Origin of the sequence: Actinomyces gerencseriae DSM 6844 (genome assembly GCF_000429265.1) — a bacterium.
Lineage (GTDB): Bacteria > Actinomycetota > Actinomycetes > Actinomycetales > Actinomycetaceae > Actinomyces > Actinomyces gerencseriae.
In genome coordinates this window covers 115,343-173,013 of record NZ_KE386872.1, presented here as the reverse complement: position 1 = coordinate 173,013, position 57,671 = coordinate 115,343, and the positions used below count along the sequence as shown (strand labels likewise).

Genomic DNA, 57,671 nt, shown 5'->3' with positions numbered 1-57,671 from the left:
CGCCTCGAGTCCCTCGAGCACGGTGATGTCCGAAGCGCCGTAGTCGGCCGACCCCTGGCCGATACGTGAATCGGCGATGGTCACAGGCTGGTCCTGGTCAGACACGTGTCAGCTGCTCCTCTTTCCTGTGCGCCGGGCTGCACCCGACCCCTCTGAACGCCGACTGGCGGGCTCGGTCCCGCGGCGTGTAGGTGGGTACCTGCGAAGAGCCCAGGGCGCACCGTGGGCGTTTCTGGGGCCATTCTAGCGTGGATCATCGTGGAACCCGTCGCCGGACGATGCTTGTCGGGCGTGTGCAACGTCACCAGGGCGCCTCTCCGCCCCCGGGGCGCCCCGCCCGGGATCTTCATTCTGACAGCCGGTCGGAAAAAGATATCGATTCTCATCCTTCTCGTATCATTCAGGGGTACCTAACCCTATGATCGAGGAAAGAGCCACGTTCCCATGACCCCGAACACCGAGACCCCCGAGACCTCTGAGACCTCTGAGGCTCCCGCGGCAGCGAGTCCCGCCCCGCTCGCCGACCACTCCCTCAAGCCGAAGGACCTCATCACCGTCGGCGTCTTCACGGCCATGTACTTCGTCGTCTTCTTCGGCTTCGGCATGCTCGGCCTCTTCGGGCCGGCTGTTCACGCCATCGGCATCGTGCTCGGCAGCCTCGCCAACGGCATCGTCTTCGCCCTCTACATCACTCGCATCCGCAAGCCCGGGATGATCTTCCTCACCGGCATCATCTCATCCCTGCTCATGGTGCTGACCGGGCACGCCTGGACCACCCTGGTGACGGCGGCCGTGTTCTCCATTCTGGCCGAGATCGTCCTGGCCCGCGGCCGCTACCGCTCCGCCCGCGCCTCGGCGCTCGCCTACGGCGTGTTCTCCTTGTGGGTCGCCGGCCCGATTCTGCCGCTGTACTACCAGCACGACGCCTACATCGCCGACATAGGAAAGAAGATGGGGGACGGCTACGCCCGGGCCTGGGAGACCCTGTTCTCACCGGCGTTCCTGCTCGGACTGCTCGCCGTCGTCTTCGTGTCCTCCTTCCTCGGAGGTCGGCTGGGGCAGAAGATGCTGCGCAAGCACTTCATGCGCGCTGGCATCGCCTGAGATGCGGCTCCTCGCGACCTCCGCGCACGGAGGATGGCTCCGGCTCGACCCCCGCACCAAGCTCCTACTCGTCGTGGTGGTGAACGTGGCGGCCCTGACACGCGTCGAGCAGACGGCTTCCCTGGTCGCGTTCGTGTCCGTGGCGATCCTGCTCGCCACGATCGGCTCCTGGCGCGCTCTGGGCACCCAGGTCCTGCTCTTCACCCTCTGCCGGGGGGCTCAGATCCTGGGCACGCAGGTCCTGAGCGGGCCGGTGTGGCGGACGGCGGGGGCGGTCGGCTTCTTCGTGGGCAACTTCGTCACGGCACTCACGATGGGCGTGTACCTGGTGCGGTCGACGACCCCGTCCGAGCTCATCGAGGGTCTGCGCCGACTGCGAGTCCCCGATGCCGTCGTCATCCCCCTGGCGGTCATGCTGCGGTTCCTTCCGACCCTGACCGAAGAGCTCACCGCCGTGATCCAGGCCGTACGCCTGCGCCGACTGCACACGGGTCGATGGGGCTTCCTGCGCGAACCGCTGGTAGCGATCGAGCACATCATGGTCCCCTTCCTCGTCTCGGCGACCCGGATCGGCGACGAGCTGGCCGCCTCGGCGCTCACCCGCGGCCTGGGCGGGACGCGCTTGCGCACCACGATCACCGATCTCCGCTTCCGCCCGGGAGACGTCGTGGGCCTGGCGATGTCGTTCCTCATCATCCTCGTCTTCCTCCGAGGAGCACTATCATGACCGCCCACGATCACCCCATGATCGACATCGACCACGTGTCCTTCGCCTACGGCTCCGCGAGCGCCGTCGGCACCGACAGCACCGACGGGGATAGAGGCGCTGGAGATCCCACGGGCGCGGTTCCCGGACTGGAGGACGCGAGCCTTCGCATCCAGCCGGGCGAGTGCGTTCTGCTGTGCGGCCCCAGCGGCTGCGGCAAGTCCACGCTGCTGCGCCTCATCAATGGCCTGGTGCCCAACTTCCATCCGGGTGTCCTCACCGGAAGCGTGACGGTCGCGGGGATCGACGCCTCCGTCTCGTCGCTGGACGTGACGGGGCGGCAGGTCGCCACCGTCTTCCAGAACCCCCGCACCCAGTTCTTCACCTCCGAGGTGCGCAGCGAGCTCGCCTTCGGCCCGGAGAACTTCGGAACGGCTCCGGGCACCATCCGCCGTCGTCTGACCGAGGCGGCGCGGCGCACGGGAATCGATGATCTCCTGAGCGCCAGTCTCTTCCGCCTCTCCGGCGGTCAGAAGCAGCTCGTCGCCTGCGCGGCCTCCATGGTCGTGGACCCCCGGGTGCATCTGTTCGACGAGCCCACATCGAACCTGTCCCCGGAGTCGGTGAATCTCCTGCGCGATGTGCTCCTGGACCTGCGCGCCTCGGGTGCGACCATGGTCATCGCCGAGCACCGACTGTCCTACCTGCGCGATGTCGTGGACCGCGTGATCCTGCTCGATGGCGGCAGGATCGTGCGCGAGATGCCCGCCGCACGGCTATGGGCCATGAACGAGCGGGAACGAATCGATCTGGGGTTGCGCGCTCTCCACCCGGTCGAGTCCGCGCATCCCGCTCTCATCCTGCACGCCCGGAAGGCCCCCTCCGACCAGGACGTCCAGATGTCCGGGGTCGGCGCGCGGAGAGATGCACCGCCTTCGACCTTTGGCGGGCTCACGGTGGAGGACCTGAGCTTCTCCTACGGCTCCCACCGAGTCCTCGACATTCCCCGACTCGACCTGCCCCGCGGCCGGGTGACGGCACTGGTCGGCCCCAATGGAGCGGGCAAATCGACTCTCACACGCGTCCTCGTCGGCCTTGAGCGGGCCAAGGGCACGATCCGCCTCGACGGTCGGGCTCTACGTGCCAAGGAGCGGACGAGACTCGGTTACGTCGTCATGCAGGATGTCCATCGCCAGCTCTTCGGCGCCGAGGTGCGCGAGGAGCTCGCCCTGGGAGTGCCGCCCGAAGAGCTCACCGATGGCAGGGTCGAACGGACCCTGGCCGACCACGGCCTGGCGGACGTGGCCGATCGTCATCCCATGTCGTTGTCGGGCGGTCAGAAGCAGCGCCTGGTGATCGCCGCCGCGCGCATGGTCGACAAGGAGATCTATATCTTCGACGAGCCCTCGTCGGGATTGGACTACCGCCATCTGCGCTCCACGGCCCGCACGATCCGCGATCTCGCTGAAGCGGACAAGGTGGTGGTCGTCGTCACCCATGATGAGGAGCTACTCACCGCCTGCGCCGATCGCGTCGTGCAGATGCGCCCGCTGGCGGGGCCGACCGCGTCGACGACGGACTGAGTCCCATCGACCCTCACCCGTAGGTGTCCCGCGGGCCCCTGCCACCGCGAGCAGCACCGAAACGACCATTGCGCCAGGTGGGTCCGACGGGCCCCAGAACTCGGATCTCGACCGCACCGCCGTCGTCCCCCAACGCGTCGATCACCCGTCGTTCGATCGTGGGCAGGAGCAGTCGCAGCTGCTGCGCCCACGCGCTGGAGGAGGCGCGCAGCGTCAGCAGGCCCGGATCGAAGCTCTCGATGACGGCGTGCTCAGCGACCTGCGGCCCGACGAGCTCCCTCCACCGCACCGACACCGATGCCATGGCTAGGTGACCAGCCCAGCCGTGCGTCTCGGCGTAGCGGCGCAGATCGCGCTTGCCGGTGCGCGGATCGAAGCGCGTCGGCCCGGGTCGATCGCGTCCCGGCGGGAGTCCGGGTCCCCGGTCGGTCGGATCATCCTGCGAACCGGACGCGCCTCGCGTTGCACGACGCGCGTCCCAGGCGGCGACGCCGTCCTCACCCGCGGCCTGTCGCGACAGGACCCGACGAGTCTCACCCGCGCCCCACGCATGTCCCCGCTCACGGGCCAGTGCTCGCGCCGCCAGGGCGTCGCCCACCTCACTCACGGCTCACCCCAGAAGCGGAGACGCGGAAACGCGCACCGGTCAATCGGGCGGGCACATCCTCGTCGACGGCCGCCGTGAGCAGCACCTGCTGGGCCCCGGCGACGACATCGGCCAGTGCCGCCCGGCGCCCGGCATCCAAGGAGGCGAAGACGTCGTCGAGGACGAGTACCGGCTCGCCGTCCCCGCCGTAGGCGTCGACATCGCGCCGCAGCATCTCGTAGGAGGCCAACCGCAGCGCCAGCGCCAAGGACCACTGCTCGCCGTGGGAGGCGAAGCCCTTGGCGGGCAGGGCTCCCAGGTGGAGAAGCAGGTCATCGCGGTGCGCGCCGACCAGGTTGGCCCCGCGATCGATCTCGCGCTCCCGCAGCCGGGACATGACCGTCTCCAGGCGCGCAGCGGTGGCCGCGACATCGGCGAGCTCGGCCTCGGCGGCCGTTCGCGCCCCCTCATCGGCCGGATCGGGCTCCGACCGCCCCTCGTGAACCAGCAGGCTGGAACGGTAGACGAGGCGGGCGCTCGACTGCCCCTGGCTGACCCGTTCGTAGGAGCTCATCACCCACGGGCGCAACCGGGCCACGACGTCCACGCGCGCGGCGACGAGCCGTGCTGCCGCCGCGGCCAGCTGAGCGTCCCACACCTCAAGACTGGAGAGCATCGAGGCCGGCACGCCTCCCGAGCGGCGCGCGGCACGAGCCGACTTCAGCAGGCTGGCGCGCTGCGCGAGGATCTTGTCGTGCTCCGCGCGCACCCCGGCCAACGAGGGGCGCAGAGTCACCGCCAGGTCGTCCATGAAACGACGGCGCACCCCGGGCTCCTCGCGGACCAGAGCCAGGTCCTCGGGAGCGAAGACGACAGCGCGCAGAATGCCCAGCAGGGCGCGGGGCCGTGAGGCGGTGCGATTGAGCCGGGCCCGGTTCGCCCTACCCGCGATGATCTCGATCTCCAGGACACTGGGACGCTCGCCGTGGACGACCTTGGCGCGCACGACCGCTCCGCCGGGCTGCGGCTCGCCCGACGCAGCGCGCCGTACCAGGGCGGTGTCCGCACCGGAACGGTGACTCGAGAGAGTCGACAGGTAGGCGATCGCCTCGACGAGGTTGGTCTTGCCCTGCCCATTGGGCCCGATGAAAGCGGTGGGACCGGGTTCAAGGGCGAGCACGAGCTCGTCGTAGGAGCGGAAGTCGTCGAGTGCCAGATCCGAGACGTACACGGGCGCGTGCCCGCCCTGCTCAGGCGCCGAAGCGGATCGGCATGAGCAGGTAGCGGAAGGTCGTGTCCTCCTCTCCGCCGATGGCGCTCATGCCGGTCAGGACCGCGGGCTTGGACGGATGCGTGAAGTCGACCTTGACATAGGGCTGCGTGATCGCAGCGAGGCCGTCGAGCAGGTATCCCGGATTGAAGGCGGTGGCGATGTCCTCGCCCTCCAGATGGGCGACGAGCTGCTCGGAGGCCTGGGCGTCATCGCCCTGTCCGGCGTCCAGCGCGAGGTTGCCGTCGGTGAAGGCCATGTGGATCGGAGTGGATCGGTCGGCGACCAGACTGACTCGGCGCACCGCGCCCATGAGCTCCTCCCGGCCCACGGTCGCGTGGATCGTCGTGGTCTCCGGGAACAGGCGCAGCACCGGGGGGTAGTCGCCGTCGGTGAGCAGGCTCGTGGTGCGACGCCCGCCGGCCTCGAAGCCGATGAGGCTGGACGTGGCTGAGCCGGAGTCGGTCAGCGCCACCGTCACCTCGCCGGTCGATGCCAGTGACTTGGCGACGTCGGACAAGGTGCGGGCCTTGAGCAGGGCGTGCGTCGACAGGCCGGTGTCCTGGGGCGACCAGCTCATCTCACGAACCGCCAGGCGATAGCGATCCGTGGCCATGAGGGTCAGCGATTCGCCGTCGACCTCCATCTGCACGCTCGTCAGCAGGGGCAGGGTCTCGTCGCGGGAGGCCGCGATCGAGACCTGACCGACCGCCTGAGCCAAGTCATGAGCATCGACCGTGCCGGCCACCCCGGGCATGACCGGTAGAGCCGGGTAGTCGTCGGCCGCCATGGCGGCCAGGGAGAAATGCGCGGCGCCGCACGAGACGTTCACCTTCGCGCTCTCGACCTCCAGGTCCACGGGCTTGGACGGGAGGGCCTTGGCGATGTCCGCCAGCAGCCGTCCCGAGACGAGGACGACCCCCTCCTCCTCGACGTCGGCGGCGACCTCGCAGCGAGCCGATACCTCGTAGTCGAAGGACGCCAGGACCAGTGAGGCGCTCGTGGCCTCCAGGCGAACACCCGCCAGGACGGGGACGGGCGGACGGGCCGGCACTGAGCGAGCGGTCCAGGTGACGGCTTCGGCCAGGACGTCGCGGTCGACCCTCAGCTTCATGGGAGCGCCTCCTTGTGTGAGTGTGCGATTCCGTCTCCCGGTCAGGGGTAGGACTATCCAGGGGGAGTCTAGACGTAGGAGGGCGGGGCGCGTCCACATACCGGTATGCCGGTCGATGCGCATCGGGGCGGTGGGGGCCCTCGTACGGGCTGTGGGGGATCGATCATGTGATGGATGATCAGTAGGGGTATTAGGAGATGTGGATTCTGGGGATAAGTCTGTTGCGTCCCGGAAGCGCGCGGGCGGTGGATGTGGAACGACAAGAGAGTGGTTCGGTGGAGGCGACCAGCCACCGGTGGCTTCGCCTGCGCACCCTCCCACGAACCCACGGGTCGAGCCGCTGCTGTCCACACGACGGCCCCGGTTGTCCACCGAAGCGCGCAGGCCCATCCCCAGGGGCTGCCGGAGGTCCGGACGGAGGTCCGGGTGGAGCCATCGGCGTTCCTCGAGGGTCAGCGGGGGGCCTGCGCGGCCTGCTTGATGCGGGCGGTGATCTCCTGGACCTGGTTGTAGGTGTCCCGTCTCTCGGCCATCTGCGTGCTGATCTTGCGACTCGCGCTCATGACGGTCGTATGGTCCTTGCCGCCGAACTCCTTGCCGATCTTGGTCGTCGACATCTCGATGAGCTCGCGGCACAGGTACATGCCGATGTGTCGGGCGTGCACCATCGTCTGCGCCCGGTCCTTGGAGCGCAGGTCCTCGATGGTCAGGCCGAAGTAGTCGGCCGTCTGCGTCATGACCATGGCGGCGGTGATCTCGCCTCCACCGGAGTTGGCGATGATGTCCTTGAGCACCATCTCCGCCAGGGTCTGGTCGATGGGCTGGTCGGTCAGGGAGGCGAAGGCGGTGACGCGGATGAGCGCGCCCTCGAGCTCACGGATGTTGGTGGTGACCCGGCTAGCGATGTACTCCAGGACGGGGAGCGGGAGATCCACGCCTTCGGCGCCGGCCTTGTTGCGCAGGATCGCGGTGCGGGTCTCCAGGGTCGGGGGCTGGACATCGACGGTGAGTCCCGACTCGAAACGCGATAGCAGGCGCTTCTCGAAGCCCTTGAGGTCTTTGGGCGGCAGGTCGGAGGTGAGGACGACCTGCTTGTTGGCCATGTAGAGGGTGTTGAAGGTGTGGAAGAACTCCTCGAGGGTCTGCTCCTTGCCGCCCAGGAACTGGACGTCGTCCACCAGGAGGATGTCGACGTCGCGGTAGCGGCGTTTGAAGTCGTTCATCTTGCCCTCCGCGACGGACGCGATGAAATCCGAGACGAACTCCTCGGAGGAGACGTACTTGATGTTCATCGTCCGGTACAGGGACCGGGCGTGGTTGCCGATGGCGTGCAACAGGTGCGTCTTGCCCAGCCCCGAGCCGCCGTAGATGAACAGCGGGTTGTATCCGCCGCTGGTGCGGTCGGGGGCGGCGTTGCCGGGCTGCTCGGCGACCTTGAGCGCGGCCGCGAAGGCGAAGCGGTTGGAATCGCCCATGACGTAGTTGTCGAAGGTATAGCGGGGATTGAGGTGCGAGCTCCTGTCGAGGGCCTGAGGGTTCTCGGGGCGCGCGAAGGCGGCGGCCGGGTTGGTGACGTAGGACGGCGTCGTCGACTGGAGGGACTGCAGCGACTGGGGACCGGCGGTTTCGGGGGGCATGGGCGGCTCGGCGGCCGGACGGGCGCGAACGACGGGCTCAGGCGCATCGGCCTCGGCCAGCGCCGAGGACAGGTCGGGGGCCTGCGGAGGAAGATGCTGGGCCGGCGGCCGGGCGACGGCGATGGCCGGTGCGGGCGCTCCGGCGTCCAAGGACGTATCGACGATGACCTCGAACGGAACCTCGCTGCCCCAGACCCGTGTGAGAGCCCGGCTGATGATGGCGCGCGCCTCCTCGACCTTGCTCTTGGTGAAGGGCGAGCCAGCGACGAGCACGAGAGTGCCGTCGACGTCGATCACGCGCGTCATCCGGATGATGGAGAGCTTGCCGGTGCTCAGCTCGGTGGAGTCGGACAGGATCTCCAGGACTGACTGCCATTTCGTTGTTGCTTCGTCCGGCACGGCGTGCTCCTGGCGGGTGGGGGCGGTGGAGGTTCACATCATGGAGTTTTTCCACAGGGTTGTCCACACGTGTGTCTAATCCGTCTCCCACCCATGCCCGTCCTGGGCCACCCGGGTCACCCGGCGCGCAGCGCGGGCGCGCCCGCGCTGCGCGCCGAGCCGCCCGCGGAGTCCACAGGTGCCGGTATGAGCAAGTCAACAGGGTGTGGATCGGTGCGGGCCCGACGGGCGACGAGCCCGGTGGTGACGGCGTGTCGGGACTCTCATCGCAGAGGCCGCAGGATCGTTTGACCCTGCGGAAAAGGGGGCCGTATGGTTGCGATGACGTTCGTGCGGAGTCACGTCCCGGTCCTTGGGGCAGCCGGTGCGAGCGACCGTGTCGCGACCCCCGTGATGCACGGTTCCGATCATCCGACCAGGAGTACACCCGTGAGTAAGCGGACTTTTCAGCCGAATAACCGCCACCGTGCCAAGGTGCACGGTTTTCGCAAGCGTATGAGCACCCGCGCCGGCCGAGCCGTTCTCGCCTCGCGTCGTCGCAAGGGTCGCGCGCGTCTCGCTGCCTGAGGTGCTTCCGGCGGCGCATCGAATGCTGCGGAGCGAGGATTTCTTCGCCGCAGTGCGGTTCGGTGCGCGCAGTGGCAGCCGCAGGCTGGTCATTCATTACAGTGCCGGCGAGACCGGGGAGACGACTCCGGCTCTCGTCGGTGTCGTCGTCCCGAAGAAGCAGATCTCGCACGCCGCTCACCGCAACCGGATCAAGCGTCGTGTCCGCGCGCTCATGAGCGCGCGTGTCAGTGGTATCGAGCCGGGCGCTCGGGTTGTCGTTCGCGGCCTCGCCGGGGCCGACGGCGCCACGAGCGCCGAGCTCGGGGATGATCTCGACCGACTGCTCACCCGCAGTCGTGAGGCCGCTCGTCGCGATCGTGAAGAATTGGGGAGTGGTCGCGGGTGAGCAGGAGCGTGATCACCATGATCGGTGCGGTCAACGTGATCCATGATCATGCTGTGCGCGCCGTGATCTGTCCCGTGCGCTTCTACCAGACGAGTATCTCTCCGGCGTTGCCGCGCCGATGCCGCTACTATCCGACGTGCTCCGCCTACGCCGTTGAGGCAGTTCGCGTTCATGGGGTGCTCAAGGGCCTTCTACTGGCTATCTGGCGGCTCGTGCGGTGCAATCCTTTTGCCCTCGGCGGTGTCGATCACGTGCCCGATCCGGGTCGGTGGCGCTATGCCTATCCCCACGATATTCCCCGTTTCGAGGTCGATCGGTCCAGCGACTGATCGACGGCGGGAGCAGACCGGATGTCCCGGTCGGCGGGAGTCGAGCGATCGACGCTCGCCACGCCTTAAAGCAAGGAGTGCAATGGACACGATCCTGTGGCCCCTCAAGGTTGCCGTTGCCTGGGTCATGGTGTATATCCACAAGTTCCTCGTGCTCATCGGCATGGGTGATGGGCCGGGCGCCGCCTGGGTCCTGTCGATCATCGGCTTGACGATCTTCGTGCGTATTCTCATCATGCCGTTGTTCGTCAAGCAGATCCGGGCCAGCCGTGGCATGCAGCTCATGCAGCCCGAGCTCCAGGCGCTCCAGGCGAAGTACAAGGGGAAGAAGGATGCCGCTTCCAAGCAGCGCCAGCAGGAGGAGATGATGGCGCTGTACCGCAAGCATGGGACGAATCCCCTGTCCTCGTGCATGCCGATTCTCATCCAGATGCCGATCTTCTTCGCGCTCTTCCGAGTTCTGGCGAATCTTGAGGCTATTGCTGATCATGCCTATCAGGGACGCGATTCGATAGGTCCGCTCACCGCTGAACTGGCTAATCAGGTTCAGCACTCGACGGTGTTCGGGGCGAGTCTCTCCTCATCCTTCATGAATTCTTCGGATACGACCGTCAAGGTCGTCACGGTCATCATGATCATCGCTATGAGTGCGACTCAGTGGTACACGATGGCGCAACTGAGCATGAAGAATATGCCCGAGTCCTCCAAGAACTCGGACAATCCCATGATGCGCTCCCAGCGCATGATGATGACGATCATGCCCATTTTCTTCGCCTTCACCGGTGTGCAGTTCCAGATTGGTGTGCTGATCTACTGGGTGACGTCGAACCTGTGGACCATGGGGCAGCAGTTCTACACCATCAGTCGCATGCCGGCTCCCGGATCGGAGGCGGAGAAGAAGTTCCGCGCTCGTGAGAATGCCAGGCGTGCGCGTAAGGGCATGCCGTCCCTCGAGGAGGAGGAGCGAGCCAAGGCCGAGGCCGAAGGAACGGCTTCGACCGGCGGTCAACGCGTGCAACCGGTGCGCAAGAACCGCCAGAAGAAGAGTTCCGAACGTTCATCGTCGACTGCGGGGGAAGAGAGCGAGACTGCTGCCGATAAGGGCGACGATGATGTCGCGACGTCCGCTGGGGGTTCTTCGTCCCGTAGGCCTGGAGGGCTGACGGATGAGGAGATCGCACGACGTCGCTACGAGAAGCGTGCACGTGAGCGCAAGCGCGCGGCTGAGCGGCGCAAGGCTCAGAAGAAGAAGCGCCGGAATTGATCTGCAGTTCCGAGACCATTGAGAAGAACGGACTCACCATGAGCGAGAACACCGCCCCGTCCAATGCCGTCGCGCGTCTTGAGGAGGAGGGCGAGGTCGGCGCCGACTACCTCGAGGAACTTCTCGATATCGCCGATCTCGGCGGAGACATCGATATTGACATTGATCACGGTCGGGCGTCCATTGCGGTTGTCGCCTCGGAAGAGGGGGATGCGCGCGAGCTGGCCGATCTCGTCGGACGTGATGGAGAAGTGCTCGAAGCCGTTCAAGAACTGACTCGTCTGGCGGTGCAGACGCGTACCGGCAATCGGTCTCGTCTCATGCTCGACATCAATGGCTACCGTGCCGCACGTCGCGTCGAATTGACGAAGATCGCGCAGGAGGCCGTGAGACGTGTCCGGGCCGCCGGAGAGTCTGTGTCGTTGAGGCCCATGAACCCTTTCGAGCGCAAGGTGTGCCATGATGTGGTGGCCGCTGCGGGATTGGTCTCCGAGTCCGAGGGAGTCGAACCGCATCGTCATGTTGTGGTGATGCTTGCTGGAGAGGATGCCGAGGAGTCCGGCACGTCCGTCGCCGAGGAGGCGGGTTCGCCATCGGACGGCGGCTCTAACGCCTCTGAACGGAACTGAACGTGGTTCGGGATGTCGAGGGCGATGCCCGATCGGCGCAGGATGCAGACGGCTCGGTTGAGGTGGAACGACCCACCGACGAGGCCCGCGAGCTTTTCGGGATCGCCTTCGCGGGCGCGGAGCGTTTCGCCGAGATGCTCGCTGCCGAGGGCGAGTTGCGTGGGCTGGTCGGGCCACGGGAGTTGCCTCGACTGTGGACTCGGCATATTGTGAATTCCGCTGCCGTGGTCCCGTTCTTGCCGGCTCGTGGAACGGTGGCCGATGTTGGTTCAGGTGCGGGATTTCCAGGGATTGTGGTCGCACTTTTGCGGCCGGATCTAGAGGTTGTGCTTATCGAAATTATGGAAAGACGTATTGATTGGCTCGGCGACGTCGTTGACGAGCTCGACCTGGACAATGTCACCCTGCGAAGGGCTCGAGCCGAGGACGTCAAGGAGCGTTTCGATGTCGTTACTGCCCGTGCCGTTGCAAATCTGACCAAATTGGTGCGACTTACGGCGCCGCTTCTTCGCCAGGGAGGAAGTCTGCTGGCGCTCAAGGGTGCGAGGGCCGAGGCCGAGGCCGAAGCTGCGAGGCATGTCGTGAGGAAGGCCGGACTCAAGCCCGCGATCATTCATGAGGTCGTGACGCCGGGAGAGGAGCTCACCAAGGTCGTTCAGGTGCGTCGTCCCCGGCGTTGAGGCGCATCCCGGGTGTGGCGGTTTGTGCTTACGAGAGGCCACCGGTCCGGTACCACGACATGGGGGAACGACCTTCATACGTCTCATTGAGCATGATGCATACGGCGGGGCTGGTCGTCGACGTCGCCGGGCTCACGTAGACTGAAGTACCCGACCCGTGGAGGCGGTCGGGGACGTCGTCCGAGGAGAATGTTTTGTCGGGATCGTCTATCTTCGAGCAGCTGCGTGCCGACCATTCGGCGCTGGAGGAGTTCGCTGGAGTGCGCTTCCCGCATCCGGATCAGACCCGCATCATCGCCGTCGCCAATCAGAAGGGCGGGGTCGGTAAGACATCGACGACGGTCAATGTCGCGGCTGCACTCGCGGAGGCCGGGCTTCATGTGCTTGTCATCGATGCTGATTCTCAGGGCAATGCCTCGACGGCGCTCGGCGTGGCGCATGACGATGAGCAGGTCTCCATCTATGACGTGCTCGTTGACGGGACACGGATCGAGGAGGTGGTCGTGTCGACGCACTTCTCGGAGACTTTGCTGTGCATGCCGGCGACGATTGACGTGGCGGCGATCGAGATCGAGCTCATCAGCACATCAGAGCGCGAGTCTCGTTTGCATCATGCGCTGCAGGAGTACTTGAGGAGCCGGGAGGCCGCAGAGCTTCCCCGTTTGGACTATGTTCTCATCGACTGCCCGCCGAGTCTGGGCCTGATGACGATCAATGCCTTTGTCGCGGCCGGTGAGGTTCTTATTCCTATGCAGGCTGAGTATTACGCCCTGGAAGGCCTGGCTTTGCTCACGCGCTCGGTGGAGCGCATCGCCAGGATCCACAACCCGGCGTTGGCGGTGTCCATGATCGCGTTGACCATGTTCGACAGGCGCACGACTCTGGCTCGCGATGTCGAGGAGGAGGTTCGAACGTACTTCCCCCATGCAACGCTTCATACGCGCATCCCGCGATCGGTACGGGTAGCAGAGGCTCCATCTTTCGGTGCACCTGTGGTCTTCTGGGATCCGCGGTGCTCAGGTGCAGTGGCTTACAAGCAGTTGGCGCAGGAGATCGCCCAGCGCGGAGTGGCTGGCTGGGAGGACTCATTGGTGGTTCGCAGCGATGACGTGGATGACGTCGATGATACGGACGACGCAGACGACGCACAGGAGGCGTGACGATGGCGCAGAAGAGGCGTGGGCTTGGACGGGGACTTCAGGCGCTCATTCCTGAAACGCAGACGGAGACCCCGTCGGCGCGCCCGACGGACGTCTTCTTTCCCGAGTCGCAGGAGCCCTCCGAGAAGAACGTCGACTCGCTCGAGGGCAATGGCACGGGCAGGTCATTGCCGGACCAGGATGACAGCACACAACGTGGCTCGGACGACATCGCAGCGACATTGCTGGCGCCGTCGAAGCGGGCGAGAAGGTCGACGGCGAAGGGTTCTGCACGGCGACATGCGACGAGGCAGGACAGCTCGGAGTCTGGCGGCGGTGCGAAGAAGAAAGCGTCTTCGAGATCGACGCGTACTCGTGCCTCGGAGAGTGTTTCACGTGAAACACCATCGAGGAGGACGACTGAGGAATCCGGGACTCGCCGGAACGACGCTGCGGCCACCAGAACGGAGACGCCTTCCGACACCGAGGTGAAGGGAGCGGCAGAGACTGTGAAGTCTGACGACGCGGTTCCGAAGGTCGACGGTGCTGAGGAAGCGTCGCTCGTTCCGGTTCCGGGAGCAACCTTTGCGGACCTGCCTGTGGGCGTGATCGCCGCCAACCCGCACCAGCCTCGACAGGTCTTCGATGAGGAGGACATCACCGAGCTCGCCGCCTCGATCAAGGAGGTTGGCCTGCTGCAGCCGATTGTCGTGCGCCGGCGCGATCGTGAGGATGGCAGTGACGCCGACTATGAGCTGATCATGGGTGAGCGGCGCTTGCGGGCCGCCAAGGAGGCAGGACTCGAGACGATTCCTGCTGTTGTTCGTTATGCTGCGGATGACGAGTTGCTCAGGGACGCTCTTCTGGAGAACCTGCACCGCGTTCAGCTCAATCCACTGGAGGAGGCGGCTGCTTATCAGCAGCTGCTCGAAGACTTCAACTGCACGCATGCGGAGCTTTCTCAGCGGATCGCGCGTTCGCGGTCGCAGATCTCGAATACGCTGCGCTTGATGAAGCTGCCGCCTCTTGTGCAGCGCAGGCTCGCGGCGGGAGTGATGTCGGCCGGGCACGCTCGGGCACTTCTCGGTCTTCCCGATGCGGCTGCTATGGAGCGCATCGCTCAGCGCATCGTGGCGGAGGGACTGTCGGTCCGAGCAACGGAGGAGCTCGTGGCGTTGCATGATGAGCCCGACTCACGACGGTCCAAGCCACTCCGAAACCGGTCAGCTACCCTTCCGGCGTTGTCAACACGGCTTTCGGATGCATTTGACACACGGGTCAAGGTGACGAGGGGGGCCAAGAAGGGGCGGATCACGATCGAGTTCGCAGGTGATGACGATCTGGCACGTATCGTGACTGCTCTCGCTCCTGGAACTTCTTTGGAAGAGGACTGACATCTCGCGATTGACCGGCGCGACTGTTGGTGAGATTCGTGATGACTCCGCGCCACTGGGGTTCGTCATGTGCGCCCGAGGAATGAGGTTCGTCCGCTCATGCTGATGTATGCGTCTGGTGGACGTCTGAGACGCAAACAACCTGATGCCTGTCATCGGGCGGTCCTAGTGAAGGTTCGACTCTGGTGACGATGCTTGACGATGAGCAACCGGAGAGTGAGTTTCCGGTGGCGGATGCCGGTCTGTTGGTCTGCGTCGACGACGAATGGAGACGTTCCGCGATGAGACGCACGGCGAACTGCAACCGTACGGACGCATGGACAATGACGTCGCATGTCGAGCGCTGGTGATGGCGTGGGATGCGATGACGTGATGGAGAAGCTGTGTGGTCCGTAGAGGCACCGGCTCGTCCACTTCGCCCGGATCAGCGATCCGCACAGAGGGTGTTGGTTCATGTCGATGATGGAGGTCGTGGTTGTCTGACATGCGTGTGGACTGATCCTCCCATCACGGAATGCACTCGTTCGAGGTGAGCGTCTTACCGAGATTCGGTGCCTATGATGGCATCACGGACGTGGCCATCGGTTTCACGTGAAACACCATGCCGCTGCGCGCCAGGCGTGTTCACTGGATCCACTCCCAGGTACTTCTTCCATGCGAAAGCGGCTGGCCTGGGTGACTGGCTCCACGAGATGCGGCTGAGGGTTCGTCGTATGTGGTCCCAGGTGGGTGTGCCGCTGCGATGAGATCGTCTTCGAATCCTTCGGAGCGGTAGATCTTGTTGATGAGGAGAGCCAGCGGTGAGGCTTTCCGAGCGAACAGGGATTCTTGGCAGGATCTCACCTTCGTCTCAATGTGGGGATCGGTCGGGGCCAGGCTATGGGGCGAAGCCCATGCGCGGTGGTCGTTGCTAGATTCAGGTACGGGTTCCAGAGCCTGCGAGAGTAGAGGGAGTAGAGGCACGATATCCGTGACTGACTCGGCTGACCAGGCCAGAACGGTAGGGGCGGGGTGCAGGTGGCTGCATGTGACAGGACGCGGTGACCAGTCGCTCGTCGTCGGCGCGGATGTCTGCGGCGGGGTGAGACAGTGACCAGTTGGCTACTGGTGCTTTGGCGTGGGGGTGGGCACTTGCTTCATCGTGCCTGGCCACTCACAGTGAGAAACGCTCTTGTCCGACAATGCGCAGTGCAATGATGCTGCTGTTGTTCGCTGGTGCATCCCGGCAGGGTGGGTATCGCCATCAGGGTGATGATCTCGGTGTGGCGATGGGTGACGGGGGCGATGGGCGTCCGTAATCACGGTTGCAAAGCCTCGCACGGCTCGCCGGCGAGCCGTCAGCCGTGATCCGGGATGTGCTGATGAGGAGGTGGCGGGTCTGGTTCACCTTTCTCAGTTTCTCAGGCTCCCGGTGCGTGAAGAGACAGGGACATTGCGCACCGGTTCTGCGATGCTCTGCTTCTTCCGGTCCAGTGGTCTTGCCGATACTGCATTGAGGAAGGTGGGGAACATGGAGAGGGGCAACGTGGGAGCAATCCTGCGCCGTGCTGCGGGCGACTGCTTCGAGCGGAGGCATCCGAGTTTGTTTCGCTCGCTTCTGGCCCATCCCGACAGGATGAATCCGCGTCGATCAGAGATGTGCACTGGTGAATGACGTTGTTGCGGTTTCAGGGTTCTACGAACGTTGGATCAGAGGATCTTCGCATGGTCGATCCGATTTCCTTTAGGAATCAACTTGTTGACTCATGGAACAGGAAAGGTCGTTTCGGCACTACCACGATCTCACAGTACTGAAGTGATGTCGTTACGGCACTCGTGTGTCGCATTCGTTCCTGAGCCGGTCTACGCTTTACATGTGTTGTATGTGAGCATCCAGGTCAAAGGGGGAAGTGCTTCGAATGGCGAATGAGTAGGTGGTTGACGGGCTCACGAGTCCTGCGCAGGTGGCGAAAACAGTTCTCCCTCATTGACCGCAACTGACGAAGTGCATGAGTCTCGTCGTCGAGTCCTTCGGGGTGTCATGACATCATCTTTTCGGCATCGGTCTGCTTGAACCTGGTTGACATAGGCACTCTTGTCCATGAATTACGTATTCATGACCGTCCTGAGTCGTTGTTTCACGTGAAACATCAGCACCGCGAACTGGTTCTCGTTCCGTTGTGGCGGCGGAGTGTTGGGGAGCTTGTCTTGTAGATGCCGGCTGCTGTACGAAGGAGTGAATGGAAATCACGCGTGCTGATGGCTCAGCTGAGGGATGGCGATCCTCTCGAGGTCGTATGCGAGTTCATTCCTGGATATATGGAGGGTAGGAGACGTGTAGTGCTCCGCATGTCGCTGTCAGCCGGTGACGGTTGGGGCGTGCCCTTGGCCAGAGGTTGTGCCGGTGCTGCAGTTGTCAGCGATGAGTGGGAACTCCTTTTCGAACTCAGGCAGAATCGGATGTCGAGAAGGCGCTACGGGCCTTTGCCGATCACGTCGGGGTACGCCCACGGCAGTTCAGGAGCGATGTTCGCCTCCAGCGCGCCGCGTTCGGTTCCGGTTGCGGCATCTGCGAATCGCATCGGAATGTCGCAGGGCCTGTCTGCGGAGACTCGCACATAGCAGCCAATGAGCCGGGCCTCATCGACGGTTTCACGTGGAACCTAGACCGACTAATATGCGTGTGTGAGTGCTGGAAGGACGGTTACTCGCAGTCGGGGTACCTTCCCGGAAGATCTCTACAGGAAGAGTTCCACGGGACGCGGTCGCGGTCCTAGAAGACTGATGTCGCCGATTCATACTCCCTACTCTGCGTTCCCGGGAGATTCATATAGGTGACTGACGCTCGGAGAATCTTGACGCAACGAGCGCGATGAGCACCATCCACATGTAGGAATCCTGATGGTCATTGATACGTGGAAGTCGCTCATGACGACCTACTGCCGCTCACAGCGCTATGTGAGCGGATAGAGCCCCGCGCGATAGCGAGAACTGCTCGCCGAATCGTTCTCGGGAGGATCAATGAGCTCCTTCTACTGAGTGGCCGCGTCGATGCGAGTTCGCCAGAGGAGTCCGTCTCCAGTTGTGCAAGACAGAAGAGGGGGTCCCTTGAGGGACAGAGCCGGTTGCACGTCATGTCATGCTGTAGATGAGGCCTTCTCTCAGTGACCCGGCCGTCTGTCGATGAGGCCATACCATGTACTGGCCCGAGTGATGCGACGACATGCTGAGGTCCAACAGGCACAGTCGCGGGGCCTGTGCGGTCCACTCGACGCCGCTGACGGTTTTCGCCATAGTGATTCCTTGATCCTCGATCATGGTTTCACGTGAAACAGAGACGGGCTCCTATGGGGCCGGGACGATGAGGTGGAATGAATGACGTAAACCGCATTGAAGCGCTTCGTGTGGTACACATGCCCGGGTCGTATGTACCTTGGGGTTGACCGGTAGAAGGCCGGCTGGCCAAACGACCTGCGACGGGACGGCCGACCGCTGCTCAGGATGAGCACAACGACCGATAGGGTTACGTGAGTCAGGGCGCTGTTGAGAGTCAGCATCAGAGATACTGGGAACGGTGGGAACGGTGCAACGCGGTCCGAACAGTTGATGACACTCGAGGTGACTGGCTATCCGCCTTCTGCGACGGCACATTCCGTTGGCGGGGCTTGCATGTGCGTATGCGCTGCCTTTGTGGCGTGCGGGTCGTTGTGAAGGTTCGATGTCGACGTCTGTTGGAGTGCTTGGGGGGAGGCGTAGGCAGGAGCAAGACTCGATCTATAAACAGCCGATGGAGTAACAGGTGCCCCCAAAAGTGGCGCTCTGGAACGTGGAGACGAGTGGGACGGTGACGCATCAAGCACGCGATTCGAGGATGATCGTTTGCGAGCCATGTGAAATACTTCAGCTTCTCGTAATATCCGGCGCTCGTCAGTGACGACCGACCGCCATTTGGCAGCATCACCTTTCATGACTCCTGGGCGTACGGATCTCGCGCAGGCTTGGACCGCTCTGCGCGGATTGGTGCTGGCCAAGGCGGTGTTTCACGTGGAACATCCTGCTGCGAGGTGTCGAGTTGCAGGTCTCACCACATGTGGAGACGTCGCCGCTGCAGTGTATGACATCGAGAGCTGCAGAAGGAGACCTGAGAGCCGGGGCACCCACTATTAAAAGGTCCTACGGTAGACACCGTTCAGGAGACGAAGACAATGAAGTATCCCTGAATAAACGGGTGATTGTCACGTCGCCCTGCGCTCGTTGTGGCAATGTTCAATCGCATCATGTGCGATAGAGGTCCGGGCGCAACGGAAGCACGGTCATCATCATCGACCCCCGTCGCGGCACGGTAGCCTGTCGATGAGTAATCGGTGAGTCTGCTAAGTCCGGAACGCTGTAAGTGCGGGTGGCGAAGTTGCTGACGTTGGTCGCTGTCAACAGCGGGGAGAGAATCCGGACGACGCGTGATGGTTGATGGTCACTGGTCATGACATGGATGTACATGGAGTCTGCTCCACTGCGACCCCTGGGGCGCTCGACGGACAACACTCGGACTCGCTTCCTCGCGTGCTGTCACGTGGTGGCACGCGGAGAAAACCTTCTCATGAGCACCGTGTCCGGCGATCAGGTCGGCCTTTCCACGAGAGCGACCATAGCGTCCATGAGGGAGAGCGATATGCTCAGCAGGCCGGACGTCCTCGTCGCATAGGCGTTCATGTCCGACGGGGTTTCGCAAGGATCACCGATCCGACTGAGTGCAACGGGCATTCGTCCCGATACATGTTCGCGACGTTCAACGTGGCATCATCTCCTGGACATGGTGACTGTCTCTGCGGCACGGTATGCGTCCGTGATCGGCTGAGGACATCGAGCAGTGGTCTTAGACGATCCTGGGTTGCAGTCAGTGCATGGCCGAACCGCGCTCGTCCGTGTTGGCATCCCTACGCACCGCTTCTATCTGAACGCCTATACATGACATGGTCGCGACTGCGTGTGTCGAGGTCTTCACAGGAGAGCGAGAGAGGCCTTGTGTTTCACGCGAAACCACAAGATGATCGCTGAGGATTAACGTAACTGTCGGTGTCAATCATATGAACTGGATTCTCTGCGATTCAGGTCCCCTTCCCCGCGGTGGTCATGTTGTCCATGTCATTGTGACTACTTGTCGTGTGAATAGCGGTCTCTACAGCCTAGTTGATCAACGGCCGTAGATTCGAGGCAGACGCAGATCACCTGTGCTCCTCGTTCTGCGAACGACCCCGGTCTAAGTGCCGCAATAGACGAGCACATCGCCGCTATACTATTGGTGACCTATTTTTCTTGATATTTTAATAGGAAATGTGATTAGTCGCACGATGCACACGTCAGTGACGGTGCCATACGGCCGGTCCCATACGCGCATGTCCGAGGGACGCAACCAACATTCTGATCGCGTGGTGGGCACGTGCGGTCGTCAAGCGTCAGGAGAAAACCGTCATCTCGGAGGCTCGATGATGGAGGTGACGTGCTGGAAGCAGCACAATAGGAAGGCCATGACCCCCTTCATCAGAGCTCGGCGCATCGTCAAGCAGACCATGCTCATGCTGCGTAAGCACCAGCAGAGGACCAGGTCCGGGCTCGCAACCTCCCGACGCGACTGACAAGTGGCCGTGCACGCGCTCCGCTGCTCGAGGATCCTATCGACAGGTGTCACTCCAGTTGCTGCCGAGCGGCGGCATGGCCTGTCCTATCTGAATCGTCATCCCAGCTGATCCGTCCTACTCCACAGCACCGGGGATCTGTCGTATCCGGTGTCGAGGAAATGATGGTTCACAGTGCGGCGAGCAACCTGATCGACTGCTTTCCCGAGCGGAGATGTTTCACGTGAAACACACCGCCCTCGACAACCCTGACTCTTCGTGAACCGGAGGATGCTATGAGATCGGAAGTCCGATCAAGGGCGGACGAACGGATGATGGACGAGCGTGTTGTACAGACCGGGTAGATCGCCTGCTACGTCGGCCGCCAAAGGCAGCAACGATGTCTCGGTCATGCCCGGTATGACGTTCACGTCGATGAACCAAGGCGTACCATCCTCATCAAGGATCAGATCGGTACGGGACAGGTTGCCGAGACCGAGTGTCTGATGCACAGTCACCGCAGTGTCCTGGACCCGCTCGACCAGTTCAGAACTGAGTCGTGCGGGAACGAAGTACTCCGAGCGGCCGGGGTTGTACCTGGCGTCGAAGTCGTACTGCCCTTCCGAGACCACTTCGACAGGTGGAAGTGCTCGTGGTCCGTCTCCCGCGTCGATGACTGAGATGGCCACCTCCGTGCCAACGATATATTGCTCGATGAGGGCACGCTCGTCATACGCGAAACACGACACCATGGCGTTGCGAAGTTGGTCCGCATCACGGGCCAAGGAAACGCCGAGACCGGAACCGCCCTGATTCGGTTTGACGATGACTGGGAGACCAAGGTGCGATGTGACGATGCCGAGTACTTCCTGGGCCCCGAGTTGGGAGAAGTAGACTTTCGGCAAGGTGAGTGAGTCCGGTGTTGCCACTCCTCCCGATCTCACCGTGGCCTTCGCCGTCGGTTTGAATGAGGCTCGTTGACAGCCGTCCGAATGCGTCCCCACATAGGGCAATCCAAGAGCGATCAGCACGTTCTGGAGACCGCCGTCCTCCCCGTGCCCACCATGGACAAGCGGCCACACGACGTCGGGTCCGAATGCACGGAGCGACGAAATGGTGCGAGCATCGACGTCGAGGACAAGCACGGTATGTCCCAGATGCTTGAGAGTGGATGCGACCCGGCGCCCGGAGCGAAGAGAGACATCGCGTTCGTGGCTCAGTCCGCCGGCGAGGACCGCGATACGTAGTGGTTCGGTTGTGATGGACATGCGTGTCGATTCGGTCGGCTCAATCATGGTGCATCCTCAGATCTGGTCCGGAGCGGGAGCGGAAACGCCTTCAGCGAAACGAGTATGCAACATGTGCGACGGACCGAAGAGATTGATGAGCTCGAGGTCATGCGTAATGACCTCGGAGAGCCGTCGCACTCCCTCGCGAATCTCCGTGGGCTCGGGGTAGCAGAAGGACAGTCGGACATGATCATGGCCTGAGACTCCTCCGGAGTAGAAGGCAGTACCCGAGACATAGGCGACGAGATTGGTGACCGCACGCGGCAGCATGTCCTTGGCGTCCAGTCCGTCAGGCAGACCAACCCACACATAGAAGCCGCCTGCGGGCACGTTCCATGTGCACATGGGCGTGAACTCCCCTAGCGCGGAGATCATGGCGTCACGACGTCCGCGATACATTCCTCGGAACTCCTCGATCTGGTTCTTCCAGTCGAAGTTCTCCAAGTATGTGGAGACGGAGTACTGACCGACCGAGCTCGGGCAGAGGATCGCTGCCTCGGAGGCCAGTTTCATCTTCTCCCCGACAGCGGGCGGAGCCACTGCCCAGCCGACCCTGTAGCCGGGTGCGAAGATCTTCGAGAAGGAACCGAGGTAGACGACGTCGTTCGGGGCGAGGGTCTTGAGAGCCGTGTAGGTCTGCCCCTCGAAGCCCAGCAGGCCGTACGGATTGTCTTCGATGACCAGGACATGGTGCCGTCGGCAGATGTCGATGATCGTGGGCCGGCGATCCTCGGACAATGTGACACCGGCGGGATTGTGGAAATTCGGAAGACAGTAGAAGAACTTGATGCGCCTGCCTTCGCGTTCCAGACGCAGAATCATCTCATCCAGCGCCTCCGGTATGACGCCGTCGGCATCGATCTCAACCTGTTGGACGTCGGCCTGATAGGTGGCGAAGATCGACAGCGAACCGACGTAGGTCGGCGCCTCGGTGAGGATGACATCTCCTGGATCGATGAAGAGCTCGGTGACAATGTCAACGGCCTGCTGAGAACCGGTGGTGACGATGACATCCTCGGGGTCGGCGTCGATGCCTTCGAGCTCCATGATCTCGGGAATCTGCTCACGCAAACGAGGAAGTCCCTGCCCGTTACCGTACTGAAGCGCTCGTCCCCCATCCTTGCGGATCATTCGAGCGGTGGCCTCGGCGAGTCGATCGAGAGGCAAATCCTTGAGATTGGGCATTCCACCGGCGAGAGAGACGACTTCAGGACGCGCGGCCACAGCGAAGAGCGACCGGGTCTCGGAGGCGCGCAGACCATGGGCGCGGGCGGCATAGTTGTCCAGCCACGGGTCCAGTCGGTTCCCCTTCACGTGGGCCGCATCAGTCACGTCGTCGTCCTTCCCCTGACAGGTACCGCCGTAGGGGCCAGTCTGCCACGGTAACAGGGACCTTGCTGGTCCGTCCTCGGAATGGACTGGGGTCACTGAGCTCACCCCTCGATCCCGGTGGTACTCCGCGCCCGGCAAGCGACCCGCTCTACGATGTTTCACGTGAAACCCGAGAAGGACGGTGTCGGGTGCGCGGCGAGGATGTGAAGAGCACAATGGTAGGACAGGTCCCCTCTCCCCCGGGTGCGGGGCCACAGCAGCAGGACATGAAGATGGAAATGCCGCATGAGCGATCAGAACGGGGATCGGGACGCGCGTACAGAGCGTGAGAAGTTGGAGGCCGGGGACCTCTACTGTTTCCTGGATGCGGAGGTTGCGGCGCGCAAGCAATCCGCTGTCGTGGCATGCCGGCATTTCAACGACGCCGATCCCACTGATGTTGAGGCCCAGACTCGCATCGTGCGAGAACTATTCGGCTCGGCTGGCGAGAATCTCTCTGTGCAGCAGCCGTTCAGATGCGATTATGGTCCCAACATTCATGTTGGCGATGGCTTCCTCGCCAACTACAACGTGACCATTCTTGATATCGCTCCGGTGGTCATCGGTGACCATGTCATGATCGGTCCGAACACACTCATCACGACCGTGGGCCACCCTCTGGATCCCGTGGGACGACGGGCCAAACTCGGCCAGGCATCACCCGTGCGCCTAGGCGATGACGTGTGGCTCGGGGGAAACGTCGTCATTCTGCCTGGAGTCACGATCGGAAACAACGTTGTCGTTGCGGCGGGTGCGGTCGTGTCCAAGAGCATTCCGGACAACCGCATTGCAGGTGGAGTTCCGGCCCGTGTGATTCGGCAACTTGATGTTGAGACAGCGGAATAACACTGTTACGTCAAACGAGCGCCCGGGTGCATTCAGGTTTTGATTTTGCAGCTACATGTGTAATGCATTTTTCGCAATCAGGGTGCGTAGAGGAGTCGTGTCATTGGAGATCGTGATGACGTGCTGAGGTCGATCCAGAAGAGCGGCGATCTCCGTCGTGCGCATGTACTCGGTTCCCAGTGCCTCGGCGATGGTCTCACCGAACTTCGCAGCCTTCGCCGTCTCGAGAACCAGGGTCGGAACGTCTGGCTCCATGAGTCGGAGCGCTATCGCGATGCCGTCAGCCGTGTGCGGATCGATGAGTTCGCCCGCGGCCGAGTGCACGAAACGAATTGTCGCAAGACGATCGGCGTGAGTGGACGAGCCCGAGACGAAGCCGAACTGTGCGCTCAGGCGCGTGACATGATCGGACAGGTCGAGAACACCGTTCGCCTCCAGCGCGGGCCAGCGCCGCTCGAACTCCTCCGGGCCGAGCAGCTGCCAGATGAACCGCTCGAGATTCGAGGCCTTGGAGATGTCCATGGACGGACTCGAGGTCGCCAGAGTCTCCGCGCTTCCCCGCGGACGGTAGACGCCCGTCGAGAAGAACTCCTCCAGCACATTGTTCTCGTTGGTGGCCAGGATGAGACGCCGGATCGGCACCCCCATTGCGCGAGCGAGGTGACCGGCGTAGATATTGCCGAAGTTCCCGCTGGGCACGGCGACATCCACGACATCGTCGGAGCGCGTCCCCTTCCCCATGGCGTCGGTCACTCGCAGCCAGGCCCAGATGTAGTAGACGACCTGCGCGGCGATGCGCCCGATATTGATGGAGTTGACCGCGCCGATGGAGTGGGCGGCCTTGAAGGCCGCATCGTTGTTGAGCGCCTTGACGAGGTTCTGACAGTCGTCGAAGACGCCGTCCACCGCGATGTTGTGGATGTTGGCGTCATCGAGCGAGTACATCTGAGCGCGCTGGACATCGCTCATCCGGCCCAGTGGCGAGAGCATGAAGACGGCGACTCCGTCCTGCCCCCGGAAGGCGTGCTCGGCGGCTGAACCGGTGTCGCCGCTCGTAGCGCCGAGGATATTGAGGACTCTGCCCTCGCGATCCAGCACGTACGGGATCGCCTGGCCCAGGAACTGCATGGCCAGGTCCTTGAAGGCCATGGTCGGGCCTTCGGAGAGGCCGACGATCGTGAGTCCGTCGGCGATGTCGTCGATTCGACGGACGGGTACGACGGGGGCCGGGAATCGCTCGGGCCCGTAGGCAGCAGCCGTCAGGGCACTGAGGTCCCGGGATGGGATGTCCGTGGCGAATAGACCAATGACATCAGCGGCCAGTTCGGAGTAGTTCGACGACCGCCACTGCTCGAGCTGCTCGCGGCCGATCGCGGGAATGCTCTCCGGCACGACCAGGCCACCATCGGGCGCGAGACCGGACAGCAGCACATCGGTGAAGCCTGCGGGGATCATGCCCCCGCGGGTGGAGATGAAACGCATGAGTCCGCCTTCGCGTCGTCGGAGTGCGAGTACGTTCGAGTCTATCGGGCAGTGCTCCATTCGCCCTCTCGGAACGCATCGCCCCGCCCGGAGCGTGGATGGTACCGATGATGATAAGCCGGTACCATCCACGTCCCGGGATCGGAGTGGGATCGACGGGTCAGCCGATGGCCTTCTCGACCTCCTTGGCGAAGGAGCCCTTGGGGCGCGAGCCGGAGAACTGGTGGACGACCTGTCCATCGCGCACGACGGCGAATGTCGGGATCGAGCTGACGCCGAAGGAACGGGCGGTGCCCGGGTTGTCATCGACGTCGATCTTCACGAACTTGGCGCGTCCTTCCAGGCCGGCGGCGACCTCATCGATGACCGGTGCCATCTGACGGCACGGACCGCACCACTCGGCCCAGAAGTCGATGACGACGGGCACCTCCGACTTCAGCACCTCGGAGTCGAATGTGGCGTCGGTGACGGCAAGTGTGTTGGACATGGAATTCTCCTTCGACGGGTCTGATGCCGGGTCAGACGTTGAGAGTGGTGAGGTAGTGCTCGGCGTCCAGCGCCGCGCGACAGCCGGAGCCAGCGGCTGTAATCGCTTGCTGGTAGTGCGGGTCGGCGACGTCGCCGCAGGCGAAGACGCCGGGAATTGCGGTGCGCTGGGACGGCGCCTGAACGGCGATGTAACCGGCGTCATCGAGGTCGAGAACGCCGGACACCAGCTCGGAGCGCGGAATCTGGCCGATGGCCACGAACAGGCCCGCGGCGGGGATGTCGCGCCGCTCGCCGGTGACCACATCCTCCAGAGTCACTGACGTCAGGGCGTCCTGACCGTTCAGAGCGACGACCCTGGAGTTCCAGGCGAAGTCGATCGCCGGGTCGCCTTGTGCCCGCTCGGCCATGACGGCGCTGGCGCGCAGCTCGTCGCGGCGATGGACGACCGTGACGGACGAGCCGAAGCGGGACAAGAAGAGCGCCTCCTCCATGGCGGAGTCCCCTCCGCCGACCACGACGATCGGCTGGTCCTTGAAGAAGAAGCCGTCGCACGTGGCGCAGTAGGACACTCCGTGCCCCGAGAGCCGATCCTCGTCCGCCAGGCCCAGTTTGCGGTATTCCGAACCGGTCGAGATGATGACGGTGCGCGCCTCGTAAACAGCGTCATCGGTGGTGACGCGCTTGATGCCGCTTGTGAGATCGAGCGCCGTGACATCCTCGTGGCGAACGTCGGCCCCGAAGCGCTCGGCCTGCTCCTGCATCCGGGTCATGAGCTCGGGGCCCATGACTCCGTCGATGAAGCCGGGGTAGTTCTCGACCTCGGTGGTGTTCATGAGCGCGCCTCCGGCTGTCACGGAGCCTGCGAGGACCACCGGGCTCAGTTGGGCACGTGCGGCATAGATCGCGGCGGTGTAGCCGGCCGGACCGGAACCGACGATGACGACGTCGTGGACCATGACTCTTCGGATTCTCCTGCACTAACGGGCGTAACGGGTTCGGGCGTGACCGCCTCGCGAGTTAGAACTAATGATGAGAGACAGATCTTCCCTAAGACGCTCTTATTTAAGAGTGATCTCTGACACGCTGATTTTGAGTTCGCCGTCCGGAGCTGTCGGGGGGTCCGTCACCCATATGACGATCGACTGAGTCGATGTCGCCGGGAAGGTGAAGCTCGTGGTGCCCGAGGTGAAGGCGCCCTCGGCCAGGACTGTGCCGCCGGTCGGGTCACCAGGAGTCGTGGCCCGGATCTGGACGTTCCCGCCCTGGCCCGTGCCTTGGATGTCGATGCCCGAGACCTCGGTCGCCTGCTCGAGGGAGACGGCGATGCCCGTGCCGCCCTTGAGGTTGCCGAACTTGGCGCCGTAGTAGTGCTGGGAGTACCAGGTCGTGGAGGTGTTGCCATCGACGGCCAGGCCCTCGTTCTCAGGATGGTCCCCCTGACCCCCGGACGAGTCCACCGACTGCGCGCCGGTGATCCTGATGGGCGCGCTGGTGGGGGTACTGCTGTCCGGCGACGACTGCTGGTCATCCTGCGCGGCCGCAGCCGTGGTCGGCACCGTGCTGGCGGCCGGAACATCGGGGTCGGTGAAGCTCAGATTGAGCAGGCCGAGGATGCTGTTGACCGCGAAGATCACCCCCACCACCATGACGACGAGCATGCCGCTGATCACCGCGATGGTGGTGCGGGATATCGAGCGCGAGACCTCGTCGTCCTCGTCCTCGTCGTCGGCGCGCAGCGTCCCGGCCGTGTTGACCGGTGGACTCGCCGGCTGCACGGCCGGCGGGATCGCGGAGAAGTCCCGCATCTCATTGCCGGCCTGCGGGGCGGCCGGCGGCGAGGAGATCGGCGACGACGTGGCGGCGGATGGTGCGAAGCTTCGAGGCGTCTGGGGCGCAGTGGTCTGGGACAGCGCATCGGCCTGCGGCTCGCCGGGGGACGGATCGGCCGCCGCGGCGGCGGGCGACTCGTGCGTCGAGGACGCTCGACGCAGGCGCGAGAGCACTCCCCGTAGCGCGGGTTCGGGCGTGCCGTCGGGTGAGGACGACGCGGCGGAGTCAGCGGTCGTCCGCGGCAGGAGGGAGGCGTCCCATGATCCGAGCGCCCTGGCGACGTGAGATGCCGACGCGGGTCCCTCTCCCGCCCAGGTGCGGGCCACCAGGTCATCGAGGTCGCCGTCGTCCGGGTTCATGGACGTCGCCAGCATGGAGGGCGGTACCGGTGCCCCGTCGGACGTCGTGGGCGCGGAGGGGAGCCCCGCGCGCTTGCCCGGCCAGCGCTTCGTCAGGCCGTAGTAGAGCAGTTCGACCAGGGCGCGGGCATCAATGCGATCGGCCTCCAGCGGATCGGAGGCGGCCTTGGCGTCCAGGCCGAGAATCGCCGCCTCGACGCCGATGCCGGTGACCTGGACAGTGCCGTTGGGGCGGAGCCGGACGGACTCGGGAGACAGATTCAGGTGATGCAGACCTCGACGGGAGCAGGCCTCCAGCGCCTGGGCGATCTCGCCGACGATGGCGCGCACCTGAGCGGCCTCCAGCCCCTGGCCGACCAGCTCGGACAGAGGACGTCCGTCGGCGGGCTCGGTGACGATGAAGGCGGGATGGTCCGTCTCGACGTCGAAGACCCGCTGGATGCGTTCGTCCTCGACGAGAACGGCTCGACTGGCCGACTCCAGGACCTCGGCCCGGTGAGGAGTCGCGTCGGTGAGCATGAGGACCGTCACCGTGCGGTCCAGGATCGTGTCTCGTCCGACATGGCGGACTACTCGTGGAAGCGTCGCGGGCAGAGTGGCGGCCAGGGCATAGCGTCCTGTGCCGATGGGGGTTGCGTCCGTCATGAGGTTCCCTCCTCCCGTGCCAAGGAGCCCCAGTGCATGCGGAGCGAGTGTACCGGGCGTGAACGCCCGGACGGAGGCCGCTTGGATGGCCAGATCCGCGAATGTGGGGGGTGGCGCCGGAATCGCAGGCGGTGGAGCTGGTGCTGGGCGCGGGGCGTCCACGGCTCTCAGCATGGGTCTGTAGGTGGGCGGGTAGGACGGCGGGAGCTCGGTGCCCGCCCGGTCGGCCGAGGTCGGTGCCAGGACATGGGCCAGGTGCAGAACCGCCTCGCCCGCGCGTCCCGGCAGGAGTCGTCCGATCTTGGCCACGATGCGCGATAGTGGGACGAAGAGCACACCGAGCTCCTCGACATGCAGCACGCGTGCGGCCACGAGATACGTGACCGTCATGAGGAGGGCGGCTACGAGGACGGTGAGCATGGCGTCCGTCGGCCTGGAGCCGGTCAGAGAGCCATCGGCCGGTCCCAGGAGCGCTCGCACGCCCAGCCCTACGAGGACCGCGGGCGTTGCGGCTGCCCCCAGACGACCGTAGGTCGTGATGACGCGACGGCCGTCCAGATCGGGCAGGTGCCGTCTGATGAGCGGGATCACCACCGCCGAGCCGCCCAGCTGACTGAGCATGGAGCCCACCGCGGCCCAGGTCATCCAGTGATTCGCCGGCGCCAGTGCGTAGGCCGCCAGGCAGACGACGGCAGGGATGACGCCCACGACGGTATCGGCTATGAGCAGCCGCTTCGTGTCCGCGTAGGCCAGCATGACGCGCTGGGTCGTGAACCAGATGCCCTGGAAGATGATGCCCACCGCCAGCACCGCCAGGATCGGGCCCGCGGCCGTCGCCTCGGCCAGGGACAGCGAGGGGACGAAGAGCTGGAGCGAGGGCGTGGCCAGGGTTCCGATGCCCGCGGCGAACAGGATGGTGAACACCGCTACGCTGCGCAGGCCCAGTGACAGGTCGTCACGCACGCCTCTGCGGTCGCCGGCGGCGGCCTTCTCACTCATGCGTGTGAACAGGGCGGTGATGATGGATGTCGTCACCAGTGACTGCGGGAGCATGTAGACCAGCTGGGTGTTGTCGTACAGCGTCTTGGACGGCACGATCTGATCGGCGTACCTGGCCGACTCCGCCGCGGTGACGGCCTGGGACCCCAGGTTCGCCGTCGCTATGTCGCCCAGTGAGACCACGGCCGTGCCGAGCAGCGCCCACAGCGCCACCTTCGACATCGTTCCCAGGCCCATGCCCCGCACACCCCATACGAAGCGCGGGTGGAAGCCCGAGCGCACCAGGGGTATGTACAGGATGAGGGCCTGCACGGCGATGCCCGCCGTCGTCGTGCCCCCGACCAGGGCGATGCGACCGGCGTCCCATATGCCCGGGTCCTGGCCGGAGGTGTAGCGGCCGTAGATGTGCAGGTAGGCCATGATCGAGGCGATCGAGATCACGTTGTTCAGGACCGGGGACCACATGTAGGGCCCGAAGCTCGACCTCGCGTTGAGCACCTGCCCCCACAGGGCGTACAGGCCGTAGAAGAAGATCTGCGGCATGCACCAGAAGGCGAAGGCGAAGGCGAGGGGCTGCCAGCGGTCCAGTCCCGAGGCGTAGAGCATGATGACCAGCGGCGCCGCCACCGTCAGCACGGCGGATACCGTGGCCATGGCGACGGAGGCCGCCGTCAGCAGCCGGTTGACGAGCTCCTCCCCGTTGCGCTGACGCAGCGCCTGCACGATCTGCGGAACGAGGATCGCGTTGAGCACGCCCCCGATCACCAGGTTGTAGAGCTGGGTGGGCAGGTTGTTCGCGATATTGAAGGCCTCGGCGGCGCCCGACGCCGTCGCGCCCAGGGCGGCGATCAGCAGCGCGTTGCGCACCAGCCCCAGAAGGCGGCTGGCCAGCGTGCCCGCCGCCATCACAGCACTCGAACGGGCGATCGATGAGCTCTTGTCGCTGCCGCTCATGTCTTCTCCTCGATGCGGGGGACGGGCGCTGCCGTGCGCCGCCCGCGGCGCACGGTTCGCACGATGCCGCCAACGAGCAGGATGGCGAGTCCCGCGCCCATCGCCCGGGTACCTCTGGACTCCCAGTCGGCATGCACGCGCATATGGATGGTCTGCGGCGCTCCGACCGCGGTTCCGTCGGCGGCCAGCAGCATGATGGTCAGGTCGACGTCTCCGCTGCCCACCGCCCTGACCGGCACGGTGGCGTTCGCCTGGCCGTCCGCCGGGACCGTGAGCGGGATGTCCTCGACGGTCTGCAGTCGCGCCGAGCCGGATAGCAGGCGCACCACGACGGTGGCGTCCTGGTTCAGGGACGAGGTGATGCGCACCGGCAGATTGGCCTCGGAGGCGATCAGGTTGATCGTTCGCGATGGCACTGCCGTGAGCCCCGTGGTCACCGCCGTGCCGCGCTCGCGGGCCGATTCCGCCATGTCTGTGCGACCCGCCGGGTCCGATCGCCACACGGAGGACGCGGTGCGCACCACGACCTCGGAGGCCGAGCCGATCGCCGCCCGAGGATCGGGGAGGATCGAGGTCACCGAGGTGAGGTAGTCCCGAGTCGCGCGTGCGGCTGTCATGTCGGCCGACGAGAGCTCCGTGTCCCCGATGACCTGGTCGGGCACGTCGGCGCGGTGCATCTTCACGCCCTCGTCCTGCTGGGCGGCGGCCTCGGCCGTCAGCGCCTCGAGGCCCTGGGGGGAGGTCCAGGAGGACTCGCGCAGCGCCCTCAGGCGCGCGGCGAGCGCCTTGGTGTCGATCGTCGCGGCATCGGCCCGATCGAGGGTCATCACGATGGAGCGGCTGATCGCGGGGGCCTGTCGCGTGATGACCGCCGTCTCGCCGCGCAGCAGCTGAACGGCGTCGAGATCCGACAGGCGATTGGTGGACTCATCCGTCACCAACGTGCCGCCGAGCGTGTCGGACAGGTTCGTGTCCGGCGTCAGCACTGTGCGCGAGCCGACGCTCGTCACCTGGGAGGGCGTGTACGTCATCTCCTCCGTCACCGGCAGGTCGCCGGGGGCGGTGACGATCGTCCGTGCCGAGTCGGGCAGTGCATTCAGTGTCGCGGAGTCCAGATCGCCGGCCAGCCAGGTGAGCGACGCGGGCGCGCCCACCGCGACGGTCCGCGAGTCCCCGGTGCGTTTCCAGGCGTCGGCGAGCAGATCGCTCTCCCCCAGATGGGTCAGCCCGGTGACGTCGATGTCCGCCCACGGCAGGGCGATGACGTCACCGGCCGCGAGGGCCTCGGTGAGGGCCCTGGTCAGGACTCGACCGGGAGACCTCCCGGTCGAGTCCTGACCAGGGCCCGACGGGGAGGCCGTGGCCGACGGTGTTGATGGTGCTGCTGACGGGGAGTCCGTCGGGGGGCCGGCCGACGCCGACGGTACGGGGCTCGCCTCGCCGCCGTCGGCGTTGCCCGTATCGTTGGCGGAAGGACTCGCGCTCGCCGACGGAGTCGCGGCGGATGGCGGCTCCTCGGTCACTCCGAGGGCCTCGAGCAGTGCCGGGTCCACGGCCAGGACGACGCCATCGCCGGCGAGCGCCAGAAGCGAGGTGATCCGTCTGCGCAGATCGGCCAGCTGGGCGTCCGTGGGCACTTCGGCGCCCGTGGTCAGCAGCGTTAGATCCTCGGCCGAGGCCGTCACCGGGATCAGGGCCGTCACCCGTGACCGAGCGGCCTTCTCGCCCGTGTCCCATACCAGGAGTGTACGGTCCTGGGCGACGGCGTTGCGGCCCTGGGACGCCGTCACCTCCATGCCCCGGGGCCCCCACTGATCCTCCTGCCCGAGGGAGAGGTCGTCCGCGGCGACGGTGAGGGAGAAGGTCTGGACCGCGCCGGGGGCGATACTGCTGCCGAGATCGCCCAGGTCGATTGCGCGCGTGGCGGAGTCGCGCTCGCTCGCCAGCCACGACTCCAGACCCGTGACGGTCAGTTCTGTGGAGTCCTGCACACGAGCCGTGAGGGACAGGCCCCTCAGGGGCTCGTCGGTGCCGTTGGCGATGGTGCCGGAGATGTTCAGATCCTGTCCGGAGGTGATGATCTCGGGGGCCAGGGAGTCCACGGAGAGCGTCACCTGGCCGTCGATCATCTGGGCCGTCGCGGGCGCGGCAGTCGCGTGAGCAGTGCCCCGAGCGGAGAAGGCGGGAGCCGTGCCCGCCGTCACCGTCATCGCCGCGTCGGCGCTCGGAACAGGGTCCACGAGAGCGACGGATGCGGTTGTCACCGCGGCCAGGGCGACCAGCAGGTGCGCCCGGGAACGGTGGAGGCGATGACGGAACCTGATCGGGATCACCCATCCCCCACGAGGATCTCACGTGCAGCGGCGACGATGCGTCGCTCATTGGGGTAGGCCAAGCGACGGGCGACGTCATCAAGACTCACCCACTCAACCTCCTCGGCCTCGTGATCCGGATCGTTCTCCGTGGTGAGGTCGCCGCCGATCGCCTCGAGGAGGAAGTGGTGAACGACCTTGTGGACCCGATGGTCGTCGCCGGCGAACCAGTAGTCAATGGTAGCCAGATGACGTAGAACGCGGCCTGATATACCGGTCTCCTCGGCGATTTCGCGCACGGCCGCCTCTTCGGCGGTCTCCGCGCCCTCGAGGTGGCCCTTGGGCAGGCACCATTCGAGACGTCCACCACGGTTGCGGCGCGCGATGACGGCGGTGACCGCGCGCCCCTTCTGCACGTCGATCACGAGTCCGCCGGCGCTGGTCTCATCGACCACCGGCAGGAAACGCGCACTCGCGCGCCGTGGCGATGCGCCGGCGCGGGGCTTGCGAGTGCGATGGGAGGGCATGAGGACACTCTAGGCGGTCTGGCTGAATGGGTCGGATGTCGGAGACGGGTGAACGGGTCGGCTGTCGGGGGCTCCGCGTGGCAGGCTTGGGCCGATGACTGACCCCGCCGCTCCGTCCGCCTCCCCCCCGTCCGCCCCCGGCTCATCCTCCTCCGTGTCCGCTGCGTCCGCTGCGTCCTCAGCGTCCGTCTTGCCGGGGGCGTCGAGCGGGACCGCCACTTCCGCTCCCGAGGTCCATGTGCTGCTCGACGAGGGCCCTGACGCCGGGGGCCTGACCCCCACGGCTCGTAGCGCCCTGAGCGCGCTGCCGCCATCGTTGGCGGCGCTCGGACGCCTCTTCGCCCGTGCGGGTCACGAGCTCGCCCTCGTGGGCGGTCCGGTGCGCGACGCCTTCCTCGGCGTCGTGCCCCACGACCTGGACTGCGCGACCTCCGCGCATCCCGAGCGGACCGAGGAGATCCTGTCCGCCTGGGGCGACACCTGCTGGGACGTCGGCAGGGATTTCGGCACGATCGGCGCGCGCAAGGGCAGGACGATCGTGGAGGCGACCACCTACCGCACCGAGGAGTACGAGGTCGGCTCCCGCAAGCCGGTGGTGGCCTACGGCGACACCCTTGAGGGGGATCTCACCCGACGCGACTTCACCATCAATGCCATGGCGCTGCGGCTGCCCGATCTTGAGCTCGTCGATCCCTGCGGCGGGTTGGCGGACCTGCGCGCCGGGGTGCTGCGCACGCCCGTGAGCGCCGAGCAGTCCTTCGATGACGACCCGCTGCGCATCATGCGCGCCGCCCGCTTCGCCGCCCAGCTGGGCTTCGACGTCGAGATGGACGTCATGACGGCCATGGAGGAGATGGCGCCGCGCTTGGAGATCGTCTCGGCCGAGCGCGTGCGCGCCGAGCTGGAGCGCCTCCTGATCTCGCCGTGGCCGCGTCGCGGGCTGGAGCTCATGGTCCACACCGGGGTCGCCGACGTCGTCCTGCCCGAGCTGTCGGCTCTGCAGGAGACGGTCGATGAGCACAAGCGGCACAAGGACGTCTACGAGCACACGCTGACGGTGCTGGACCAGGCGATGGCCCTGGAAACGGGCCCGGATGGTCCTGTGCCCGCGCCCGATCTCGTGCTGCGCCTGGCCGCGATCATGCACGACATCGGCAAGCCCGCGACGCGCCGCTTCCTGCCGGGCGGCACCGTGACCTTCCACGGCCACGACCACGTGGGCGCGCGCATGACCAGGAAGCGCCTGCGCGCCCTGCGCTTCGACAAGCAGACGGTCAAGGACGTCGCCCGACTGGTGGAGCTGCACCTGCGCTTCCACGGCTACGCCGACGCCGCCTGGTCGGACTCGGCGGTGCGGCGTTACGTGGCCGATGCCGGGCCGCTGCTGGAGCGTCTTCACCGGCTCACGCGCGCGGACGTCACCACTCGCAACAGGCGCAAGGCCCGCATGCTCGACGCCGCCTACGACGATCTGGAGGCGCGGATCGCGGCGCTGCGCGAGGCGGAGGAGCTGGCCTCCATCCGTCCGGATCTCGACGGGGCGCAGATCATGGCCGAGCTCGGGGTGGAGCCCGGGCCGGTCGTGGGGGAGGCCTACCGCTTCCTGCTGGACCTGCGCATGGAGCGGGGGCCGCTCGGTGAGGAGCCGGCGCGGCAGGCGCTGCGCTCCTGGTGGGCCGCGCGCGGGGAGAGGTGACGGCGGCGGGAGTCGGCCGAAAGGCAGTACGAGGGGCGGTGCCTCGACCCTTGAGCCGATGCTTCGCCTGCGCGAGGTGTACAGCATGGAGGTAACCGGCGAAGCACGCGAAGGGGACGTGCCGGCGACGTTATCGCCTCCGGCTCCACAGGCGGTGTTCACGACGCCCTTCTCCACAGAGTTCGCACCGGCCGCTGGCGGCGTCGTCGGCCAGCGGTGAGTCTGATGGCATGCAGCGCTACCCGACTCCGCCCGAGCCGCCCACGGTCGTCTTCGCCGCGGACCGGAGCGGGCAGGACCTCGGCGGACGCCATGACCTCGTCCGTGTTGGGCGCGGCGCTTACATGGTGAGGACGCTCCCGGGTACGCCCGCCTGGCGCGTCAAAGAGCTTGTGACCCTGGCCCGCTGCGAGGCGGTTCTGCGCGCCGTGCCCTCCGCACTCTCCCTGACCCACGAGGCCGTGGCCGTCGTCCAGGGGCTGGCGGCCCTCGAGGCCGAGCCGGATATTCGGGTGGCCGTCCCGTCGACCCGCTCGCGCATGAGTCTGCCTCTGCCCCGCCTGTCCTACGGGTCGTCGGACCGGCCTCGCCCCGGTCGTCGGGTGAGCCTTCGGCGCTCTCTCGTGGCGCCCGCTGAGAGCGAGATCCACGTGGTGAGCGGGCTGCTGGTGACGACGCCGTTGCGCACCGCGCTCGACTGCGCCTTCGACCTGCCGGTGCGCGAGTCCTTCCCCGTCATTGACGCCGCCCTGCGACTGGTGTGCCGTCCCGACCGCTTCACCCGGCGCTGCAACGGTGAGATGACGCTGGACACGGCCAGGGCGCGGTTGGTGCGGATGGTTGAGGAGCAGGGCGGGCGCAATGGCAAGCGCCGAGCCCGGGTGGCGGTGGCGCTCGCGGATCCCTTCGCCGAGTCCCCGGGTGAGAGCGTTCTGCGGTGGACGGTGGCGGTGGCCGGCCTTCCCGATCCGGTGACCCAGTTGCGGTGGGTCGATGCCGAGGGGCATGAGTACTACCTCGACCTGGGTTTCGAGACCTTCCTGGTCGATCTGGAATTCGATGGCTACGGCAAACTGGCGACGCCGGAGGATCTGCGGGCGGAGAAGCGCAGGGAGATGGCGCTGCGTCGAGCCGGTTGGGACGTGGGGCGCACTGAGTGGAAGGAGTTCTTCAGTCCCGAGCGCCTGGTGAGGCGAGTCACTGAACTATTCCCACCCGGGGCGCTGCGGACGGCGCGGCGCCGTCGGGATCTGTGGCTGTAGCCGGCCTCTTCACGTACTTCGCCACTTGGACCGATACTTCGATCCTCCGCGGTATACAGCACAGGGTGAAGTGGCGAAGTACGCGATGGTCGGGCCTCTCGATGCGCTCGCCGCGCAGAGGGCCGGGAGCCCCGGCCCGCCAGCTCCAGGGATGTCCGCCGAGCAGAACATGACGATCCCATTTCTCGGACGCGGGTTATCGTGGGGCATGCGCGTGTACAACTTCTCCGCCGGCCCCGCCCAGCTTCCCCTGCCCGTCCTGGAGCAGGCCGCCGCCGAACTCACGGACTGGCGGGGCTCCGGCATGAGCGTGCTCGAGGTCTCCCACCGTGGCGAGGACTTCATCGACTGCGCCGCCGAGGCCGAGGCCGCCCTCCGCTCCGTCGCCGGCATCCCGGAGAACTACCGCGTCCTCTTCCTCGCCGGCGGCGCCACCGGCCAGTTCTCCGCCGTCCCCGCCAATCTCACCGCGCCCGGCGACGCCGTCGCCTTCTTCAACACCGGCCAGTGGTCCGCCAAGGCCATCAAGGAGGCGACCCGCCAGGGCGTCGTCGTGAACACCCTCGTGGACGAGTCCGCCTCCTCCTACACCACCACTCCCGCACCCGGCTCCTTCGCCGTTCCCGCCGACGCCGCCTACCTCCACTACACGCCCAACGAGACCATCGGCGGCGTCGAGTTCCCCTACATCCCGGACGCCGGCGACGTCCCGCTCGTCGCGGACCTCTCCTCCGCCTACCTCTCGCGCCCCCTGGACGTGTCCCGCTTCGGCGTCATCTACGGCGGCGCCCAGAAGAACCTGGGACCGGCCGGCCTGGCCGTCGTCATCGTGCGCGAGGACCTCCTCGGCCATCCCCGCTCCGACGTCCCCGCCATCTGGGACTGGACCGTCATGACCGCCAAGGACTCCATGCTCAACACCCCGCCGACCTTCTCCATCTACCTCCTGGGTCTCATCCTTCACTGGATCGAGTCCACCGGCGGCCTGGCCGCCATGGGCGAGCGCAACCGGGCCAAGGCCGAGCGCCTGTACGAGGCGATCGACGCCTCCGACTTCTACACCAACCCCGTCGAGGTCGGCTCCCGCTCCCGGATGAACGTCCCCTTCACCCTGGCCGACCCCGCCCTCGACGCCGATTTCCTCGCCGGAGCCGAGGCCGCGGGCCTGACGAACCTCAAGGGGCACCGCAGCGTGGGGGGCATGCGCGCCTCCATCTACAACGCGATGGACATGGACGGCGTCGCCGCCCTCATCGACTACATGACCGAATTCGAGCGCACGAAGGCCTGAGAGGCGACCCGACATGACCCCCAAGCAGTTCCGTGTTCAGACCCTCAACGCCATCTCGGGCGCGGGGCTCTCCCGCTTCCCCGATGACCTCTACGATGTCGGCGGCTCCCTGAGCGACCCCGATGCGATCCTCCTGCGCTCGGCCAGACTCCACGACGTCCCGATCCCGGACTCCGTCCTGGCCATCGGCCGCGCCGGCGCCGGCACCAACAACATCCCGGTCGATGCCATGACGGAGCGGGGCGTGCCGGTCTTCAACACGCCCGGCGCCAACGCCAACGCCGTCAAGGAGCTCGTCCTGGCCGGCCTGTTCATCGCCTCGCGCAACCTCATCCCGGCCGCCCGCTTCGCCCACACCCTCGAGGGGGACGACGCCGCCATCGCCAAGGCCGTCGAGGCCGGCAAGAAGCGGTTCGTCGGCTTCGAGCTGCCGGGCCGCACCCTGGGAGTCATCGGTCTGGGCGCCATCGGCGTCCAGGTGTCCAACGCCGCCCTCGGCCTGGGCCTGAACGTCGTCGGCTTCGATCCGGGCATCAGCGTCGAGCACGCCTGGCACTTGAGCGCCGAGGTCGAGCGCGCCGAATCCATCGAGGAGGTCTTCAAGCGGGCGGATATCCTCACCGTCCACGTCCCGCTCATCGAGGCGACCCGCGGGCTGGTGAGCACTCAGCGCATCGCCCTCATGAAGGACACGGCGGTCATCCTCAACTTCGCGCGCGCCGAGATCATCGACACCGACGCCGTCGTCGCCGCCCTGGACGAGGAGACCCTGGGCGGCTATGTGTGCGACTTCCCCTCCACCCTGGTTCACAAGCATCCCAGGTGCATCTCGCTGCCCCACCTGGGAGCCTCCACCAAGGAGGCCGAGCGCAACTGCGCCATCATGGCCGTCGATGAGCTGCGCGGCTTCCTCGAGGACGGCCAGGTCCACAACTCGGTCAACTTCCCCGAGGCCGTCATGGTCCGTGAGGAGGGCACGCACCGCCTCGTCATCGTCAACCGCAATGTGCCCAACATGGTCGGCCAGGTCTCCACGATCGTCGCCCAGCACGGCAAGAACATCGCCAACCTGCTCAACAAGTCCCGCGGCGAGCTGGCGGTGACCCTGGTGGACGTCGACGGCGGGATCAGCCCCGAGGCTCTCGATGAGTTGCGCGCGATCGACGGCGTCCTGTCCGCTCGCGGCATCTGAGGCGAATCGTTCATGACCCGCCTCGTGCGGCCGGGGACGGGGGAACGGCCCGACGGCGGGGCGGGATTCTCGTGATCCCGCCCCGCCCCCTCATTCCGAGTCGCCGATGTTGACGACCCACGTGACGCCGAAGGGGTCGATGAGCACCCCGTTGAGGTCTCCCCATGGTGTCGTCTTCAGGGGCTCGATGATGGTGGCGCCAACGGTCAGACCGTTCCAGCAGGTGGTGAGGCGCTCCGCCTCCTCGCCGTTGAGGCACAGGGCCCAGGCGCTCCCCTGGGAGATCGGCTGCTCGTCGAATGGGAGGTCCTTGACCCGTAGCACGAACCCATCATCGGTGCGCAGCACGCCGTAGACGACGTCGTCCTCGTGGCCGGGGGCATTCGGTATCCCCCACGTCCGGAAGGTCTCGATGAGGACCTTCCCGCCCAGGGCCGTCCGGTAGTGCTCCAGGGCCTCGCGCGCCCGTCCCTCGAAGCTGATGTAAGCACTGAGATCCGCTTTCATGGTGAACCTTTCCTCGTGATTCCAATGATCGACCATTGGTCGTCCACTAGTCTCGGGGGTATGCATGACATCTACTGACGTGTATGCGGAAGGAGACTCATGAGAGCCGATCGGCTTCTGCGGATGACCTGGATCCTGAGCGGGCGGACGGCTCCGGTTCCCGCGGCTCGCCTCGCCGCTTTGCTGGAGGTCAGCCCCAGGACGGTCCTGCGCGACGTCGAGGCGTTGTCGGCCGCCGGCGTGCCGGTGTACGCGGAGAGGGGGAGTCGTGGTGGAATCGCCCTGATCGACGGGTACCGTCCGGATGTCCTCGGCCTGGACGAGGACGAGGCCCGGGCCCTCAGCGCAGTCGCGTCGTTGCCCGCCGCGGGAGCACTCGGCCTGGCGGATCTCGTGCGCTCGGCGATCGACAAGGTGCGCCGTGCCGCCGACCGCGGTGAGGATGGGCTTCTCGGGTCCCGGGTCGTCGTCGATCCGAACGGCTGGCTGGGCGGGGAACGCCGCTCCTGGCTGCGCGAGGCCCTGCGGGCGGCTCAGGGCCGGTGCCAGGTGCGGTTCCGGTACACGTCCGGAGGCTCGGGGGGCGTCTCAACGGTGTCAACGGCGGCTCTCGGCCTGCTGTGCGCCGCAGCGGACTGGTATCTCATAGGTGGAGACGCCCCGGACAGTATTCGCTTCTACCGGCTCGATCGCATGGATGAGCTTCACGTCGGCGAGAGGGATGAGAGCGCCCCTCGGATCGATGTCGCCGAGGAGTGGCGCCGTGCACGGGCTCGATTCCAGGAGCGCTTCACCCCCATGACCGCGGTTCTGGAGGTGCAGCAGTGCGCGCTCGGCAGGCTCCGCAGTCTTGTCTCCATCGACCGGATCGACTCGCCGGGTGCTCCGGAGGGCGGTGATGCGGCGGCGAGCGGGAGGAGCGGGTGCGGCGCGGAGATGGTCAGAGTGCGCGTGATCTTCGGGGACGTCTCTCACGCGACGGAGGTTCTGCCCGGTCTGGCCGCGCACGTGAGGGTCGTGGAACCGGTCGAGTTGAAGCAGGCGCTGCGTGCTCTTGCGGAGCGACTGCGGGCGGCGGCCGGGTGAGGCGCGGCGGCGGGGTCGAGGCGCATCGAGGTCCGGACCGGCTCGGAGCCTCGGACCGATCTCGGCGCGGAACTGAACCGATCTCGGCGAGAGGGGGGTCAGCTCGTCGAGGAGGTCGGGGCGATCGGGGCGGGGAGCAGGTAGTCCCCGAAGTACCGGTCGCGCACATCGAGGGTGGCGCGGCGCGCGGCTCCACGGACGACGGCGTCGTCCCCGATCGTCGATACCCTGATCGAGGGCATGTGGAGGACGAGGCGCTCCAGGGCGCGCGTGAAGTGCTCCAGCCACAGGTCGGAGCTCAGTGACAGGTCGCCTCCCAGGACGAGGACGGCGGGATCCGCGGCGAGCACGAGCGCCGCGGCCCCGGTGGCCAGATCCCGGGCGTAGGTCCGCATGCAGCTCAGGGCCTCGCCGTCCCCGTCGCGCGCGGCCCGCACGATCCAGTCGATGCGCTCGCGCTCGTCCGTCAGCTCCGGCATGCTCGGGTGCGCGGTCAGGTCTTGAATGGCGCGTTTCCACCGCAGGATCTTGAGACCTCCGATCTCCCCGGCCACGCCCGCCGATCCCTCGATGACCTCGCCCCGGTTCATGATCGCCGCGCCGATGCGGTGGTCGGCGAGGATGAGGATGTAGACGGCGTCGTCGATCCCGGCGATCCGGCCGTGCTGGGCCTCGGCCAGCAACGCGAGCTTGCAGCTGTTGCTGATTCGCACCGGGCACGCGAAGCTCGCCTTCAGTCGCGTCACCAGGTCGACCTCGTGCCATTCGGGCAGCGGCGGGAAGAAGGGCGTACGTCCGGACTCGTCGACGGCCCCGTTGACGGCGACGGTCAGGGCGTGCACGTCATCGGCCTCCAGCCCCGCCTGCGCGAGCGCCTCGGTGATGAGCCGGTCCAGAACCGCGAGTCTGGACGACGGGTCGAGATCGGGCTCCACGGGCCGGGAGCGCTGGGCCAGCGCCGTTCCTGATAGATCTGCGATCAGGACCTTCACGTGGCGCACGTCGATGTCCGCGCCCAGGACGACGGCGCTCCCGCCTCGGAAGCGGTACCTGCGCGCCGGGCGTCCGCCGGCCACGCCCGTGACCGCGTTGAGCCTGGTGATCCAACCCATCTCACGAAGATCGGCCAGAGCCGCGTTGACGCTGGTGCGGGACAGATCGCAGTGCTCGGCGATCTCGGTGGCGGTCACCTCCTCGCCGTCGATGAGCCAGTGGAGAATCTGCAGGGAGTTGATCTCCCGGATGCGCTCGGGACCCACCCCCATCCTGCTTGTCAAAGTGTCCTCCGTCCGTGGTTGCTGGCACCACGGTAACGGGTTTTCACATAGACGTGCATGAAGAGAATACCGCATGTCTGCATTATTCGTCAATAGCATTGACAAACTTTCGTCGGAGTGCGACTTTATATGCGGTGGGTCGCAGAGGGCGTGCTCATGGTTCCGGCACCGTGGCCGGCGGTGTCGAACGGGGGGAGCGGCGGTGGTCATGACGTCTTCGGCGGCAGTATCGGCGGGTCGGTTCGCATTCCGGATCGTGGATGAGGAGGATCGAAGGGAGTACGTCGCCGTTCAGCGCAGGGCTCCGGGGCATTCGCGGTACGGCGTGATCGCGTCGACGTCCTCGGAGCCCCCGGGGTCCTCGGAGGGCGCACCGCGCGTCATGGGCGCCTTCGATCGTGCTGATCGCCTGGTCGCCATGGCGGGGGTGCTGCCGATGGTCGTGCGGATCGGCGATCGCGACGTGCCCGGGTACGGCGTCCTCGATGTCGCCGTCGATCTGCTCCGCCGGAGCCCGGGGGCCGCCCGTGCGCTCGTCGTCCGCCTCCTCGCCGACGAGCGCGCGAACGGCTCCGCCGTGTCCCTGGTTCATCCCTCCGCGCCCGTCCTCCACCGCTACCTGGGGTACGAGGCCATAACCCCCCTGGAGCTGCGCATTCTGGACCGCGCCGTCGTCGAGGGCGCCACCGCGGATCCGACGGTGCGCGTTCGCGGAGTCCGCGCCGGGGAGGACGTCCTCGGGCCGCTGTCGCGGCATCTCGAGGGCGCCCTCAGCCCGGCTCCCCCTGCGGGAGTGGGCGTGCACGACGTCGTCCTGGAGCGTCATGGCGGGACCGTGGGCGCGTTGCGGTTCGAAAGGCTCCCCGGACACCTGATCGTCCACCTCCTGCGCGCCGCCGATGCCGGTGCGTGGGCGACGGCGCTGGCCGTGCTCGACGACGGGGCGGGAGGGGCGGACGAGACGCGCATCGAGGTGTGGGGCGGTGGGGACGACGACCTGATCCGCTGGTACCCCGGCCGACCGCGGACGCGGGAGTGCTCGATGCCGATGCTGCGGGTCGTCGATGTCGTGCGGGCGCTGGAGGGGCGGGGGTGGCCCGCCGACGTCACAGGACGATGGAGTCTGTCCGTCAAGGACCCCCTGCTGCCCGCCAACACCGGGACGTGGATCCTCGATCTGGCGGGCGGCCGCGCCCGCGTGAGTGCGAGCGCGTCCCGCGGCGTGCCGGTGAGCCTGCCGCGTCTCGCCCAGCTGGTAGCGGGCATCGCGCCCGTCTTCGGCGACGCCGTGCCGGCGGACCTGGTGCGTGCGAGCGTCCTGCGTCCGTGGGCGGGGCTCTTCGAGTTCTGACCGGGTTCCGGCGGCCTCCTCGCGCGTCCCTGTCTTCCCATCGGGCGCCGAACGAACTACTATCTAGTGAACATTAGGTAAGCGGCGACGGCGCCGCACAGGAGGCAACGATGACGCATCCCGACCGCCTCGTCTTCGGCGCGGCGTACTACGACGAGTACACGCCCGCCTCCGCGGGCCCGGACCGCCTCGAGCGGGACATGGAGATGATGGTGGAGGCCGGCTTCACCACCATTCGCATCGCCGAGTTCACCTGGGGCACCTGGAACCCCGCCCCCGGCGTCTTCGACTTCACCCACGTCGACCGCGCCATCGACGCCGCCGAGGCTCACGGCCTGGACGTCATCATCGGCACCCCTACTGCTGCCGTCCCCACCTGGCTGGCGGCCCGGCACCCCGAGGTCCTGGGCGTCACCGCCGCCGGGGCCAGCACGTACGGCGCCCGCCAGAACATGGACATCACGGCACTCGCCTACCGCCACTACGCTGAGGAGGCCATCCGCGCCCTGGCCGCCCGCACGGCGCCGCGGACCGGCGTCATCGGCTTCCAGCTCGACAACGAGACCAAGTACTACGACGCCGCCAACACCGGCGTCCAGCGCGCCTTCGTCGATTCTCTCAAGGAGCGCTTCGACGGCGACCTCGACGCCCTCAACGCCGCCTACGGCCTGAACTACTGGGCCAACCGGGTGAACGCCTGGGAGGACTTCCCCGACGTGACCGGCACGATCAACGGCTCGCTGGCCGCCGCCTTCGACGCCTTCCGCCGCGGTCTCGTCACCGAGTTCCTCGCCTGGCAGCGGACCATCGTCGATGACTACCGGCGCGAGGACCAGTTCGTCACCCAGAACTTCGACTACGAGTGGCGCGGCCACTCCTTCGGCGTCCAGCCCGCCGTCGATCACTTCAAGGCCGCGCGGGCCGTCACCCTCGCCGGCGTCGACATCTACCACCCCGGCGAGGATCGCCTCACCGGCAAGGAGATCGGCTTCGGCGGGGACATCTCCCGCTCGCTCAAGGACGGCGCCCCCTACCTCGTCATCGAGACCCAGGCGCAGGGGCAGATGGGCTGGCTGCCCTACCCGGGCCAGCTCCGCCTCCAGGCGTACTCCCACCTCGCCTCAGGGGCCTGCGGCGTCATGTACTGGCACTGGGGGTCCATCCACAACTCCTTCGAGACCTACTGGAAGGGCCTGCTCTCCCAGGACTACTCCCCCAACCCCACGTACCTCGAGGCCGCCCGCATCGGCCGCGAGCTCGCCGTGCACGCTCCGGCCCTGAGCGGCCTGACCAAGCGCAACAGGGTGGCGATCATGATCTCCAACGAGGCGCTCACCGCACTGGAGTGGTTCAGCCTCGAAGCCGGCTTCCCCCGTCAGTACGCCGGCGGGGGCGCCAACTACAACGACGTCTTCCGCTGGGTCTACGACGCCTTGTTCGAGCTCAATGTCGAGGTCGATATCGTCCCCGCCGACGCCCCGGCCGAGCGTCTGGCCCGCTACGAGGTGCTGGTGGTCCCCGCTCTCTACGTCACCCCCGAGGCCACCGCGCGGGCCCTGCGCGACTACGTGCGCGGCGGCGGCCGGCTGATCACCACCTTCCGCACCGGCGTCGCCGACGAGAACCTTCAGGTCTTCACCGATCGGCAGCCGCACGGCCTGTCCGGCCTCCTGGGTCTGGGCACCGACCAGTTCACCCGTCCCGAGGGCGTGCGCCTGGCTCCGGTCGGCGCGCTGAAGCGGGTTCTTCAGCGGGCCGACCCGGGTGGGCCCGCCGACGTCGATCTCGAGGCGTCCACCTTCATGGAGCTGCTCACCCCCTACGAGCGGTCCGAGGACGGAGAGGGCCTCGAGGTCCTGGCGACCTACGAGCACCACGCCTGGTCCGGACCGGCGATCGCCCGCCGCCATGTCGGCGACGGCTCCATCACGCACATCGCCACCATGACCGGCTCGGCGCTCCTCAAAGCCGTCATCCTGGCCGTCCTCGACGAGCGCCGGCTCCTGGACTGGCCGCAGACGCTCGCAGGGACGGTCACCGTGCGCCGCGGCGTCAACGGCCGGGGCCGGCCGTTGACCTACTACCTCAACTACTCCCGCGACGAGGTCTCCTTCGTCCCGTGCGTGAGCGGCACCGACGTCCTGGGCTCCGCCGGTGCGCCCGGAGCCGCTATCGACTCCGGCGCCCCGGTGACGATTCCCGCCTGGGGCGTCCTCGTCGTCGAGGGCGACGGGGCCTGAGCCGGTCGAGCCGTCGTCGATTCATCTCATCCCAGTGGCAGCAACGAAACCGGAACGAACCCGAGGAGTGCGCATGACCGTCGATCCCACGACCGAGCCCGCGGCCGACCTTGTCTGGGTCGTCACCACCGAGACCGACCCCTGGTGCACGCCCGAGGCCGCCGTCGAGGTCACCGACATGGATGTCTTCCCCGAGGTCCTCGTCAGGACCGACCAGCCGCGCCAGGAGATCGAGGGCTTCGGCGTGTGCTTCAACGAGCTCGGCTGGACCTCGCTGTCCCGTCTGAGCGAGGCCGAGCGCGCCGATGTCATGCGCGAGATCTTCAGCCCCGAGGGCGGCAACGCCTCGGTGTGCCGCATGCCCGTGGGCGCCAACGACTTCTCCATCGACTGGTACTCCTACGACGAGACCGACGGCGACCACGGGCTGGCCGACTTCTCCGTCGAGCATGATGAGGCCACGCTCATTCCCTTCATCAGGGCCGCCCAGGAGGTGCGTCCCGACCTGAGGCTGTGGGCCTCGCCGTGGTGCCCACCGACCTGGATGAAGACGAACCGGCACTACGCCTGCGGGGTGCCGAATCCGGCCGCCGTGCAGACCCGCTACGACAACGGGCTCACCCCTGATCGCGCTATTCCCGAGGGCACCGACGGCTTCGTCCTGACCGAGGAGAACCTGGACACCTACGCCCGCTACTTCGGCGGATTCATCGACGCCTACCGGGAGCGCGGCATCGACGTCTTCATGGTCATGCCGCAGAACGAGTTCAACTCCGACCAGGTCTTCCCCTCGTGCACCTGGACCCCGACGGGGCTCGTGAAGCTCCTGCGTCGCCTCGTGCCCGAGATGGAGCGCCGCGGCGTCGAGGTCTTCCTCGGCACCATGGAGCGGGCCGATGAGCGGCTGGTCGAGGACGTGCTGGCCGATCCCGAGATCGGCGGGAGGCTCGGCGGCGTCGCCTTCCAGTGGGCGGGCAAGGGAGCGGTGCCCTTCGTTCATCACGACCACCCCGAGCTGACGATCTACCAGTCCGAGCAGGAGTGCGGGGACGGGAGGAACGACTGGCGGTACGCCCGCTACGCCTGGGGGATGATGCGCCACTACTTCACCAACGGCGCGTCCGTCTACGACTACTGGAACCTCTGCCTGGACGAGGGCGGCGTCTCGCGGTGGGGGTGGAGCCAGAACTCCTTCGTCACGGTGAACCCCGGGACCGCGGAGTACCGCTTCAACCACGAGTACTACGTGTGGAAGCATCTGGCCCACTTCGTGCGGCCCGGTGCGCGTTTCGCCCCGACCCTGTCCTACACGGGCCACGAGAACGTCCTCGCCTTCGTCAACCCCGACGGCTCGGTGGTGCTCGCCGCCCAGAATGACATGAGCACCGATATGCCGATCTCCTTCGGGGTCGACGGGCGGCTCGTGAGGCTGACCCTGCCGGCCGACTCGATCTCGACGGTGCTCCTGCCCGCGGCCTGACGGAGCCGGCCCGCCGTGAGTCCCTCGGACCGCGTGGAACCCGCGGGCGTCGGCCGGTCGGCCGATTCCCTGGTGCGTTGCGAGGGCCCGTGCGGGTCGTACCGGGGCGGCGCGACCGCCCGGCGGTATCAGCGGTAGTCGTCCCACAGCGGGGAGGGGAAGAGCACCGGCTCCCAGCGGGCCCACTCCTCGACGAGGCTGATGGCGGGGCGGCGGAAGTAGCGGATCTGCGCGCCGTCCATGGCCTCGAGGACCATCTCGACGAGGGGTCGCATGGACTCCCAGCCGCCCGCCTCGTCTATCGCGGGAGGCAGGCGCCAGGAGAAGCCGGAGTAGTACTCCCAGACCTGGTCGGGGCGGTCGATGAAGTAGTCGTGGGCGGGGTGCTCGGGATCAGTCGCCTCCACCCCGAGAGTCATGTAGAGCTCCATGAGCTGGGGGCGGGCCTCGTTGAACGCGACCAGGTAGCGGAAGTAGGCGGGAAGGGAGATTCCCCCGGGGTGGGTGGCCGCCGGGTCCCCCGAGTCGAGGAAGTCCTGCGGAGTCCCCTGCCTGTCGTACCGGGAGTCGAGGAGGAACTTGAGCAGACCGTTCTTCGTGCCGATGTAGTGCAGCAGCCCGGCCTGGGTGATGCCGACGCCATCGGCGACCTCCTGAAGCGACAGGCCGTTGAAACCGTGCCGGGCGACGAGCTCGGTGGCGACGGTGACGATCTGCTCGCGACGCTCCTCCGCGGAGAGCCTGAGGCGGTGCCTGGAGGCCGAGTTGGTGATCATGGTCCTGATCCTAGGGACGCCGTCGCGCACCGCCCAGGGGGGTGCGCGACCGACGTGCGAATGGGCCCGCATCGGGCGCCGGGCCGGAGGGGCGGGGCTGCTTCAGTCCTGATTCGGCCCCCGTTCCGTCTCAACGGGGATCATGCCCGCTCGCGCGGGGGTCCCGCCGGGGCGGCGCGGGTGCGAGTCTTGCCCCATGCGCCTGACCGCCGACCTCAGAGACCTCGCCACCGTCCCGGCCTTCCGCACCCTGCTCGGCGTCCGTCTCGTCTCCCAGTCCGGCGACGGGATGGTGCAGGCCGGGCTGGCGACTCTCTTCTTCTTCCAGCCGCAGAACATGACGGATGCGGCCGGTGTCGCCGCCGCGCTGGTCGTCATGCTGCTGCCCTTCTCCGTCGTCGGCCCCTTCGCGGGCCCCTTCATCGACAGGTGGAGGCGGCGCCGGACCCTTCTGATCGGCAACCTCGTGCGGGCCGGTCTCATCGCGGCCACCGCGGTGCACCTGAGCATCGCGGGGATCGGGCCGGTCGTCTACGTCCTCGTCCTGGTGGCCCTGGGCATCAACCGCTTCCTGCTGTCCGTGCTGTCGGCCGGGCTGCCGCAGGTCATCGACCATGAGCGCCTGCTGGTCGCCAACTCCATCGTGCCGACCCTGGGCGGCGCGGCCACCGCGGTGGGCGGCGTCCTCGGTCTGCTCCTGCGCCTGCTGCTCCCCGCGGGCACCGCTCAGGACACCGGCAGCCTCGTGGTCGCCGTCGGGCTGTACGTGCTGGCGGCCGGGGTCGTCTCGCGCCTGGGCGTCGATGAGCTGGGGCCGGAGCGGACGGGGCGGCGCACGGGCCTGGCGTCGGCGGTCGCCGCCACCGCGGGCGATCTGACCGACGCCGTGCGCTACCTCGTGCGACGCGGGACGCCCGGACTGGCCCTGACCGCCATGGCCCTGCACCGCTTCGTGTACGGCATGGAGCTGATCGCGCTGATCCTCATGGCGAGGAACCTCCTGGCGGTGCCCGAGGACGCCGACGCCGGGCTGGCGGTCTTCGGCACGCTCATGGGCGCGATGCTGGCCGGGCACGGTCTCGCCGTCGTGCTCACCCCGCTGGCCCACGAGCGGGTGTCGCCGTCGTCCTGGGTCGTCATGTGCCTGATCGGCGGGACCGCGGGGCAGCTCGTCCTCGTGACGACGCACGCGCTCACCGCGGTGGCGTCGGGGCTCCTCGTCTTCGGGGTCGGCGTGCAGGGCGCCAAGATCGCGGTCGACACGATCGTGCAGGCCGATACGGCCGATGCCTACCGCGGGCGCGCCTTCTCCATCTACGACGTCCTGTTCAACACCGCCGAGTGCGTGGCGGCCGGCGTGGCCGTGCTCGTCCTGCCCCCCATCGGATGGTCGAGGGGTGTGCAGGCGGTGCTGGTGGTGCTCGTGTGGACGGTCGCGCTGGTCTACCGCGGCCGTGTCCGGGCGCTGGGGGATCGCCCCCGGCTCGTGGACGATCTCGTGGCGTGAGGGCCGCGGCACGGCGCTCCGACGGGCGGGGCGCCGTCGGCCCGTTGTGCGCGACGGCGGTCGTGATGAGATGCTGTCGCTCGAAGAGACACCGTTCCAACGCGGACCGAATGTCGTCGTCGACTGCATTCCCCCTCGCCGGAGCGCGTGTATTCCGCACGCGCACCGATGTACCCCGTACACTGCCGTGCCGAGTCCCAGGGAGGTCGGATGGCCGTCGACATGGTCGCCGGAGCAGTGAAGAAGATTCTCGACGCCGTTGTCGACGGCACGTTCGTCGAGGAGGATCCCCTGCCCGCCGAGGCGGATCTGGCGCGCTTCCTCGACGTGTCACGGCCGACCATGCGGGAGGCGGTCCGCACGCTCTCGCTGGGCGGCGTGCTCAACGTCGTGCACGGGCGGGGAACCTTCCTGCTGCCGCGCTTCCGCTGGGGCGAGCTGCGCTACCTGATGTACGTCTCGGCGCACGAGGGCAACGCCGTCGAGGTCGAGGTCAAGGTGCTGGGCGTCGAGGAGATGATCGAGGTGGGGGCGGTCCGCCTGGCGGCGCGCAACCGCACCGAGGAGGATCTCGCCGAGATGCGGCGCTGCGTGGAGCAGTACGCGGTCGCGGACCACGCCGACGACGTGCAGGCTCTGGTCGGCATCGACTACGCCTTCCACGACGCGATCCTGGGAACCACCGGGAACCAGTTCGTCTCCTCGGCGGTGCACCCCTACCGGGACGCCCTGCTCGGGGCGAGGTTCCGCGCGACCGAGTCCGGCGAGGTGCGGAGCCGAGTGGACTCCCAGCACAGGGAGATCCTGGCGGCGGTGGAGGAGCAGGACGAGGACCTGGCGGTCTCCCTGATGCAGGAGCACATGACGCAGACGCGCGAGGACATTCTCGCCGCACGCGAGCGCCGCGCCGACGAGGTCTCGGAGAACCTGTAGGACCGGAGCGCCGGTGGAACAACCTGTTATCCTGACCTCAGAGGTCTAATCTGCAACGAAGGAGTGCGTCATGCTGCTTCCGGGCTCCGCCTCGATGAGTCCCCATCCGCCGACCCGCGCGCGGGAGGTGCGATCGTGAGCGTCGGAGCGACCCGGCCGACCGTTCCGACGGGGGCCTACATCGAGCACATGCGCGCCGAGACGCGGGAGCGGGCCGTGGCCCTGTCCGCACCGCCGGCCCTCGACGACGGCCAGGGCTCGCCGCCCGGCCGGCATGAGCGCCTCGGTCGACTGCTCGAGGGACTCGGCCCCGAGCTGGTCGGGCTGTCCCACGACGTCCACGACCACCCCGAGACCGGGTGGAACGAGCACTACGCCATGGCGGCCGTCGGGGCCCTTCTGGAGAGCCACGGCATCGACCACGAGGACGGCGTCTTCGACGTGGCGACCGCCCTGCGCGCCGAGGTCGGCGCGATCGATGACGCCCGCGCCCCCGCCGTGGCCATCCTCTGCGAGTACGACGCCCTGCCGGGCATTGGGCACGGCTGCGGCCACAACGTCATGTGCGCCCAGGCGGTCGGCGCCTTCCTCGCGCTCGCGGCCGTCGACCGCGAGCTCGACGGCGGGCTGCCGGGGCGGGTCGTCCTCCAGACCACTCCCGCGGAGGAGAACTCGACCTGCAAGGAGATCCTCGCGCGCAGGGGGGCCTTCGACGGCGTCGACGCCGCGGTCATGGCCCACTCCTACGGCTACGACCTGACCCGTCAGACCTGGCTCGGGGCCCGGCGCTTCCGGGTCGTCTTCACGGGCGTGCCCGCGCATGCCTCGGCCGCACCGTTCATGGGCCGCAACGCGCTCGACGCGGCGGTGCTGGCGCTCGACGGCATCAGCATGCTGCGACAGCAGCTGTCGCCGACGGATCGGGTCCACGCGGTCATCGTCGACGGCGGCCAGGTTCCCAATATCATTCCGCAGCGGGCCGAGGTCAGCGCGCGCGTGCGCTCGAAGTACCCGGAGACGCTCGTCGACCTGTTCCGGCGCGTGTCGGACGTGTTCCGCGGGGCCGGGCTCATGGCCGGGGTCGGCGTCGAGATCATCGCCGACGGGTCGCCCAACGAGATGCCCGTGCGGGACAACCGGCCGTTGCTGCGGTCCTGGGTGAGGGCCCAGCGCGAGCGGGGACGCGAGCCGCTGCCCTTCGGCGTGGTCACGGAGTCGATCGCGGCGGGTACGGACTTCGGCAACGTCTCGGTCCGCCTTCCCGGGATCCATCCGCTGGTGAGCGTGGGGGACGAGTCGCTCATGCTGCACACCCGGGAGATGGAGGAGGCCGCCGGCTCGCCCACGGGCGATGCCGCGGTGCTCGACGGCGCCTACGGGCTGGCCGCGGTGGTCGCGGACTACCTCGACGACGCCGACCTGCGCGAGCAGGTCCGGGCGGACTTCGAGTCGGAGGGCGGGGTCATCGACGTGGAGGCGATGTTCCGGTCCATGTGACCCGGTGGCCCGTGCGACCCGCCTCCTGCCTACTGCGACCCGTGTCCGGCTCGAACTCGCGCGGGCGGCCCCGTCGCCGCGATCGACGAGCCCGCGCCCGAGAGTCTCGAGTCTGCCCCGCGCGGGTCGGCCCTCCGCACCGACGTGCGCTCGTGATGGATACGACATACCTCAGTGCTCTGAGGTGTTGTACATTGGCGGCAGGTCCGAGTGAAGAAGGACGTACACACAGCCGTGCGGGGCACGGCCGTGCCCCGCACCTTCGTCTTCGAAGAAAGCAGGGAACCATGTCTGTCGTAGCCCTCGATGCCACCGCGAGCCACCCGTCTTCGGCCCGTCTCCGCGCCGTGCCCTCGGACAGGCCGCTCGACGAGGCCCCCGTCGCGACGTCGCAGACCGACACCACTGTGACCGTCGTCGCCGTCGTCTTCGCGGTGCTCGCCATCCTGAGCATGTTCATCCTCTTCGCCGCCGCGGCCGGATCTCTGCCGGTCGTCGTCGGCTGCGCGCTCGCCTCGCTCGTCGTGAGCGTGGCCACTGCCTTCCACCAACTGCGACGCGCGGGGCTCTGAGGGGCCCGACCAGCGGACGAGTACGACGAGGGGCGCTGCCGGCCGGCAGCGCCCCTCGTCGTACTGAGCCCGGTGGATGGCGCGGGCCTCGCCCGTCCGGGCGCGAGCTCCTCCGAGTCGCACCTCATACCGGCTCGGCTCATGCGGCTCCGTCCTCCGGGCGCGGGCTCCTCGTCGAGCGTCCCGCCGGGCGCGCAGCGGGCCTCGCCCATCCGGATGCGGGCCGTCGACGCCCAGCGCCGGCGGGGCGGAACGACCGGCGCCGCCGCGTCCCGTCTCGACGATTTTGAAGACGACGGCCTCAGGGGGTTGCCAACGGAGGGCGCGAGAGGTGTAATAGAGACACCTCAGAGGTCCGAACTCAGAGGTCAAGGGTCTGTAATGGTGCAGTCCCGGACACAGACTCATGCGTGAGGAGTGCAAGGCCGTGAAGATCCTCGCAGTCAACGTGAACACCACCCGTTCGATGACCCGCTCCATCGCCGAGGCGGCGCGCGTCGTCGCACGGCCCGGCACCGAGATCGTCGAGCTCACGCCGAGTTTCGGAGCCGACTCGGTCGAGGGCAACGTCGAGTCCTACATGGCGGCGGTCGGCGTCATGGACGCCGTTGTCACCCATGTCGGAGACTTCGACGCCGTCATCCAGGCCGGTTTCGGCGAGCACGGCAAGGAGGGGCTCATGGAGCTCCTCGACGTGCCGGTCGTCGATATCACCGAGGCGGCCGCCCACCTGGCCATGCTCGTCGGGCGCCGGTACTCGGTGGTCACCACGCTGGACCGCACGGTCCCCGGCATCGAGGACCGGCTGGCGTGCTTCGGGCTGAGCGCCCACTGCGCCTCCGTGCGATCCTCGGGGCTCGGCGTGCTGGAGCTGGAGGACGCCGACGCCGCCCGCCGGGCGGTGGTCGCGCAGGCGCGTCTGGCGGTCGAGGAGGACCGCGCCGAGGTCATCGTCCTCGGTTGCGGAGGCATGGCCGGACTCGATGAGCGGCTGGCCGCCGACCTCGGCGTCCCCGTCGTCGAGGGTGTCACCGCAGCGGTCAAGCTCGCCGAGGGACTGACCGACCTGCGTCTGACCACCTCCAAGGTCCGCACCTTCGCGCCGCCACGTCCCAAGAGGATCAGCGGCTGGCCGTTGTCCGCGCGCTGAGGCCCACCCGCACCACCCCGTTTCCGCAACAACGTCGTCGCTGGAAGGACATCATGATCACCAAGGGAATCGTCGTCGCCGTGGGCGGCAACGCACTGATCAGGGACAAGCACCAGATCTCCGTGGAGAGCCAGAGCGCCTCCATCCAGGAGTCCTCGAGGTGCATCGCCGCACTCGTGGACGCCGGCTACACACCGGTCATCACCCACGGCAACGGGCCGCAGGTCGGCTTCCTCCTGCGCCGTGCCGAGCTCGCGCTCGACGAGCTGCCCGCGCTCCCCCTCGACGTGCTCGGTGCCGACACGCAGGGCGCCACCGGGTACCTGTTCACCAGGAACCTGCGAGGGTGCCTCGCCGAGCGGGGCATCGACCGCCAGGTCGTCGCCGTGGTGACGCAGAGCCTGGTCGACCCCGACGACCCGGCGTTCGCCGAGCCCAGCAAGCCCATCGGCTCCTTCATGGACGAGGCGGAGGCCCGCGAGCACGAGCGGAAGGACGGCTGGGTCCTGCGCGAGGACTCCGGCCGCGGATGGCGGCGGGTCGTCGCCTCGCCGCAGCCCCTCGACATCCTCGAGCGGCGCGTCATCGGCTCACTGGTCGATTCCGGCTGCGTCGTCGTGGCCTGCGGTGGCGGCGGCATCCCGGTGCGTCGCGAGGGCACCGAGTACGTCGGCGTCGAGGCGGTCATCGACAAGGACTTCGCCTCCGCGCTGCTGGCCAACCAGCTGGGCGTTGACGACTTCGCCATCTGCACCGCGGTCGATGCCGTCAGCCTCAACTACGGCACCCCCGAGCAGATCGACCTGCGCGAGCTGACCGTCGAGGAGGCCGAGCGCCACTTGGCCGAGGGGCAGTTCGGCGAGGGGTCGATGGCCCCCAAGGTTCAGGCGGCCGTCAACTTCCTCCTCAACGGCGGCCGCAGGGTCGTCATCACCTCCCTGGCCAGGCTCCGGGACGCCGTCGACGGCAGGGCCGGCACTGTCATCACCCGCTGACCGTCACCGGTCGGCGCCGACCAGCACAGCAAGCCCGGGCAAAGGAGCCCGGCACGACCCACAGGAGAGCTCATGACCGCACCAGCAGAAGACCGAGCGCCGACGACCCCGGAACCGGTCGCCGACATCGATCCGCGCCTCATCAACGACGACCTCGCCCCGGCCCGCAGCCGGGACTGGGGATTCTTCTCCCTGTTCGCCATGTGGATGAGCGACATCCACTCCATCGGCGGCTACACCTTCGCCGCGGGCCTGTTCGCCCTCGGCCTCGGCGCCGCGCAGGTCTTCACCTCGCTGAGCGTCGGCATCGTCATCGTCTTCCTCCTCATGAACCTGGTGGGATTCGCCGGCCAGAAGACGGGACTGTGCTACCCGGTGCTCGCCCGCATCACCTTCGGCACGATCGGCTCGAACCTGCCCGCGCTGCTGCGCGGCTTCGTCGCGATCTGCTGGTACGGCATCCAGACGTGGCTGGCCTCCAGGGCCGTCATCGTGCTCGTCGCCGGCCTCTGGCCGGGCGTGACCGAGATCGGCCGGACCCGGTTCCTCGGGGAGACCCTGCTCGGCTGGGCGGCATTCATCCTCATGTGGGCCCTCCAGCTGCTCCTGCTGCGCAAGGGCATGGAGACCATCCGCAGGTTCCAGGACTGGGCCGGGCCGGCGGTCTGGGTCGTCATGCTCATCCTGACCGTCTACGTCCTCAAGCTCGCGGGCTGGCGCATCTCCTTCGACCTGGCCAGCACCCCGTCGCAGTGGGGGACTGCGCACGCCGTTCTCGCGGGCGTCTCCCTGACGGTGGCCTACTTCGCCACGCTCATGCTCAACTTCTGCGACTTCTCGCGATTCTCCCCCTCCCGCAAGGCGGTGTGGCTGGCGAACCTGTGGGGGCTGCCGGTCAACTTCATCGCCTTCTCGGTCGTCTCCGTCCTCGTCACGGCGGGCTCACTGCAGATCTACGGCGAGTACATCTTCGACCCGGTCGACCTGGTGGCCCGCCTCGACCACCCCGTCGCCATCGTGCTCGGAGCCATCACCTTCACCGTCGCCACCCTGGGCATCAACGTCGTGGCGAACTTCGTGTCCCCGGCCTACGACCTCGCCAACGCCTGGCCGTCGAGGATCACCTTCCAGCGCGGCGGCGTCATCTCCGCCTGCATCGCGCTGGTCATGACGCCGTGGAACCTCTTCAACAGCCCCTTCATCATCAACGTGTTCCTCGCGGCTCTCGGCGCCGTCCTCGGACCGCTCTTCGGCATCATCATCGCCGACTACTTCATCCTGCGCAGGCAGCGGGTCCAGGTCTCGGAGCTGTTCAGGGCCCGGGGGGCGCACTCCTTCGACAGCGGCTGGAACATGCGCGCCGTGTGGGCCTTCGTCATCGCCTCGATCCCCTCGATCCTGGTCGCCGTCGTGCAGGTCGACTTCTGCAGGTTCCTCAGTCCCTTCTCCTGGTTCATCGGGGCCGGCCTCGGCCTGATCATCCACCTGCTCATCTCGCGCAACGACCCCCATATCGCGCAGGCCCTGGCGCAGGCGGCGGCAGTCGACCTCGACGCCGACCGCGACTCGGTCGCGCGCTGAGACCCGCCTCAGCGCCGCATCGCAGTCGCGCATCCCATTCGCACCCCATCCGCATGACGAGGACGTGAGGAGACACGGCCATGACCCCCGACAAGACAACCGATGGAGCAGCCGGAACAACCATGAGCGAGACGAGCGCAGCCGCGGCCGCGCAGCACCAGCTCGTCGTCCGAGCGCGGCGCGCGGTCCTGCCCGACGGGATCCGTCCGGCCGTCGTCGTCGTCGACGACGGGCGCATCACCGCCCTGCACGAGGGCGACGATGCCGCCGTCCGCGCCCGCGAGGAGATCGTCGTCCCCGACGACCAGGCCCTCATGCCGGGGCTCGTCGACTCCCACGTGCACGTCAACGAGCCCGGTCGCACGGCCTGGGAGGGCTACGAGAGCGCCACCCGGGCGGGACTCGCCGGCGGCATCACCACGATCCTCGACATGCCGCTGAACTCGAGCCCGGCGACGACGACGGTCGCCAACCTCGAGACCAAGATGGCATCGACCACGGGCCGGCTCTCGGTCGACGTCGGCTTCTGGGGCGGCGCCGTCCCGGGCAATATCGACCAGTTGGCGCCCCTGTGGGACCGGGGCGTCTTCGGCTTCAAGTGCTTCACGGCCCACTCGGGCCTCGACGAGTACGGCTACCTCGACTACGACGAGATCAGACGGGTCCTCGCCGCGCTCGCCGAGCTCGACGCCGTGCTCATCGTCCACGCCGAGGACTCCCGGATCCTCGCCGAGGCGCCCCAGGGGATCACCGACGAGTACGCCACCTTCCTGGCCTCCCGGCCCCGCGCCGCGGAGAACACCGCCATCGAGCGGGTGCTCGACGCCGCACGCGACACCGGCGCCCGGACGCACATCCTCCACCTGTCCTCCTCCGAGGCCCTGCCGGCCATCCGCGCCGCCAAGCGGGAGGGCGTCAGGGTCACTGTCGAGACCTGCCCGCACTACCTCACCTTCGCCTCCGAGCTCATCCCCGACGGCGCCACCGAGTACAAGTGCTGTCCGCCGCTGCGCGAGGACGACAACCGCAGGGCCCTGTGGGAGGGCCTCAAGGACGGCACCATCGACCACATCGCCTCGGACCACTCGCCGTGCACCGTCGACCTCAAGCGGAAGGACACCGGGGACTTCGGCACGGCCTGGGGAGGCATCGCCTCCGTCCAGCTCGGGCTGCCGGCGGTGTGGACCGCCGGCGAGGAGTTCGGCATCGGCCTGGGCGACATCGCCCGATGGTTCGCCGCGAACCCCTGCGCGAGCTTCCGCGTCCCCGGCAAGGGGGCCATCGCCGTCGGCAATGACGCCGACTTCGCCGTCGTCGCCCCCGAGGAGACCTTCGTCGTCGATGTCGAGGCCCTGGAGCACAAGAACAAGATCTCGCCGTACCAGGGGCGCACCCTGCGCGGCGTCGTCAAGCGGACCGTGCTGCGGGGCCGGACCGTCGATCGCGACTCCAAGGCCGGCCGCATGATCCGCCGTCCCTGAACCGGGGCCCTCCGCTCCGCAACCGCACCAGAACCGCACCAACACACCTCAATCTCGAAGGAGAGGCACCATGTCCGCCTACATGCGCTCGATGAAGGGCCTGGTCGACGCCGTCGACCACGTCGGCAAGGACTTCATCTCGATCACCGACATGACCACCGACCAGCTCTACTCGCTGTTCGAGCTCGGAAAGAACCTCGAGCTGTTCAACCGCTCGAAGGTCGACCTGCTCAGCGACCGGATGCTCGCGCTCATGTTCTTCCAGCCCTCGACCCGCACTCGCATGAGCTTCCAGACCGCCATGGAGCGCCTGG

Annotated in this window: 45 protein-coding genes (2 of these 45 running past the window's edge); 29 read left to right on the top strand and 16 right to left on the bottom strand. The window is 67.0% G+C overall.

What is annotated here, in order from left to right; translation table 11 throughout:
* Positions 1 to 105, bottom strand: the beginning of a protein-coding gene (gene gyrB, locus G448_RS0112370; RefSeq protein ID WP_390882931.1) for a DNA topoisomerase (ATP-hydrolyzing) subunit B. It extends 1,956 nt beyond the left edge of the window; 105 of the gene's 2,061 nt are visible here — the first part of the coding sequence; it begins with the start codon at positions 103 to 105; its stop codon lies off the left edge, out of view.
* 339 nt (positions 106 to 444) lie between these two features.
* On the opposite strand from gyrB, the gene G448_RS0112365 reads away from it, so the two are divergent.
* The 3 genes from G448_RS0112365 to G448_RS0112355 are packed head-to-tail and all read left to right on the top strand — an operon-like array spanning position 445 to position 3,393.
* A complete protein-coding gene (locus tag G448_RS0112365; RefSeq protein WP_026408238.1) occupies positions 445 to 1,104 on the top strand; it encodes an MptD family putative ECF transporter S component in 660 nt (219 codons plus the stop codon).
* A 1-nt stretch (position 1,105) separates the two neighbouring features.
* The gene (locus G448_RS0112360) at positions 1,106 to 1,831 is read left to right on the top strand and encodes an energy-coupling factor transporter transmembrane component T family protein (protein ID WP_026408237.1); all 726 of its coding nucleotides are present in this window, start codon (positions 1,106 to 1,108) and stop codon (positions 1,829 to 1,831) included.
* Positions 1,828 to 3,393 carry an ABC transporter ATP-binding protein gene (locus G448_RS0112355; protein ID WP_156911036.1) on the top strand — a complete coding sequence of 522 codons (1,566 nt, stop codon included), beginning with the start codon at positions 1,828 to 1,830 and terminating at the stop codon, positions 3,391 to 3,393. Before G448_RS0112360 ends, G448_RS0112355 begins: the two co-directional genes overlap by 4 nt.
* Positions 3,394 to 3,406: 13 nt before the next feature.
* On the opposite strand, the gene G448_RS0112350 is transcribed toward G448_RS0112355, so the two are convergent.
* The 4 genes from G448_RS0112350 to dnaA form a co-directional block, all read right to left on the bottom strand.
* Positions 3,407 to 4,000, bottom strand: coding sequence for a DciA family protein (locus G448_RS0112350; protein ID WP_026408235.1), 594 nt, complete (start codon positions 3,998 to 4,000; stop codon positions 3,407 to 3,409).
* Positions 3,993 to 5,210 (bottom strand): DNA replication/repair protein RecF, encoded by a 1,218-nt coding sequence (recF, locus tag G448_RS0112345; RefSeq protein WP_026408234.1) that lies wholly within the window; start codon positions 5,208 to 5,210, stop codon positions 3,993 to 3,995. Before recF ends, G448_RS0112350 begins: the two co-directional genes overlap by 8 nt.
* A gap of 19 nt (positions 5,211 to 5,229) precedes the next feature.
* A complete protein-coding gene (dnaN, locus tag G448_RS0112340; RefSeq protein ID WP_026408233.1) occupies positions 5,230 to 6,363 on the bottom strand; it encodes a DNA polymerase III subunit beta in 1,134 nt (377 codons plus the stop codon).
* A 452-nt stretch (positions 6,364 to 6,815) separates the two neighbouring features.
* Positions 6,816 to 8,399: a chromosomal replication initiator protein DnaA gene (gene dnaA, locus G448_RS0112335; RefSeq protein ID WP_026408232.1), complete on the bottom strand. Its 1,584-nt coding sequence runs from the start codon at positions 8,397 to 8,399 to the stop codon at positions 6,816 to 6,818.
* A gap of 429 nt (positions 8,400 to 8,828) precedes the next feature.
* Between dnaA and rpmH the strand changes: the two genes are divergently transcribed.
* The 8 genes from rpmH to G448_RS0112305 all read left to right on the top strand — a co-directional run bounded on the left by rpmH (position 8,829) and on the right by G448_RS0112305 (position 14,789).
* Positions 8,829 to 8,966, top strand: a complete 138-nt coding sequence (gene rpmH / locus G448_RS17800) for a 50S ribosomal protein L34 (RefSeq protein ID WP_084436739.1) — start codon at positions 8,829 to 8,831, stop codon at positions 8,964 to 8,966.
* A gap of 1 nt (position 8,967) precedes the next feature.
* Positions 8,968 to 9,354, top strand: coding sequence for a ribonuclease P protein component (gene rnpA, locus G448_RS0112330; RefSeq protein WP_084436737.1), 387 nt, complete (start codon positions 8,968 to 8,970; stop codon positions 9,352 to 9,354).
* 17 nt (positions 9,355 to 9,371) lie between these two features.
* Complete coding sequence (gene yidD, locus G448_RS17795) at positions 9,372 to 9,683, top strand: membrane protein insertion efficiency factor YidD (RefSeq protein ID WP_084436773.1); 312 nt, start codon at positions 9,372 to 9,374, stop codon at positions 9,681 to 9,683.
* Positions 9,684 to 9,765: 82 nt separating this feature from the next.
* Positions 9,766 to 10,947 carry a membrane protein insertase YidC gene (gene yidC / locus G448_RS0112325; protein WP_026408230.1) on the top strand — a complete coding sequence of 394 codons (1,182 nt, stop codon included), beginning with the start codon at positions 9,766 to 9,768 and terminating at the stop codon, positions 10,945 to 10,947.
* A 38-nt stretch (positions 10,948 to 10,985) separates the two neighbouring features.
* Complete coding sequence (locus G448_RS17790) at positions 10,986 to 11,576, top strand: Jag family protein (RefSeq protein ID WP_084436771.1); 591 nt, start codon at positions 10,986 to 10,988, stop codon at positions 11,574 to 11,576.
* Positions 11,577 to 11,578: 2 nt separating this feature from the next.
* Positions 11,579 to 12,256, top strand: a complete 678-nt coding sequence (rsmG, locus tag G448_RS17785) for a 16S rRNA (guanine(527)-N(7))-methyltransferase RsmG (RefSeq protein WP_084436735.1) — start codon at positions 11,579 to 11,581, stop codon at positions 12,254 to 12,256.
* Between the two features lie 194 nt (positions 12,257 to 12,450).
* Positions 12,451 to 13,416 (top strand): ParA family protein, encoded by a 966-nt coding sequence (locus G448_RS0112310; RefSeq protein WP_026408227.1) that lies wholly within the window; start codon positions 12,451 to 12,453, stop codon positions 13,414 to 13,416.
* A gap of 2 nt (positions 13,417 to 13,418) precedes the next feature.
* Positions 13,419 to 14,789, top strand: coding sequence for a ParB/RepB/Spo0J family partition protein (locus G448_RS0112305; protein WP_026408226.1), 1,371 nt, complete (start codon positions 13,419 to 13,421; stop codon positions 14,787 to 14,789).
* 5,905 nt (positions 14,790 to 20,694) lie between these two features.
* Here G448_RS0112305 and G448_RS0112280 read toward each other — a convergent pair.
* Together G448_RS0112280 and G448_RS0112275 are read right to left on the bottom strand one after the other, a co-directional pair.
* A complete protein-coding gene (locus tag G448_RS0112280; protein WP_211228021.1) occupies positions 20,695 to 21,642 on the bottom strand; it encodes a D-alanine--D-alanine ligase family protein in 948 nt (315 codons plus the stop codon).
* 42 nt (positions 21,643 to 21,684) lie between these two features.
* Complete coding sequence (locus tag G448_RS0112275) at positions 21,685 to 23,001, bottom strand: aminotransferase-like domain-containing protein (protein ID WP_026408223.1); 1,317 nt, start codon at positions 22,999 to 23,001, stop codon at positions 21,685 to 21,687.
* Between the two features lie 285 nt (positions 23,002 to 23,286).
* Here G448_RS0112275 and G448_RS17780 point away from each other — a divergent pair, with 285 nt between their 5' ends.
* A complete protein-coding gene (locus G448_RS17780; protein ID WP_084436733.1) occupies positions 23,287 to 23,886 on the top strand; it encodes a sugar O-acetyltransferase in 600 nt (199 codons plus the stop codon).
* Between the two features lie 51 nt (positions 23,887 to 23,937).
* Here the strand turns inward: G448_RS17780 and thrC are convergent, their stop codons facing one another.
* From thrC to G448_RS0112245, 6 genes are all read right to left on the bottom strand, one after another.
* A complete protein-coding gene (thrC, locus tag G448_RS0112270; RefSeq protein WP_026408222.1) occupies positions 23,938 to 25,368 on the bottom strand; it encodes a threonine synthase in 1,431 nt (476 codons plus the stop codon).
* 160 nt (positions 25,369 to 25,528) lie between these two features.
* Complete coding sequence (gene trxA / locus G448_RS0112265; protein ID WP_026408221.1) at positions 25,529 to 25,855, bottom strand: thioredoxin; 327 nt, start codon at positions 25,853 to 25,855, stop codon at positions 25,529 to 25,531.
* Positions 25,856 to 25,886: 31 nt separating this feature from the next.
* The gene (gene trxB, locus G448_RS0112260) at positions 25,887 to 26,813 is read right to left on the bottom strand and encodes a thioredoxin-disulfide reductase (protein WP_026408220.1); all 927 of its coding nucleotides are present in this window, start codon (positions 26,811 to 26,813) and stop codon (positions 25,887 to 25,889) included.
* A gap of 102 nt (positions 26,814 to 26,915) precedes the next feature.
* Positions 26,916 to 30,644 carry a murein biosynthesis integral membrane protein MurJ gene (locus G448_RS0112255; RefSeq protein ID WP_026408219.1) on the bottom strand — a complete coding sequence of 1,243 codons (3,729 nt, stop codon included), beginning with the start codon at positions 30,642 to 30,644 and terminating at the stop codon, positions 26,916 to 26,918.
* The gene (locus G448_RS0112250) at positions 30,641 to 32,977 is read right to left on the bottom strand and encodes a DUF6049 family protein (RefSeq protein ID WP_026408218.1); all 2,337 of its coding nucleotides are present in this window, start codon (positions 32,975 to 32,977) and stop codon (positions 30,641 to 30,643) included. Before G448_RS0112250 ends, G448_RS0112255 begins: the two co-directional genes overlap by 4 nt.
* Complete coding sequence (locus G448_RS0112245; protein WP_026408217.1) at positions 32,974 to 33,483, bottom strand: NUDIX hydrolase; 510 nt, start codon at positions 33,481 to 33,483, stop codon at positions 32,974 to 32,976. Before G448_RS0112245 ends, G448_RS0112250 begins: the two co-directional genes overlap by 4 nt.
* Positions 33,484 to 33,577: 94 nt before the next feature.
* On the opposite strand from G448_RS0112245, the gene G448_RS0112240 reads away from it, so the two are divergent.
* The 4 genes from G448_RS0112240 to G448_RS0112225 all read left to right on the top strand — a co-directional run bounded on the left by G448_RS0112240 (position 33,578) and on the right by G448_RS0112225 (position 38,924).
* Positions 33,578 to 35,179: a CCA tRNA nucleotidyltransferase gene (locus G448_RS0112240; protein ID WP_026408216.1), complete on the top strand. Its 1,602-nt coding sequence runs from the start codon at positions 33,578 to 33,580 to the stop codon at positions 35,177 to 35,179.
* A gap of 230 nt (positions 35,180 to 35,409) precedes the next feature.
* Complete coding sequence (locus G448_RS16545) at positions 35,410 to 36,441, top strand: hypothetical protein (RefSeq protein WP_051269037.1); 1,032 nt, start codon at positions 35,410 to 35,412, stop codon at positions 36,439 to 36,441.
* Between the two features lie 208 nt (positions 36,442 to 36,649).
* Entirely contained in the window at positions 36,650 to 37,732 is a 1,083-nt protein-coding gene (serC, locus tag G448_RS0112230) for a 3-phosphoserine/phosphohydroxythreonine transaminase (RefSeq protein ID WP_026408215.1), read from the top strand.
* A gap of 13 nt (positions 37,733 to 37,745) precedes the next feature.
* Positions 37,746 to 38,924 carry a phosphoglycerate dehydrogenase gene (locus tag G448_RS0112225; RefSeq protein WP_026408214.1) on the top strand — a complete coding sequence of 393 codons (1,179 nt, stop codon included), beginning with the start codon at positions 37,746 to 37,748 and terminating at the stop codon, positions 38,922 to 38,924.
* Between the two features lie 90 nt (positions 38,925 to 39,014).
* Here G448_RS0112225 and G448_RS0112220 read toward each other — a convergent pair whose 3' ends face one another.
* Complete coding sequence (locus G448_RS0112220; RefSeq protein WP_026408213.1) at positions 39,015 to 39,431, bottom strand: VOC family protein; 417 nt, start codon at positions 39,429 to 39,431, stop codon at positions 39,015 to 39,017.
* Between the two features lie 99 nt (positions 39,432 to 39,530).
* Between G448_RS0112220 and G448_RS0112215 the strand changes: the two genes are divergently transcribed.
* Entirely contained in the window at positions 39,531 to 40,517 is a 987-nt protein-coding gene (locus G448_RS0112215; protein WP_026408212.1) for a helix-turn-helix transcriptional regulator, read from the top strand.
* Positions 40,518 to 40,615: 98 nt separating this feature from the next.
* On the opposite strand, the gene G448_RS0112210 is transcribed toward G448_RS0112215, so the two are convergent.
* Positions 40,616 to 41,794, bottom strand: coding sequence for an ROK family transcriptional regulator (locus G448_RS0112210; RefSeq protein ID WP_245572327.1), 1,179 nt, complete (start codon positions 41,792 to 41,794; stop codon positions 40,616 to 40,618).
* A gap of 208 nt (positions 41,795 to 42,002) precedes the next feature.
* On the opposite strand from G448_RS0112210, the gene G448_RS0112205 reads away from it, so the two are divergent.
* The 3 genes from G448_RS0112205 (at position 42,003) to G448_RS0112195 (ending at position 46,865) form a co-directional block, all read left to right on the top strand.
* Complete coding sequence (locus G448_RS0112205; protein ID WP_245572326.1) at positions 42,003 to 43,145, top strand: GNAT family N-acetyltransferase; 1,143 nt, start codon at positions 42,003 to 42,005, stop codon at positions 43,143 to 43,145.
* Positions 43,146 to 43,255: 110 nt separating this feature from the next.
* The gene (locus G448_RS0112200) at positions 43,256 to 45,385 is read left to right on the top strand and encodes a beta-galactosidase (protein ID WP_026408209.1); all 2,130 of its coding nucleotides are present in this window, start codon (positions 43,256 to 43,258) and stop codon (positions 45,383 to 45,385) included.
* Between the two features lie 73 nt (positions 45,386 to 45,458).
* Positions 45,459 to 46,865: a glycoside hydrolase family 30 protein gene (locus G448_RS0112195; protein WP_051269035.1), complete on the top strand. Its 1,407-nt coding sequence runs from the start codon at positions 45,459 to 45,461 to the stop codon at positions 46,863 to 46,865.
* 128 nt (positions 46,866 to 46,993) lie between these two features.
* Here G448_RS0112195 and G448_RS0112190 read toward each other — a convergent pair whose 3' ends face one another.
* The gene (locus G448_RS0112190) at positions 46,994 to 47,641 is read right to left on the bottom strand and encodes a TetR/AcrR family transcriptional regulator (RefSeq protein WP_026408207.1); all 648 of its coding nucleotides are present in this window, start codon (positions 47,639 to 47,641) and stop codon (positions 46,994 to 46,996) included.
* 196 nt (positions 47,642 to 47,837) lie between these two features.
* Between G448_RS0112190 and G448_RS0112185 the strand changes: the two genes are divergently transcribed.
* The 9 genes from G448_RS0112185 to G448_RS0112145 form a co-directional block, all read left to right on the top strand.
* Positions 47,838 to 49,148: an MFS transporter gene (locus tag G448_RS0112185; protein ID WP_026408206.1), complete on the top strand. Its 1,311-nt coding sequence runs from the start codon at positions 47,838 to 47,840 to the stop codon at positions 49,146 to 49,148.
* Between the two features lie 210 nt (positions 49,149 to 49,358).
* Positions 49,359 to 50,081: a FadR/GntR family transcriptional regulator gene (locus G448_RS0112180; protein WP_026408205.1), complete on the top strand. Its 723-nt coding sequence runs from the start codon at positions 49,359 to 49,361 to the stop codon at positions 50,079 to 50,081.
* A 189-nt stretch (positions 50,082 to 50,270) separates the two neighbouring features.
* Entirely contained in the window at positions 50,271 to 51,578 is a 1,308-nt protein-coding gene (locus tag G448_RS0112175) for an amidohydrolase (RefSeq protein WP_051269078.1), read from the top strand.
* 287 nt (positions 51,579 to 51,865) lie between these two features.
* Positions 51,866 to 52,150, top strand: coding sequence for a hypothetical protein (locus G448_RS0112170; RefSeq protein ID WP_026408203.1), 285 nt, complete (start codon positions 51,866 to 51,868; stop codon positions 52,148 to 52,150).
* Positions 52,151 to 52,577: 427 nt separating this feature from the next.
* Positions 52,578 to 53,300 carry an aspartate/glutamate racemase family protein gene (locus G448_RS0112165; RefSeq protein WP_026408202.1) on the top strand — a complete coding sequence of 241 codons (723 nt, stop codon included), beginning with the start codon at positions 52,578 to 52,580 and terminating at the stop codon, positions 53,298 to 53,300.
* A 53-nt stretch (positions 53,301 to 53,353) separates the two neighbouring features.
* Positions 53,354 to 54,295, top strand: coding sequence for a carbamate kinase (gene arcC, locus G448_RS0112160; RefSeq protein ID WP_026408201.1), 942 nt, complete (start codon positions 53,354 to 53,356; stop codon positions 54,293 to 54,295).
* Positions 54,296 to 54,367: 72 nt separating this feature from the next.
* The gene (locus G448_RS0112155) at positions 54,368 to 55,876 is read left to right on the top strand and encodes an NCS1 family nucleobase:cation symporter-1 (RefSeq protein WP_026408200.1); all 1,509 of its coding nucleotides are present in this window, start codon (positions 54,368 to 54,370) and stop codon (positions 55,874 to 55,876) included.
* 80 nt (positions 55,877 to 55,956) lie between these two features.
* Entirely contained in the window at positions 55,957 to 57,357 is a 1,401-nt protein-coding gene (allB, locus tag G448_RS0112150; RefSeq protein WP_245572325.1) for an allantoinase AllB, read from the top strand.
* A 70-nt stretch (positions 57,358 to 57,427) separates the two neighbouring features.
* Positions 57,428 to 57,671: the start of an aspartate/ornithine carbamoyltransferase family protein gene (locus G448_RS0112145; RefSeq protein WP_026408198.1), read on the top strand. The gene runs 752 nt beyond the window's last position; the window shows 244 of its 996 coding nt (coding positions 1–244); the start codon lies at positions 57,428 to 57,430; its stop codon lies beyond the right edge, outside the window.

Bases quoted from the DNA above. Each gene is read 5' to 3' on its own strand.
- G448_RS0112365 (WP_026408238.1), top strand. From the start codon at position 445: ATGACCCCGAACACCGAGACCCCCGAGACCTCTGAGACCTCTGAGGCT.
- G448_RS0112360 (WP_026408237.1), top strand. From the start codon at position 1,106: ATGCGGCTCCTCGCGACCTCCGCGCACGGAGGATGGCTCCGGCTCGAC.
- G448_RS0112355 (WP_156911036.1), top strand. From the start codon at position 1,828: ATGACCGCCCACGATCACCCCATGATCGACATCGACCACGTGTCCTTC.
- dnaN (WP_026408233.1), bottom strand. From the start codon at position 6,363: ATGAAGCTGAGGGTCGACCGCGACGTCCTGGCCGAAGCCGTCACCTGG.
- yidD (WP_084436773.1), top strand. From the start codon at position 9,372: ATGATCGGTGCGGTCAACGTGATCCATGATCATGCTGTGCGCGCCGTG.
- yidC (WP_026408230.1), top strand. From the start codon at position 9,766: ATGGACACGATCCTGTGGCCCCTCAAGGTTGCCGTTGCCTGGGTCATG.
- G448_RS17790 (WP_084436771.1), top strand. From the start codon at position 10,986: ATGAGCGAGAACACCGCCCCGTCCAATGCCGTCGCGCGTCTTGAGGAG.
- G448_RS0112305 (WP_026408226.1), top strand. From the start codon at position 13,419: ATGGCGCAGAAGAGGCGTGGGCTTGGACGGGGACTTCAGGCGCTCATT.
- G448_RS17780 (WP_084436733.1), top strand. From the start codon at position 23,287: ATGAGCGATCAGAACGGGGATCGGGACGCGCGTACAGAGCGTGAGAAG.
- thrC (WP_026408222.1), bottom strand. From the start codon at position 25,368: ATGCGTTTCATCTCCACCCGCGGGGGCATGATCCCCGCAGGCTTCACC.
- trxA (WP_026408221.1), bottom strand. From the start codon at position 25,855: ATGTCCAACACACTTGCCGTCACCGACGCCACATTCGACTCCGAGGTG.
- trxB (WP_026408220.1), bottom strand. From the start codon at position 26,813: ATGGTCCACGACGTCGTCATCGTCGGTTCCGGTCCGGCCGGCTACACC.
- G448_RS0112255 (WP_026408219.1), bottom strand. From the start codon at position 30,644: ATGAGCGGCAGCGACAAGAGCTCATCGATCGCCCGTTCGAGTGCTGTG.
- G448_RS0112245 (WP_026408217.1), bottom strand. From the start codon at position 33,483: ATGCCCTCCCATCGCACTCGCAAGCCCCGCGCCGGCGCATCGCCACGG.
- G448_RS0112240 (WP_026408216.1), top strand. From the start codon at position 33,578: ATGACTGACCCCGCCGCTCCGTCCGCCTCCCCCCCGTCCGCCCCCGGC.
- G448_RS16545 (WP_051269037.1), top strand. From the start codon at position 35,410: ATGCAGCGCTACCCGACTCCGCCCGAGCCGCCCACGGTCGTCTTCGCC.
- serC (WP_026408215.1), top strand. From the start codon at position 36,650: ATGCGCGTGTACAACTTCTCCGCCGGCCCCGCCCAGCTTCCCCTGCCC.
- G448_RS0112225 (WP_026408214.1), top strand. From the start codon at position 37,746: ATGACCCCCAAGCAGTTCCGTGTTCAGACCCTCAACGCCATCTCGGGC.
- G448_RS0112220 (WP_026408213.1), bottom strand. From the start codon at position 39,431: ATGAAAGCGGATCTCAGTGCTTACATCAGCTTCGAGGGACGGGCGCGC.
- G448_RS0112215 (WP_026408212.1), top strand. From the start codon at position 39,531: ATGAGAGCCGATCGGCTTCTGCGGATGACCTGGATCCTGAGCGGGCGG.
- G448_RS0112205 (WP_245572326.1), top strand. From the start codon at position 42,003: ATGACGTCTTCGGCGGCAGTATCGGCGGGTCGGTTCGCATTCCGGATC.
- G448_RS0112200 (WP_026408209.1), top strand. From the start codon at position 43,256: ATGACGCATCCCGACCGCCTCGTCTTCGGCGCGGCGTACTACGACGAG.
- G448_RS0112195 (WP_051269035.1), top strand. From the start codon at position 45,459: ATGACCGTCGATCCCACGACCGAGCCCGCGGCCGACCTTGTCTGGGTC.
- G448_RS0112190 (WP_026408207.1), bottom strand. From the start codon at position 47,641: ATGATCACCAACTCGGCCTCCAGGCACCGCCTCAGGCTCTCCGCGGAG.
- G448_RS0112185 (WP_026408206.1), top strand. From the start codon at position 47,838: ATGCGCCTGACCGCCGACCTCAGAGACCTCGCCACCGTCCCGGCCTTC.
- G448_RS0112180 (WP_026408205.1), top strand. From the start codon at position 49,359: ATGGCCGTCGACATGGTCGCCGGAGCAGTGAAGAAGATTCTCGACGCC.
- G448_RS0112175 (WP_051269078.1), top strand. From the start codon at position 50,271: ATGCGCGCCGAGACGCGGGAGCGGGCCGTGGCCCTGTCCGCACCGCCG.
- G448_RS0112170 (WP_026408203.1), top strand. From the start codon at position 51,866: ATGTCTGTCGTAGCCCTCGATGCCACCGCGAGCCACCCGTCTTCGGCC.
- arcC (WP_026408201.1), top strand. From the start codon at position 53,354: ATGATCACCAAGGGAATCGTCGTCGCCGTGGGCGGCAACGCACTGATC.
- G448_RS0112155 (WP_026408200.1), top strand. From the start codon at position 54,368: ATGACCGCACCAGCAGAAGACCGAGCGCCGACGACCCCGGAACCGGTC.
- allB (WP_245572325.1), top strand. From the start codon at position 55,957: ATGACCCCCGACAAGACAACCGATGGAGCAGCCGGAACAACCATGAGC.